This is a genomic window from Bacteroides sp. 1001302B_160321_D4, from assembly GCF_015667765.1.
Lineage (GTDB): Bacteria > Bacteroidota > Bacteroidia > Bacteroidales > Bacteroidaceae > Bacteroides > Bacteroides xylanisolvens.
Map to the genome: position 1 here is coordinate 115,344 of NZ_JADPLO010000002.1, position 57,671 is coordinate 173,014.

Genomic DNA, 57,671 nt, shown 5'->3' on the forward strand with positions numbered 1-57,671 from the left:
GCGGATGATACTTCGGGATCGTCGATGAAGTCTATCCATCCGAAACGAACGTTTTTACATTCCCACTTCTCGTTCGCCTGATTGTTGATGATTGCAGCTACACGTCCTACTATTTTATCGTCCCGGTATGCGAGGAAATAATCTGCTTCACAGAATTCGAATGCTGCGTTTTTCTTCTTGTTGAAGGTGTTGAGCATGTCGTCATAGAGGTCAGGCACAGAGTAAGGGTTACCCTTGTACATTCTGTAATTGAAACGGATAAATTTCTTAAGTTCTCTCTTTGTGGAGACTTTCTTGATTGTAATAGCCATATCTCGTATTTATGATTTGAGCAGGCAAAGATACGTGATAATCTTTAAATTACAACGCGACGGAAAGAGAAAATATAGTCTCTGGACGATTAGGGAGTGGACTGTAAATATGAAAAATACCGGAAATGATGATCATACATTCATTGCCGGTATTCTTTTTCTGTTTTTGTAGGCCGTTTATTGGCTGATGTGTCCTTCGAAAGGCGAGGCAGGTAAACCGGCTGCGTTGTATAAGTTAGCATCATCGGGATTATCTCCCCAAGCATATCGTACAGAGACCGGTTGCTGTATTTCCTTATTCCATACTATTACTTTATTGTTTTCGATTTTAGCCTGTGCCCATTGGTATTTTCCATCTGCGCCGGCAATGGCGAATCCTGATAAATAGCCATATTTATTACGAGCTACTAGTTGCTCGTCACAAGCGTTAAAGGTGACCTCCAGTGCATCTCCGATTCTTTTTACCGACTGGAATATCGGGCCGGTGCAAACAATAGAGTTATATCCGTAATCATTGTGGAGAGCATGCAAAGCAAGTCGTTTACCTACATCTTGTTTGTTGCGGGGATGTATGTCATTTTCTTCACCGATGTCTATAATGACGGCCTGTCCTGTATGTGGTAAGGCCAGTGTCTTCGACTGTGTATCCCGCAGGTTTGCCCAATGACTTTCAGAGGGCTGCTTGGCCGGAGACATGAAGTTTGCTAATTGAACCCAATAAAATGGAAATTCGTTATTCCATCTACTTCTCCAGTCTGTAATTAAAGCCGGAAATAAATCAATGTATTCGTTGGCGCGGGCGGCATTGTTTTCTCCCTGATACCAGATTACCCCTTTCATCCCCAAACCTACCAGTGGATGAATCATTGCGTTGAACAGCAAAGAAGGAAAAGCGTTAGGACCATATTCTACATAATCATATTGTGCACTCGATACTGCAACTTTATACTTCCAATTATCACACAAAGGGAAAATTCGGTTGTTGACTTTCAGGTATACTTCATCTTTAGGACCATATAGACCGCCTCCTCCACGATAGTCGGATATTTTAATAGTGATGGTATTCTGTTCCTTTAATACTTCTGCCGGGATCTTGTATAAACGTTTCAGGTCATATCCTACCGTTCGTCCTACTTCATGTCCGTTAACCCAGGTAATGTCATCGTCATCGATAGTACCGAGACTCAATTCTGCATCCTGTCCTAAACAGTTGGCCGGTATGGAAAACTGATAAGTAAACCATACAACTCCATCTATACCGGATAACTCTTCATTTGACCATAATGACGGAACAATATGTTCCTTCCAGTTTTCTGTAGGGGTGTTTTCTAAATACCATTTCTCTTTTTCTCCCGGTTCGTTTATGATGGCTTGTTCGAATTCTTTTTTGACTTTGTCACTGTGCTTGATGTATTCTTCGAATTCAGAAGAGCGCATACGGGCTAATGATTTTTCATATTTCGGGAAATGCTCTATCACTTCCATGCTCATCCAGGTTTCGATGTCCGTACCACCCCATGAGGAGTTGATGAATCCGATAGGAATATTGAGTTTTTGGTATAATTCACGCGCAAAGAAATAGCCGACAGCTGAAAAATCAGAAGCGGAGGCGGGTGAACATACTTCCCATTTACCTTTTAAGTCGGTTTTAGGAGTGTGCCCCATTTCTTGAATTACGTTGAATGAACGGATTTGAGGGTAATTGGCAGCTGCGACTTCTTCGGTAGCATGATTAGCGCTACGCAGACGAAACTCCATATTTGACTGTCCGCTACAAATCCATACTTCACCGATTAAAATATCTGTAAATGATAAAGTCTGCTTGAGGCTTTTTACATTTAGAGTATACGGTCCACCGGCTTGCATAGGAGGTAGGCTGACTGACCATTTCCCATTTTTATCGGTTCGGGTACTCTTTTGAGCATTTCCTAATGTTACGCTAATTCGCTCACCGGCACTGGCAGTTCCCCATATATTGATTGGCTTCTCACGTTGCAGCACCATGTGGTCTGAAAAGAAAGAAGGTACGGAAAGCTGTGCCATTATTTGTGATAGGACAAATAACAAGCAAACTGTTAATGATAGAAGTTTTTTCATCCGATGAGTATTTGGTGATTATTCATTAATATATTCTTTGGGAAGCAATATCTTACGAAGCGTATCGGCAAAGATTGCAGCCATGCGCTGTTGAATAAATGAATGTTCTCCATGTGGCGGATGCCATCCAAATATTTCTCCATGAGTCTCTTGTGAATCCCCAGTGTAAATTAGGCTATATTGTTTTCCTGTAACCGGATGTTTCTGGTTTTTGGAGAATCCGATGTATCTGTCGAATTCTACTACCGGGAATCCCCATTTTTCTGCCAGTTTTCGGACCGAAGTGTTGAATATCGGACGACTGTCATGCCAATGAGTACATAAGACAATAGAAGCAGGTTTCCCATAAGGAGTGTTGTAATATCTGGATTTTGGATTGAATTTCTGGTTATAACAGTCTGATATGTAGCGCTTGATGACATAATCATAGCAAACGGCATAGTCGGAAGCATCAAAAGGAGTTTTATAATCCTTGTAGTTCTCTTTTAAGTTTGCTTCGTTATATACGTCTTTTTCATGTACTTGCATCAAGACAAATACATCAATGTTATCGAACTCTTCCGGGGTATAGAGAGTACCGTCCAGCATTTTATTTGCAGTGTGAGCAATAGATTCTGCACTTACAGCCCGATTGATGGGGATGGCGTGAAGGGCACGACATCCCATTTCAAACCACTTATTGTTAGGTTCGGCAAAAGATGCTCCGGATAATAAAATGGTATAAGTGTCTTTATTTTGGGCTATTCCTGCTAAAGCGAGCAGGCAAATGAATGTGAATAAGGTGATTCTTTTGTACATAGTTATCGTTGATTGATTAATTGGTGAATAAAATCAAGTTCAAGTGAATGTTTTCCGGCTTGTAAAGTTATAGATTTTTGGGGTTCTGGCATTGTAAAAGGAACAAATGTTGCAGAAGTGCCTGCCGGAATATCGATTGTATAACGGATGCAGTCATTAGTTTGACGAACCCAGTTGATATTTAACCAGCCATAGGGAGTATTATAGCGTATGGTAAGTTCATTCATGTCTGCCGGAAAGAAAGGTTTTAGCAAAATATGCTTGAATCCGGGATGTTTTTCATCCATCTGAATTCCTCCCAGTCCTTTGTATAGCCATGCTCCTATTTCTCCGAACATAATATGGTTATATGAGTTGTCGATAACGACATCTGTCCGCCAATTTTCATGTAGAGTTGTAGCACCTTGTTTGATCCAGTACCCCCAGGAAGGATAGGTGTCTTGTGATGCGACTTTGTAAGCTGTTTCCGCATATCCGTTATCTGACAGGGCGGAAAGTAGGGCCTTGCTTCCTAATAAACCGACGTCCAGATGATAATCGTCTTTTTCTACCAATTCATGTAGTCTGGCAGCAACTTTCTTTTTATCTTCTTCCGGAACGATTCCCCAGTATAATGGCATGGCAAGTTCTGTCTGTGTTCCCTCTGCATATATTCCTGTTTCCTTATTGAGAAAACTGGTGTTGATAGCCTCTTTTATTTTTTGTGCCAGCGTGTTATAATAGGAGGCATCTTCGGCATATCCGAAAAGTCTGGCTGCTTTGGCTAGAATACAGACGTCCGTATAATAATAGATAGAGGAAGTCAAGGTTATATTGCTTTTTGAGCGTACAGGTACCCAGTCGCCCAGTCCCCAGTCTGTAAGATGATTGGTTGATATGGATTCTATATAGGAGACATATTTTTTGATTGGTCCGTACATGCGGCGGAGTAATGTGGTATCTCCGTAAAATCGATAAATTTCCCAGGGGATAATGGCGACAGCACTCGTCCAGTCGACCCCGTTGGCCCAATCATAGCCCCATACAGAAGTTGGGATGATACATGGGAGGACTCCGTTGTCTTTTTGTTCATCACAAAAGTCGTTCATCCATTTCTCATATATAGAGATACCATCGAAATTGTATAATCCTGTTTCTATGGCAATATGTGCATCTCCTGTCCAGCCATTCTTTTCCCGTTGAGGGCAGTCAGTCGGGTAACCGAACAAGTTGGCTAAATAGGAACTGTTAGTGGCTTTCCATATTTTGTTTAGCAGATCGGATGACGAAGACCAGTAGCCGATGATCGGAACATCACTGTGCATTTCTACTGCAATAAGATTTTCGTCGGATAATTGAATGGGGGCAGATGATGAGACTTCTACAAACTGAAAACCTTTGTAGTTGAATTTGGGCATGAATCTATCTTGCTTTCCGCTAAGTATGACGATGTCTGTTTGAAAAGGATCGCTGTCGTCTGTCGGCCGGTAGTGATAATCTATATTTGCCATGTTTACCATACCGTTTTTGTCTAAAAGTTCCCCATGTTTCAGGCGCAGTTTTGTTCCTTTTTTTCCTTTCACTTTTAGCTCGGTGACACCTGCAATGTTTTGGGGGAAATGATAGACGTAGCAGCTGTCATTTATTTTTTTACATTGAGTTGCTGTATAGCGGGCCGTTTCACGAATCGGATGCATAACTTGTGATTTGATCGTTTCCGTAGGCGATTCGGTTTCTTGTGCATGATACCATCCGGTAGCGTTGAATCCGGGGGAGTCCCAGCCTGCTAATTCTTTCTGTGCATCATAATGCTCGGCTGTATAGATGCTGTTGAAAATAACCGGGCTGTCAGTTGTTTGCCAGGTTGAGTCAGTACCCAGATATTCTGTTGTTCCATCTGTGTAACGCAGATGGAGTTGTGCTGTGAATTTAGGGCGGTTTCTCCATGAAGCCTTGTCGAAAAACCATACTGCTGTGGATTGATGATTATACCAGCCGTTCCCCAGTTGTACTCCTATTACATTTTCACCCAGAGATAGTAATGACGTAACATCATGAGTGACTGATAGTATACGTTTGTCGAAATGTGTATACATAGGGTCCAGGAAATGATTTCCTGCCCGTTGCCCGTTGACTGAGAGCTCATGCAGGCCTGCCGATGCAATAGTGAGTAAGGCTTGCTCGATTGTTTTGTCTAATTGGAAGCTCTTTCTATAATAGGGTGCCGGACGGTATGTGATGTCATGTTTGTCAGTAATCCATTTCCCTTTCCAGTTGTCGGGTGATAAACATCCTGTCGTGAAGGAGGATATTGGAGAAAATGTAGTTTTCTGTTTGGAAGAGGTTTGATAGCCTATTTTCCAATAATACGTTGTATATGAATCTAATGGTTGTCCATCATAGGAGACTCTTATGGGAGCTCCTATGATGGATTTGTTCCAATAACCGGACTGTCTGTCTGATAATTGAGTACTGTCTGTTGATAGCCATATCTCAACTCTGTTGATACTATCTTCCTCTAGTAGCGGAAGTTTCCAGGAGAGTCTGGGAGTTTGAGTATCTACTCCTACAGGAACGGGTATATTCTCACATTTTAATTCAAATGGCGTTTTTAGCTCTTGAGGTGCACATGAGAATAGGGTTGTACCCAATAGTAAATATAAATAGGACCGAATTGGAATATGAGCCATATTGGTTAGTTGGTTAGTGATGAATTTACTTTTTTCTTCTCTCTTCGAGTTCTGTTGATATTTCATATAATCTTTTTTCATTTAACGGATAACGTGAAATGAAGAATGCTGATAGCATGGTGGCAATTGCCGGGAAGATACTCATCATCATACAAATGCCGGTTTGAGCAAAGTCGGATTGGATTACATTTGCTTTGAAACCGAAATAGGCCAGTAGCCATCCGGTCAAAGCACCTCCGATTGTCCAACCGAACTTTTGAGACATGGACGAAGAAGAGAATATCAGGCCGGTTGCCCGTCTTCCGGTTTTCCATTCGGAATAGTCTGATATATCTGCATACATAGACCATAATAAAGGAGAAATAATACCCGCACAGATACTTATTAAGACCTGTAAACAAAGAATTCCCCAGATAAAATCTTTAGGAAGGAAGTAGAATAAAACACTTAGAATGGTAGCGCCAACCATTGCTACAAAATAAGTTTTCTTTTTACCGATTCTTTTGGTGAGTGATGGCACAAACATGATTCCGAGGATATTGGCGGCTTGTCCTAATACCAAGTAGATCGTGATTAGAGTAATGGCACTATTCATGAATGAGAAAGAGAATGTATCGGAGCTGTCTACATAATATTTGAAATAGAATACAGCAGAACCGTCACGAAGAGAATTGAACACTAATGCCATGATTCCTGCGCATAAAAGAATCCACCAGGGTTTGTTTCTGCCCAGATCTTTCAGATCTTCTTTCAGTGATCCTTTTTCTTCCTTTATGGGCTGCACTCTTTCTTTTGTCCATAGAAAAGTTAATAAGAACATTCCACTAGCCATAATCGCAAATACGACTGCAGCCATCTGCCAGCCGAAAGCGATGTCAGGTATATTTTCCGTTATCTTCATTTTACTGAATATATCAACCAGTGGCTCAATGAGGAATAGTACCAGAATACTTCCTCCAAAAGCAAATGTCATGCGGTAGGAGGAGAACTCTGTGCGTACTTGTGGATTGGCAGACATTACTCCTAATAGAGATGCGTACGGAACATTGATTAATGAATATACCATCATCATAAGGGTATATGTGGCATAGGCAAATATTATTTTGGTAGTCATGTTATCTCCAAAAGATGAGAAGGTCAGTATACCACAGATGCCGAATGGTATGGCTATCCATAGTAGGTAGGGGCGGAATTTACCCCAGCGTGAGTTTGTCCGGTCGCCTAATATTCCGACAAACGGATCGAGGAAAGTGTCCCAAATGCGTGTGATAAGGAACATTGTTCCTACCACTGCCGAAGAGATACCTACCACGTCTGTGTAGAAGAATAGCAGATACATTGTGAATAACTTCCAAAACATGGAAGAAGCAGCATCTCCTAATCCATACCCGATTTTTTCTCTTAGTTTTATGTTTTCCATGGTGATGTATTTATTGTTTCAGGTATTGTTTATTGTGGTTTACCATAGTAATGATCCGCTTCACAGATTCTATAGAACGGAAACCGTCGGTTGGTGTGTGCAGACAATAATCTACAAGCTGGCTTACTGTTGATTCGGCTACATGAAGACGGGTGTCCGAAGACGCATAATAGATATAAATTTTTCCGTTATCATCTTCAATCCATCCGTTTGAGAATAATACATTCGATACATCACCGATTCTTTCTTCTCCTATAGGGGCCATGAAATAACCTGCAGGTTCAGCTATAATTTCTGTCGGATCTTCTAAAGAAGTCATGTATAAGTATAATACATAGCGTAATCCGGCTGCGCATCCTCTTACACCATGTGCTAAATGTAACCATCCTTGTGGAGTTTTAATGGGGTGTGGCCCTTCTCCATTTTTTACCTCCTTGATCGTATGATAAAACCGTTTATTGATGATTTTTTCCTCTTTTATTTCGGCATGACAGATGTCATCTATGAGTGCCCATCCGATACCTCCTCCATTGCCGGCGTCAATAAAACCATCTTGAGGGCGGGTATACAGGGCATACTTCCCATTCACAAATTCCGGATGAAGCACTACGTTACGTTGCTGGCTCGGAGATTTCAGATCCGGCAAGCGTTGCCATGTTTTTAGGTCTTTTGTTCGTGCAATACCTGCAACGGCTACTGCGGAAGATAAATCACCGGCTGGAGCGTTTGTATCTTTGCGTTCCGCACAAAAAATGCCATAAATCCATCCATCTTCATGTGCGGTCAGGCGCATATCGTACATATTGGTATCAGGAATGTCTGTCTCCGGCATTTCTATCGGATAATCCCAAAAACGAAATCCGTCTACGGGACTATTACTTTCTGCTACTGCAAAGAATGATTTTCGGTCTGCTCCTTCCACACGCGCCACAAGATAGTATTTATGATTGATCTTGATGGCTCCCGTATTCATTACAGCGTTGATACCAATTCTTTCTTCCATGAATGGGTTTTGTTTTTCATCAAAATCATACTTCCAGATGAGTGGTGCATGTTCTGCTGTTAATACAGGGTGGTAGTAACGTTTATATATACCGTTGCTATTGTTACATATCTCATTTTTTCGGTTGATAAGAGCTTCATAATTTTGTGTTAGCTCTTCTAATCTATTACTTTTCATATTCTATAGTTATTTTTCTCGGTTAATTATTCTATAATTAAAACCCAGTCATTTCCTTTTCCCTTTGTGGGAGAGGATACGGGAATGGTATCTGCTGTTGTATTTTGATGGAATGTGATTCTTCCATTGCGAGGATTCATCCACTTTAAAGACCGTTTGGATGCCTTCATTGAAGGCAAATAAATCGTTCTCTCTCCACCTTGTGGAAAATATACTAATAAGTAGTCTTTGTTGCCGAATGCTACGGGATAGTTTTTATTTTCTAAAGGTATATTGCCAAAGATGGTTTGTTGGTTTTTTCCTTGAGTAAAGTCAAATTTTTCCCATAATCTGCGAAAGTGAATTAAGTCCCATGCTCCTTGTTTATCCATTGATTGGTACCATGGAGTGTCGGCGTCACATTTAGGCTCACGTCCGGTATCAAACATCTGCCATATATCATTACAGCCGTATGTATATCCACAAGCTCCGCTGAACATACTTTGGTAAAGTGTATGGCGGATATCATCATCTCCAAATCTTCCATTTTCTTTTTTGAAATTGATCGGAATATTTTCATATCGGGGTTCTCCGTCCATGCATGGCTTGTGTGGTTCCTTTTTTAAATCGGGCAAAAGCAGACGTTGATAGATTGCGAAATCTTGTTGTGCGTGTCCGGATTGACACATATTAAAATCCAGCCACGAAGCATTGTGAAACCAGAACGAGGATGAGTGCTCTCCATGAGGATGATAGGTCATCAAATGGTTTTTGTCTACACTTTTAATACCGGTTGCTAATGCATTCCAAATGGCAAAGTTTTTTCCGTCTCCACTTCGATCACCTCCTATTATCCATATCAGATTGGGTGCGTTCATATAACGTTCTCCTAACCATTTGCCGTATCTATATGCATTTTCCGGTGTAAAAATCTCCGGTCCTTTTCCCCATTGTTTGTCTACCTTATCTCCCCAGGTTGGTAATAGAGCTATGTATAAACCTTTGGCTGCTGCCAGAGAAATAACTTTGTCTACATGAGTGAAATAGCCGGGAGCGGGCTTGTCAATATTGCCGTCAATTAACTTAGGTTCTCCGTTAGATGAAACATCCATATCATCTAATTCATCCAGGATTACCGTTTGTATGACGGTAAATCCTTTTTCTCTGCGATTCTCCAAATATAGTTCAGTCTCTTTGTCATTTAAGCGGCTGATGAGTTCCCATGCTGTATCTCCCATGTAGAGAAAAGGAGTTCCGTCACTGTATTCTAGGTAACGTCCTGAAGAATTTACTCTTAAGTTTCCTTTGGATAGATTCGTGGCGTTTCCTGTCCACCGGTCTTCTTGGGCGGAAGTTCCAGTTATACAAAACATGAATAAAATATAGCAGATGGAGAATCGTTTGAACATAATTCTATTTTTTTAAGGTACTTGTATATTTCTCAATGATAGGCATTTGCGGTCTGTCTTTTCCGTCTTTGGGGGTGATTGCCATGAAATAGGTATCCCACCACGGACCCGCAGCCCAATATGTACCATTGATTCCATTTTCTTGTAAATATCCCAAGAATAAGTCGAGGGTTTCATTCCAACGGGGATCATTGTCGGGGATTCCATATTCTCCGATAAAACCATGGAATTTATTCTGTTTAATCCATTCTACAAATGGTTTTACCCGGTCGATTCCTTTCTCCGGATAACATTCTTCCTCTTCGTATGAATATTTGTACGTACCGGATGCATCCTTGTCAAAATATACATGAGCTTCAAAAGCAAGGTTATTAGCCGGGTCTTTTAAGAATTTGAGTGTATCACTCTGCTCGATCCAACGCTCTGCTGATGACCAGTCGTTGCCGCCTACCATAATAAGCGTATTTGTGTCGACTTCTCGTATGGCATTGATGGACGCTTGTGCCATGTCGAACCACTTGGTTTCCGGGGCCAGATCATGTGGTTCGTTCATTAGCCCGTAACCATATATGTTTTTAAAAGTGGAGAATTCTTTAGCGATAGCTTGCCAGAAAGAAGCCAGGTCTTCGATTGTTAATCCGTTGTTTCCAATGAGGGTATGTTCGTTGTTCATGAAGCGGCGACAGTAATTATGTAAGTCAAGAATAACCACCATATCGCGTTTCTCTGCTGCTCTGACCAATTCTTTCATTTTATTGAGGTCATGCTGGTTTAGCGGTCCTTTTAAGTCAAGTTGTAGCCGTTCCCATTTGAATGGTAACCGGATAAGTTTCAGCCCTTTCTTTTGCCAATATTCGAGGTCTTGATCTGTCGGGTAGGTATAGTCTTTATTATACTCACCGGGGAAAGATGAACCGAAGTCCGCGCATGCCAAGTTTACTCCGTAAGGTTCACCTGTCTCTTTTACCGGAGGTTGATTACTTTTACATCCATTTAGAGTAAGAAGGCTAAGTAGTAGAAAAGCCGAAATAAAAACTTTTTTCATAATGTTCTGTTTAATAGGGTGATTGAAGATTCCAGCCTTTTACAATAACTGGAGATTCCAAATTTATTTTTAATATTTTTGATTCCTGTGGGTTAAGCCATATATAGTTCTCCGAAACGATAAGTTGGTCCATTTTTTCTGGTACTTCTACGTGTACTCCGATAGCAGGGTGCTTTCCTGTATTTGTTAAAGTCACCATATTACCTGTGCGTTCCATTTTAATTTCTGTTTGGGGCATTGATACGATGGAGCCCGGACGTACTTCGTAATTGGTAAAGTAATAATTCCGATATATGTTTTTGTTATCTTTGATTATGTCCAGAACAAAGAATAGCATGGTCGATTTGGTTTGTTCTCTATTCAGATTTATTTCTCCTAGTTTTTTGACGACATTATCATCGCCGATACCGTTGAAAGTATGGGTGGCAACAGTATCTAGTAATGCATTGTATATAGACACTTTGACTTGATAAGGTTCTTTCTCTAATGTTTGGCAGTCATCAAGTAGATAGACAGGAAGACTGACTTCTTGACTGGCAAGGTTGCTGCGGTCAAATAGCATGACTGCTGCTAACGGGGCAAAAGACTTTTGCACAAAATAGTGAACGGGTTTTATGATACCATAATAGTCTACACATGACCATGATACACCAGGATAGTTATCGTTCATCTTATAATAAAGTGCTCCGGTAGTATGAGGCCATAATGTGCGTGCCCGTTCTAATGTATGGCGTACTCCTACTACTTGTGCTAACTGTGACCCGAGTATGAAAGAAGCCAGCGAGTCCTTCGGCATAAAATAACCGGAATATTGAGTAAGTTTCTCTATTTCTCTCATCGTTCCGAAGATAGGAGTGTGGTGCGTGAAATTACCGCTCCTTTGGGGAGGCCACACTTCTTTTTCCTCGTCCAAATATCTACGCACTGTCTCGATGTGAGGCAATGATGCTATCCCAAATTCTCCCCAAAAAGGAGCGGTCATATTCAAATTGTGATTAAGATGAGCATCGTCCCACCAGCAGTTGTAATTGTGCAGGCTGCCTCCCCAGGCTTCCCCACGATGGAAGGGACGTGTTCCGTCAAGTTCTATACTAAGTCGTCCCATCATGTCAATTGCAGGTCCGAATGGTTTATCTGATTCATTCCCTGCTCCCCACATAATAAGAGAAGGGTGATTTCTTAATCGTTTGGTATTTCTTTCCACTGTTTCTTGCAGGATAGTGTACGGTTGCGTGTTATGGCTATTCCAGGCCGTTGGCCATTCTTGCATGACTAAAATACCATATTTATCGCATAATTCGTAAAAATCATCGGTTTCGGGCATTCCTCCTCCCCAGGCTCTTAACATTTGTATGTGCTGGCTTTGGGCTATCTGGAGCAAATGCTCGTATTTATTTCTTGAGAAGTCCATTAATGCATCCATAGTGCACCAGCCTGTTCCTTTTATGAACATCGGCTTGCCATTGATGACGAATGTCCAGTTATAATAATCTTCTTTAGCACCATCAATTAATGGTCTCATCTCAATAGTCCGTATACCGAACGACGTTTTTATATGGGCTGCCTTCCCTTTTTGTGGAACGAAGAATAGGTTGAGGTCGTATAGTGATTGTTCTCCTCTGTCATTGGGCCACCAAAGATGCGGATCTTTGATTTGAAAGTCTAAAGATAAAGTTTCCTGTTTTTTCTGACTATTTATGTCGAAACGATAATATTGTGTTATTCCTTTGAAGTTCTTGGGAGATACTTCTGCATATAATACTCCTTTTAATGGAGATGATTTTTTATGCAGATCAAGAGTTAAGCGCATTTGACCATCGAGCGAACGAGTAGCGATGAAGGGTGATTCTATTTCTACTGCGGCTTGTTCTTTTAATTGAACACTACGCCAGATTCCTAATGATGGGATTTGTGCATAATGCCATCCATAAACGCAATTGAATACAACTGTATATTTCCAACTTTCATTTGCGTTGGGAGGCCAGTTGCCCAGAAACATTTGAGGGATGGCTTCTAGTTTTACTATGAGAGTGTTTTTATTCTTTAAATAGTTACCTATTGAAAAATCGGGCCCTCCGAACATACCTTCGTGTGTTCCTAAAAGTTTTCCATTGAGCCATATTGTACATTTGTTAGCAATTCCGCCAAAAGATAATATACAGTGAGATGAGGGGGAGTCTAGTTCGAACTCCCGCTTCATCCACCATGTCTTGTAAGATTGTTTTTCTGCAATAGAGTCATTCTGTCCGATGTATGGATCGGGTATGATTCCATTTTCTACTAATGCGGTGTGAATACTACCAGGCACATGGGCAGGTATTTGATCTGTCCAGATAGTGTGTAAACGTTCTTTTTCAGTTCCTCCTTCTGCCAGTTGCCAGGTTCCGTCCAAAAAGATGTTTGCAGGAGTATCTCTGACAAGAGGAATATTTCCTGTTTCAGTCATCTGTATACCTTTTACTTCCATTGGAGATAGCTTTGCTGCAAAGCTTTCTCTGTCTATCTCATCCATTGATTTTTGTGCAATAACCATTGGAGTGGATAGCAGTAAAGTGATAATAGTGATGATTCGAGTTCTCATGGACAGTATTTATTCTGATTATTGTTGTGTACTTTTATATTTCAGGAGCGTGCTTAATTGCGGACGATCCTGTGTGTAATTATTGGTCGGTTGGACAGATAAGGGATAATCACCCCATCGTGGACCGGCAGACCAGTAAGTTCCGTTTATTCCATTTTCTTGTAGATATTTAAGTGCTGCATCAAGAATATCCATCCAACGGCCGTCAGTATCAGGTATACCATATTCACCAACGAATCCACGTTTATTATTTTCTTTCAGCCAGTCAACAAAAGGTTTCAAACGAGCCACCCCTGTTTGAACGGTTGCACCATCTTCGTCATATCCTTTATTATAGTTTCCGGAAGAATCCGAATCGAAATATATATGTGCCTGGAATATCAGGTTATTACTTGGATCTGTAAGAGTTTTCAGATTGTCACTGCATTCTTTCCATCGTCTGGCAGAGCTGAATTCGTCTCCGCTAACTATGATGGTCGTTTTAGTATCTATAGTGCGGATGGCATTAATGCAGGCTTGGGCTATGTTAACCCATGGTGTCGATGCCAGCATTTCGTAGGGCTCATTCATGATGTCGTAACCCCAGATATTTTTATAGTCTTTAAACTCTTTTGCCAGTTTCTTCCATACGTCACAGAAATTGTCAACAGTGCATCGTGCATTACCAATGATTGCATATTGATTATTTTGTGAACTTTGACCGTCGCAATATACACAATATCTTCCAAAGTTATGCATATCCAGAAGTATCTGTATGTTTCTATCTTCAGCGGCTTTGACGAATTTCTTCATTTTTGCCAGCTCTGTTGCATTTAATTCCCCATTCATTGTGGGTTGTATACGTTCCCAACGAAAAGGAAAACGTACCAGATAAAGGCCTTTGGCTTTAAAGTAATCCAAATCTTTTTCTGTGGGATAACCATAGTGGGTACCATCCACCCCCGGATACACATTCCCAAATTCAGCTCCTGACAGGTTAACTCCAAAATAAGCTGTTTGTTTGGTTGGTTGAGGCTCATCACTATTTTCTTCTTCGTCTGATTTGGAACAAGATGAAAATAGAAGTGCTACAATCGTTACTAATGAAAATAAGTCTTTTAGCATAAATCGAATCTTTTTGATTATGAGGGAACGCCCATATTAAAGCGTTCCCTTTTTTATTTTTACTTATGAACAAATCTGAAATTACACATACTTAAATCAAAATCCTGTGCAGATTCAGGAGAGAATATGATTTTGAAAGCTGTGTTGGTACTGGGATCGATGGAACTGGGCAACAATGATTCTGTGTCAGCACTGATCCGTACTGTTTGCCATCCGCCATAAGTATTGACCGGAATTCCTCCTTTGGAAGGATACCATCCATAATCTCCTAAGATGATACGCGCTTGGGCTGATATCGGGAATTTAGCTCCAGTACAGATTTCAAATCTTAAATCGTATGATGAAAGATCTGCGGCTACTTCTGCTGGTACAGTAATATATCCGGCCCACATAACCATCCATCCCCAAGCTTTCACGGAATTATTGAATCGAATATATTTTCCTCCTTCTACTAATGGTTCCGGTTGTCCTTCTAATGTGCCGTCACATAAGAAATTTTTCGGGGCATCAGGGAATTGGCTGGAATGTGTAAAAGCACCGCTTCCCGGCCAATTATTGAAATCAAAAAGTTGAGATACTCCCGGATCCATGTATGTGAGCTTGTATGCTTCATCCATATTGGCTCCTTTTATAGTAAGGGTAGATTTCGGAGTGGCATTTGCCGGGATTTCTATTGTTAGTTCTGTACGAGTGGCATCGATTACATTTACCGGTAAATTACCTAGATTAACAATTGCTTCTTCGATTGTAATACCGTAAAGGTCAAAGTTGTCACCTGTAATAACTGTCGTATCTCCTGGTTGGGTAAATTCATTCTTGAGTCCATTGATTGTTAAATCAGGGATGGAAACAACAAAAGGAATACTTAGTTCTCCGTGTTTGGTTGTAATATAAATCGTGTTGGTCACTTCTTTAGGAAGTGCACGGGGAATAGGTGCGAGAAGCATATCGTAGGTCGAATATACCTCCTTGCTGTCCACTTCGATATCATTGAATTTTAGAGAGGTGATGTCTCCGAGATTTGTTCCCTCAATTCGTACTACTTGTTCGAAATTCGCTCCCTCAATGGGAAATTCAGCATCTGTTGCCAAAACAACTTTGTCTACAGTCGGAGCACCTGTTGACGGTTTGTTTTCTTTGGCTTTCAGATCGTCGACTTCAACAATATCCGTACAGGATGTTAAAGCAAATATGGATGCTGCGATTATTGCAAGATATTTTATTTTCTTCATAATCTGTTTTATTACATGGTTATAAGTGATTAATCCCAGCCAGGATTATTCTCATTAATTCCTTGGTTCGTCAGGATTTCAAGAGTCGGAATCGGGAATAGCAGATGTTTACTGGAACGTTGTTTTACGTTATTGGCTTCATCCATTCCGCCTAGAGCATTCATTGCCTGCAAATAAATTCCCCAACGTATTAAATCCCAACGACGATCGCCTTCCAAGGCTAATTCCATTGCACGTTCTTCAAGGATTGCAGAACGCAGGCTGGTTTTATCTGTAAAGTTTGCCAGTTCTTTACCTGTTGCGTTACTACGGGTGCGGACATCATTTAAAGCGTCTACCGATTCTTTTGTCGGACCATTTAATTCATTAGCTGCTTCTGCAAAAATTAGAACAACATCAGCATAACGTAAAAATGGGTAATTGGCATCTGTACGAGGTTGAGTCTGATCGGCTATTTGTTGTGAATATTTAGTGGTGAAAGCAAAGAACTGTTCTGAACCTGCTTCATCACATCTCCATCCGGAGGTTACTTTAGGATTATCGAACGGAGGCTCTTTGGCTTCAACCATACGTTGCCATTTCCCGAAGTTCGGATAGTATGAACCACCACCCCAACTTGTATCGGAGTTCTGACGTATCCAACAATGCAACACTCCTTTGTCCACGCGGTAGTCTTTTTCTTCAAACAATAGATACCAGTGTTTTCTACATCCTACCGTTAAACTATTGTCTATGTTTCCTGCTGCATTGAGTCTGCCACAGTAGTGCGAGCTGAATAGTGTACCGTATAATTCATCACCGGATTTAGTTTGTAAACCGAATAAGTGTTCACTACAAGTTTTGCCGGAAGGAGACCAAATCAAATCATAGTCCTCAAGTTTGTGTGTCCCATATTCTCCTCCGATTACATCTCCCGCAACTTCGTAGGCCAGTCTGTAATATTCTTGAGAAGAAAAGCTTTCGTAACCGGCAACTTGATCCTTGGAGAATGTTGTCGGAACAGGTTCTGTATACACTTTGGTCATAGTACCATTTACATTCTGCATAACAAACGGTGCACCGGTTTTTACTGTTATTTGTTCTCCGGTAGACATGGAAGCAGAACCGATAGTTGCATATACTTTGGCTAACAAACCTGCTGCAGTTGCAGCACAGACTCTTCCGGGTTTAAAGCCATTATCTGTGTTTTTATAAATCATATCTTTAGCATCCTTAAGCAAAGGTATGATTGTTTCCGTGTAGACTTGTGCAATCGGAATACGCGGATTGTTAGTATATTGTCCGGATTCGTTTACACTGACCGAATAAATAGGGATAGCTCCATAAGCACGTACCAAGTAGAAATATGCCCATGCTTTAAGAAAATAACATTCTCCTAATGCATTCTTTTTAAATTCTTCCGATACATTCTGCATCTTATTGATTTCAGAGACCGCTATATTTGCCCGGTTAATCAACGAGTACATTCCGGTCCAAAGTACATCGGCCTGTCCGTCACCTCCCTGGAAGTTACCACTTCCAAACTGGCTGAACTGCCATACTGCACCGGAAATATAGTCACAGTCATAGTCCAGCGGTCGTGGGAAACTACCGTATCTGAACATGGCTTCGTGTATTGTATTATATACTCCTGTTACCCACATGTCGGCACCATTATCAGAATCCTCAACATCTTCAGGGACAATGAAGTCGAAAGGCTTTTCTTCGATCATACTTTCGCATGATGTCATTACTGCTCCGGATAATAGGAGACTGGATGCCATCAAATATATGAATATATTTTTCTTTTTCATCATTTCTTGAGATTATAAAGTTAATTTAAAACCTATTGAATATGTTCTGCTGCTCGGGTATGAGAAAATATCAACTCCTCTTCTAGAAGCGTCAGAACCAAAGGCGTTTACATCCGGATCAAACCAACTATAACCTGTAATCGTGAATACGTTTGTTACTGTACCGAAAACAGACAAATTGCTAATACCTTTTATGACTGAACCGAAATTGTAGTTTAAGTTGATTGTTTTTAGTCTGAAGTAAGAACCATCTTCTACATAACGATCGGAGAGTTTCATGTCACGAGTCATTGCAGTAGTGACGCGAGGCCATCTGGCGTTAGCTGCATTCTCTGGTGTCCAGCGTGAATCATAAGCATCTTGAGTGATGTTTGCAATACTGCTCATTCCGATATTAGTCAAGTTTCCGTTAAAAATATCATTTCCATGAGTTCCTTGGAAGAACAATCCCAAAGTCAGATTTTTCCATCGCAAATTGGCGTTCAAACCATAAATAAAATCAGGATTGGTATCACCGATGATGGCGCGGTCTTCTGACGTTATTTTTCCGTCATTGTTTTTGTCCAGATATTTGATTTCACCGATCATTCTGCGAGCCTCATCATCAGATGCTTTAGCATATATTGGATCTGCACGGACTTCTGCTATATTATCATAGAAGCCGTCTTCTATATAGCCGAAGATTGTTCCGATAGGTAGTCCGTTTCTTTGCAGAAATACTTCTTTGGCACTATACCATAATTGGTTAGCATATTGGTCAGCTGTTAAACCTCCGATTTCATTTTTATTAAAAGAGATGTTGCCGTCGAAGTCTAGGCTCCAGTCTTTTTTATCTAATGCAATGATTTTACCAGTTAGTTCAAGTCCTTTGTTTTTTACATGGCCGAAATTCGTCCACATTGTAGTATAACCAGTACTGTTTGGTATAGATACATTTTGTAGCAGGTCATTGGTTTTCTTGTAATAATAGTTAGCGGATAAACTAATTCTGTTATTCCAGAATCCCATGTCGAGTCCGACATTATATTGATCGGTTGTTTCCCATTTGAGTTTATCATTCAAAGGACCTTTGTAAGTTTGTCCTGCAAATCCGCTGCTTAATGTTCCGTCCAGAGGGTAATTGGATGGTGCAAGTGAAGCGATAGTCTGATAACTGCTGATAGCTTGATTACCGGTTTGACCGTAGCTGAGTCGCAACTTTAAGTTACTGAATATATTCAGTTTTTTGATGAATTCTTCTTCCGATATGGTCCATGCTACTGCTCCTGAAGCGAAGTTCGCGAATTTATTTCCCGGAGCGAAACGACTTGAACCGTCACGACGGAATGATGCTGTGAAAATATAACGATCCTTGAATGTGTAGTTGGCACGTCCTAATAAAGAGACTAGAACTGCTTGTCCTCGATAGCTGGCCGGTGTTTCAATATTTAATGCCTGACTCATATCGAAGTCTTGTGTGATGTCAGTCGGGAAGTTGGATGCATTCATTGTTTTTCCACCCCAGTCCGATTTTTCGTAAGTGAAACCGGCTACTACATTGAGATGATGTAACTTATTAAGTGTCTTATCGAAAGTAATCAATGATTCTGCTGTTAAGTTTTGCCAGAAATTATCACTTTTACCAGCACGTCCGTTGGATGCTTTACCTTCTCCTGTTTCACGATTGTAGTAACTTGCGCGATCGTTTACTGAATAACTGATACCTAGATTCTGACGGAATTTCAAACAGTCGAGGATTTTAATCTCGGCAAACGCAGAAGTAAATACATTGATTGACTTCAGCTCATCTTTAGCTGTATTAACGTATGTACGTGGATTGGCTGACAACCATGCATAAGAATCATCTTCTGTCTTGTCTCCTACATATAATGTCGGTAAATAAAGCATGGCAGAACGGATGATACTATAATCATAAGAATTTGACTTGGCAAACTTAGTTAACGAACGGGTGAAGTTGATATTTAGTCCCGTATTTAACCAAGGTTTCACATGGCTTCCGATGTTGGCACGAACAGCAAAACGTTCATAACCAGAATTCTTGATAATACCTGTCTGGTCTGTATAGTTGCCTGAAAATGCATAGTTGCTCTTTTCATTTCCTCCTGATACACTAAGATTGTATTCCTGTGTTAATGCATCTTGTAAGATCTCGTCCATCCAGTTGGTGCCTTCTACCCATTCTTTATTGCCGTATTCGTCTTCGCGATAACCCGGATTGAGATAATCTTCCGGTGAAGCATAGTATTTACCGGAATTGGGAACGATTTTATCGTTCTCGTCGCGACGGTAGTTCCATTTACCACGATAAGGAAGGTATGAATAAGGAAGATTGTCATAAGCAGCTCCATTGATTACACCCTCATTTACATAATTAGCATAGGTGTAAGCATCCAGCATTTTAACCATTTTGGCTATTTTGGAAAGTCCGAAATTGGCCGAGAACTCAACTTTAGCGTCTCCGGCACGACCTCTTTTAGTGGTAATCAATACGACACCATTCGCTCCGCGAGAACCGTAAATGGCTGTTGCAGAAGCATCCTTTAAAATGTCGATTGATTCGATGTCATTAGGGTTGATCAATGACAGAGGATTAGTGGTGGAGTTGTTGCCCTCGTTGGCTTTACTGCTTGGAGTATCTCCTACCTCAAACGGAATACCGTCGACAATGTAAAGTGGTTGTGAATTTGTAGAGAATGAGTTAGCACCACGTATGGTGATACTTACACCTGAACCGGGAGCACCATCACTCTGGTTTACTTGTACACCAGCTAATTTACCTTGTAGGGCTTGGGAAATGCTGGTCGGGTTACCAAGCATCAAGTCATCACTTTTAATAGAAGCAACGGCTCCGGATAAATCTTTTTTCCTCATTGTACCATAGCCGATAACTACTACTTCATCCAAAGATTGAGTATCATCTTTGAGTGAAACATTGATTGTTTTACGGTTTCCTACAGTGACTTCTGTTGTTTTATAACCGATAAAAGTATACTGAAGAACAGATTTTTGGCTTTCTACTGTTATAGTATATTTACCATTTAAATCACTGATGGTACCATTGTTTTTTTTAACTCCTAACTCAACAATATTAACTCCGGGAAGAGGTTCACCTTTACTGTCTGTTACAGTACCTTTAATTTCAATACCTGCTGCTGATGCAGCTGTATTTATCATCCAGAACATAATCAAAAAGAGCCAGACTCCTTTTGATCCTTTTAGCATCCGCACTTTTGAGCGGGGAAAAGAAAAGAGATTCTTTTTCATTTTTATCAAATTTAAAATTAACTTTAGTATAAAATCTCGTACATTTATTATTGATGCAAAGCTAGTAAATAAGGAATGTAAATTATTGACGTTATTTGCCTAAAACTGATATTATTTTATCATTCTTTATTTTTATAAATATGTGAGTTGTATTGTCGGATAAACTTACGGCTTTGACGTCCTGCAGGTTTTATTAAAGACTCGTCCCATCCTCCGTTTTTGTTTGCTCGCGGAAGAATCATGGAGCAAGTTTCGTTCTTGTCTGAAATGGACCAGTTAACCCAGCTGATCTTTTTGCTTTCCAGCCATTCTACCCAACGAGTCCATTCTGGTATATCTAATGGGCCATCGCCAGTACATTCCATGCCTGCACATTCAGACACAAAAATGGGAATTCCTTTTTCCCATGCTGCTTCAGCTCTATCTCGTAACTCTTGTTTATGAGTGGCGGCATAGAAATGGAGGGTATACATTATATTATTGAATCCTTCTAAAGGACTTTCTGCTACCAGGTGTAAGTCTTGGTCCCAGTGTGGGCTGCCTACAAGAATGATATTATCAGGATCATATTTACGTATTTCAGAGATAATATCAGTTGCATATTCTTTCACACTTTCCCAACTGTCTTCCATAGGTTCGTTGTATATTTCATAAATAATATGAGGATATTTTCCGTATTTCTGTGCCATCATTGAGAAAAATGCTTTTGCTTCTTTTTTTTGTGGATAATAAGTATGCCAGTCGATTATTATATAGAGGTCGTTTTTAATTGCCGCTTTAATCACTTTATTCATGCATTTTAATGCAAATTCCGGATTTTCAATGTAGTTGTCTTCAATAACTGTTCCCATGGCGGCGCGTAAAACGGTACATTTCCAATCTTTTTTCAACCATTTCACAGATTGCTTATTGTAAAATCTGGGCCATAGGTTGTGCCAGCCATAACTAACCCCTCTTAATACAATAGAGTCTCCGGTTTGGCTGCATAATTGATTACCTTTTACTTGTAGTTGTCCCCATTGTTTTACAGGATCTTTACTGTAACTGAATAATGATATCATGGAGAATAAGGTGATAAACAAAATGACTTTCTTCATTTTCATAATAAATTAGGTATAACATATAAGATGGACGTTGCAAAGTAAGCACAAAAAAAATATGTAAAAAAGTGCTTTGTTATCATATACTGATACTTTTCTTACTATTTATTTAAGGCAAGAGTATATTACCTTATTATATATATACAAAAAAGATTAAGCCGGAAAATAAATATGATAACAGATGGCTTGAAGGTTAAAATAGTATATTGATTTGATAATAAAGTGGTTGTATGCTTATATAAGTTGCCGTACTTTTATGAATTAAATTTTATAGATAGATTCATGTTTTATTTTATATTTATCACCTTATGAAAAGAAGTATTTTTTTAGTTTGTTTTGTTGTTTTCGGGGTTGTGTCATTGTCGGCAATTGGCTCGATAGTCTCTGTAGCACAGTCGGGTTGGCAGACTGATAGTATATCTTATGGTATATCTCGAATGGTTGATATTGCATCTTTGCCCCTGTTAGATCGTGGAATCTCTGTCCATTATGAAGGTAGTATTGATAAAAGAGGAAAGAATGCCGACTGGGACTGGAGTCTTTACCAGGATCAACGTGGAGAATGGGTAATATTTGATGTTGATGGTCCGGGATGTATTTATAATCTTGTACAACATCGCTATATGAGTTCAAGTGATCCGCTCTTCCGTTTTTATTTTGATGGAGAAGAAACGCCTCGTTTTAGTTTACATTTATCTGAATTCGGAGAGAAAGAGCCTTTTATAAAACCTTTGGCTGAAAGTTATATTGGTCCGTTTGATAACGGAAGAGGGCCCATACGTGTTGCACGGAGTTTTGTTCCAATGCCGTTTAACAAGGGCTGCCGTGTAACCACCGATGTGAAACTGGAAGGTTATGAAAGAACCAAAGGTGAAGGAGGTTGGGGACATGTTGTATACCACACTTATGCGGACAATGGTATCAAGACCTTTACCGGGAAGGAGAATTATGATACTTTGATACAATTATGGAAGAAACAAGGAAGTAATCTTTTGTGCAAAGATCAATTGGCATATCATCGTAAGTCGGAACAAAAGATTAATGCTGGCGAATCCATTACTTTATTGGATGAAAAAGGAGAGGGAGCTATTGGTTCTTTAAAATTTTATTTTCCGGAGATTAATGAGCAGCACTTGCAGGATGTATGGATTCATATGTTTTGGGATGCTCATCAGCAACCCGATATTTCATGTCCTTTAGCGTGTTTGGGAGGCAACTCTTTGGGCTTTCACGATACCAACTATTTGCTGTCAGGATATAACACAGACGGTTGGTTTTATAATTATTTTCCAATGCCATATTGGAAGCATGCGAAGATAATAATTGAAAATCGTAGTGGCGTTCCTGTTTCTTTGGGATTCTCAGAAATAGCTGTTTCCAGGTCGGTTTATCCCACATCTAATACCGGATACTTTCGTAATACACCATATTATACCCGAAAACATGTGGCAGGAATAGATAGTCCGATAGCTGCTATTCAAGGAAGAGGAAAGATGGTTGCTGCTCATGTTACATGTCATGCCGAACGTTCACATATCATTTCTTGCGAGGGGGATGTTCGTGTATATATTGACGGCAAACGAACACCACAAGTTGAGAGTGACGGTTCTGAAAGTTATGTTTGTTATGGTTGGGGATTCCCGACCCCGCCTGAAGTGCATCCAATGGGAGGGTATGACGGTCTTTCGGATAACCCATGGTCTATGACTCGTTTTTGTATAGGCGATAGTTATCCTTTCTATTCAGAACTGAAGTTTGGAATAGAGTCGGGCGAATATAACAATCAGTATTTGGAACACTCGGGTACTATATTCTATTATGGTCAAGATAAAAATGTACTGGTGAAAACTGATAGTTTGGATTTAAACTCTTCTCGTTCTATTAAACGGCACTCTTATAAAGCTATGGGTAATGTACGCAGAACAAAATTGGAAAGTTTCTTTGAGGGAAATGAGGATCGTATTTTATATGTAGGAGAAACCGTCCGGTTTGAAAGTTTTAGTAGTTTTAGAGTGAATATATCTTCTCAAAATGAAGGAGTGCGTTTGCGTAGGTTGAGCGACCAAAACGATGTTCGACAAGCAGCCCGTGTTTTTGTTGATGGTGAAGAGGTTACAGAACGTTTATGGTATGTAGCTGATAGTAACCCTTATAAACGCTGGCTGGAAGATGACTTTGAAATTCCAGCCAAGTATACTAAGGGAAAGAAATCATTAAATATTCGTATCGTACCAGTTTCTATGTCTAAAGAGGGAAAAAATACTTGGAATGAAGCTGAATATCAGGTATTTTGTTATAATAATTAAGTGTTATAAATCAGTACCACCGTGTACGCCACATAACAAAGTATCATAATCCCTCCTTCGATTCTCGTGATAGTCCTTTTGGCAAAGAACAGCCCGAATAACCAGAGCAGGATACCGGAACCTACTAGCGTAAACAGGTCGAAGTTGGTAATTCCGCTAAGATGGAGAGGGGTGATGCTGGCGCTACATCCCAGTACAAAGAATATATTGAAGAGGTTACTACCGATTACATTCCCAATGGCAATTTCCGGATTCTTCTTTAATGCGGCAACGATAGACGTAGCCAGTTCAGGAAGGGAAGTACCTCCTGCAACCAGTGTCAGTCCGATAATCGATTCGCTGACACCCAGGTTGCGGGCGATGCCCGTAGCGCCGTCAACAAACAACTGACCTCCAAAAATAAGGGCAGCCAAGCCTCCGATGATATAAAGAATGGATTTCCACCAGGGGAGTGATTTGATTTCTGTCTCCTCTTCTATGGTCGGAGGTGCTATCTGTCCCGCCTGTTCCGTTGTGCCCGGCTTGGAGGCGATGGCAAAGGTGTAACCCATGAAGATGACAAAGAAACAAAGTAATAATAAGCCGTCTACTCTGTTCAGGATATTCTCCGGAGCTTTATCTAGAAATACATCATTGGCACAAATCAGCAAGACAATAGAAGAAAGTATGCAGAGCGGTATCTCTTTTCTAAGTGTGTTGCGGGTGATGACAATCGGGGCGAATAAGGCCGTGCAGCCCACAATCATCAACGTATTGAAAATGTTACTTCCCACCACGTTGCCTATGGCAATATCCGCGCTGCCTTTGATGGCAGAAGATACACTGACCGTCAGTTCCGGGGCAGAAGTGCCGAATGCAACGATGGTAAGTCCGATCACGATGGGAGGGATATGAAAACGCTTGGCTACCGAGGCGGCACCGTCTGTTAATCCGTTGGCTCCTAGAAGAATGAGGATTAATCCCCCGATAAGTAATAATATATTCATGCTTTTTTCTCTTTTAGTGGCAAAGATAATCAATTTGGAAATGGTAATGTCAAAAACAATCCGTATGTTTGCTCTGTTTTTAATGAAATGTTAGATTAACCTTAATTATAATCAAGGAATATAAGGTATGGAAATAAATAAAATAAAACGGTCGTTACTGGTGTTGTTCTTTTCTTTCCTGGCAATCGGGGCGCAAGCACAGTTGGAACAGGCGGTTAAGAAGATATTTGCCGGAGATACAATAACGGGCGGACATGTTCCTTTGAAACGGGATTCGGACTCTATCCATCTGGTAAATATGCAGAAATCATTGGAAGAAGCCCGGCTCAATGAGGCGAATATGAGGATGGAAATGGAGCAGATGAAACTCCAGATGGCTACCGCCGACTCCGTAAAATATGCACAGCAACGACAGCGTATCGACTCCCTGCGGCAGTTCACAAAAGGAATACCGGTAGTGGCGGACGGTGATACCTTATTTTACCTTTTCACCAAACGGGGTGGATATACTCCCCAGCAACGTGCCCAAATGACCGGTGCGGCAATTGAAGAAATAGGAAGACGCTTCAATCTACAACCCGATTCTGTGGCTATCGACCATTCGGACATAGTTTCCGATTTGATGTACGGCAGCAAAGTATTGCTTTCTCTTACCGATCAGGATGCCTTATGGGAAGGAGTTTCCCGTGATTCGCTAGCTAAGGAAAGACAGCAGAGTGTCATTACCAAACTGCATGAGATGAAAGCCGAGCACGGACTTTGGCGAATGGCAAAGCGTGTGCTCTATTTTGTGTTGGTAATTACAGGACAGTATTTCCTGTTCCGCTTGACCAACTGGTTGTTCCGTAAACTGAAAGCGCGTATCCTGCGCCTGAAAGACACGAAGATAAAACCGGTAGCCATCCAGGGATATGAATTGCTGGATGCGCAGAAACAGGCGAATCTGTTAGTATTCCTGTCCAGTATCGGGCGGTATATACTGATGGGATTGCAGCTACTGTTTACCGTACCGTTGATTTTTATCATCTTCCCGCAGACAGAAGGACTGGCATATCAACTGTTGGGCTATATATGGAATCCGATTCGCGGTATCTTTGTGGGTATTATCGATTATGTGCCCAAACTGTTTACCATCATCGTCATCTGGTATGCCGTGAAGTATTTGGTACGTCTCGTCTTGTATCTGGCACGTGAAGTGGAAGCAGGACGACTCAAAATCAACGGCTTCTATCCGGACTGGGCGATGCCGACTTTCCATATCGCCCGTTTCCTGCTCTATGCATTTATGATTGCGATGATTTATCCTTATCTTCCGGGCTCCGATTCCGGTGTGTTCCAAGGGATTTCGGTATTTGTCGGATTGATCGTTTCGCTCGGATCAAGTACGGTTATCGGTAATATTATTGCCGGACTGGTGATTACTTATATGCGTCCGTTCAAGATGGGCGACCGGATCAAATTGAATGATACCACCGGAGATATCATCGAAAAAACTCCTCTTGTCACCCGCATCCGGACTCCTAAAAATGAGGTTGTGACTGTTCCCAATTCATTTATCATGTCGTCTCATACGGTAAACTATAGTACTTCGGCACGCGAATATGGACTGATTATTCACTCGGAAGTATCTATCGGTTATGATATTCCCTGGCGGCGGGTTAATCAGATACTGATTGACGCTGCGTTGAACACTCCCGGAGTGGTGGATGATCCGCGTCCGTTTGTGTTGGAAACTTCGTTGAGCGACTGGTATCCGGTCTATCAAATTAATGCTTATATCAAACAGGCAGATAAGATGGCACAGATTTATTCGGATTTGCATCAGAACATTCAGGATAAATTTAATGAGGCCGGCATTGAAATTATGTCACCGCACTATATGGCAGTTCGGGATGGGAATGAATCGACAATTCAGAAAGGCGCTGTGAAAAACAGCGGTCCTGCGAAGACAGCGGAGCAGGGTGATGTATCGGAAAAGGCATAGAGTTACGTCCCGATGATGATTGCGCATCCGGAGAACACTAATAAGATGAAGTAAGTAGCTGACTATTGGTTGGCTGCAAACGTATATTATCCCACAAAATAGGTTCAAGGGTAATTATATAAAGAAGCGTCCCTTTCATCGCGAAAGGAACGCCTCGGGTTGTGTGTTTTTTCACTGAGAGTAGAATTTATATCATCAAGAGAATTTATTTCTTTCGGGTCACCGTATAAAGTATATTCCCTTTTTTATCTATCATACGAAGGTTGAGCTCTTTTTTGTCGATAGAGCAGACAGAGAAACCCGGTTCGGGGCTGCAGAACTTTGTACCTTCGATAGGTTCCACTTTGCGTGCCAGTGAGCCGGAGGAGTTAACGACATAATCGATGTCACTTCCCGGAACCCGGATATGCTGGAAGTTATGGATGTGTCCGCAGATGTACATATCTACCTTGTGCTTGCGTAAGATGGTGTCAACCCGTTTCTGCATGTCCAGTCGTTCGCTTTCCTCTTTGGGAGTATAAGCGTAGATGGGATGGTGTCCGGCTACGATAACCCAGTCTTCTTTTGCATTGGCAAGCACAGATTCCAGCCAGGATAGTTGCTTGTTGACATCCTGTTTGCAGGCATCGGGATATTTATCACTTTCCTGGCGGTATTTCTCAATCAGAGGAGTCGTGTCAATCCAGACGATGCGGATGGTGGCACCTTTCTCTTCGAATGTTTGGGTGTAATAACGGGCGGGCATTGTCCAGCGGCGGCTGATATGGGTGTAATCCAATACGGCTTGCGTGTTTCCGCGATATTCATGGTTTCCCAGGATAGGGAACCAGTCGATCATTAGTTCCGGATGGGAGTAGATTAATTCGTAGTTGGTCATCCACAAAGGGTCGTTCACGCTGCGAACTCCTTCGAAGTGATGGACATCTCCGGTGGCCAGAACAAATTCAGGACCGATCTCTTCGCCCATCGTACCCATTAATTCGGCTATTGGCTTTTGGTCGTAATATCCGTTGCGGCCTAAATCATTCGCTACGTAGAAGTTAAACTTCTTGTCAAATATAGAGTAGTCCGTCAACTGTGCCTGAACGAATGTACAGACGGAGACTAATGCGAGAATCAATAAACTCTTAATTTTCATATTCATATTCTGTTGTATATTAGTTGTTTATATATAGATAGTTATTCTGAATCTTTTGGCTTGTTGGTTTAAAAGGAAGAGAACGTTTCTTTTAAACCAATGCTCTGTTCCTTTTAAACCAACGGGGGCTTCCTTTTAAAGGAATGAATATCGTTGTTTGGCTCGCATCAGAAGTTCACTTTTACGCCGGCGTTTATCTTTACACCGTAGTGTTCAGACTGCATGGTACGGTCTTTAGTGCCCTGATAATAACGCAATGGTTGGTTCAATAAGTTGGTAGCATCTGCGTAGAATGTTGTTTTGAACTTCTTGCCGAATGTATAGCTTGCGTTCAGGTCCATATAGTTCACGGCATCATAGTAACGGTCTAGTGCGGCAACTTCTCCCATTTCGTCGATAAAGCTGGATGCAAAGTTGTAGGAGAGACGTACGTTAAAACCTTTCTTTTCGAAGTAGAGTGAGGCGTTTGCCGTATGTTCGGGAGAACCGGGTAAGGAGAGGTCTTTCTCATTTTCGCGCCCTTCGAAATTGAAGTTGTTCACTTTGGTGTGAGTGTAGGTGTATGTACCGTAAAATCCGATGCATTTCAATGCCGGAGCGATGAAGCTGAAATCACGTTGATAAGCCAGTTCCACACCAAGCAAGTCGGCATCACCTGCGTTTTTGGGTTGGGTGAACTTCTTGTATTCATTGTTTTGGTAGGTATAGTCACCAATCACCTGATCGACAATGAAATCGTTGATTTTCTTATAGAAGATACCTGCACTGACCAGACCGACGCTCTTGAAATAGTAATCGGCACTTAAATCGAAGTTGTATGAGAGGGTGGGAGTCAGGTCAGAATTACCCATCACGAGTTCATTGTCGCTGCGGTTGATATTGACACATGGAATTAATGCGGAATATTTGGGGCGGCTCAATGTTTCTGTGAAAGAGGCGCGAACTTTGAAATCATCGGTCACATCGTATTTCAATAATACGCTGGGGAGCCAGTTGACATAGTTGTTTTTATGATCTCCGGTCGGTTCAAGCGTTTCGTTTTCCTCTTCATCCACCATCCAGTTCCAGCCGTCGTATTTGATATGAGTGGCTTCCATGCGGAGACCCAGCATCATTTTTAGTTTCTTTCCCAGGTTTTGGTCGAAGCGGAAAAAAGCGGAAGTCACATTCTCTTTAGCATGATAGTTGCCGGAAGATTCTTCGAGCACCTGTTCACCCTCCATGTTTTTCAGGTCGAGCGAACCCAGATATTCTTTGGATACGAAATCGGTGGCTTTATACTGATTGCCGGGCATGAAGCCGTCGCGAATCTCACTCGTGAGGTTGTCCATATACGCTGTTTTGTATGCATCCTTGTAGGCGTCTGCGTAGTCGTAGACGGTTACATCGCGATTTTTAGTCTTGGATGCATATTTGGCTCCGAATTTCAGGCTGTTTCCATAGATTCCGTTGGCCAGCGGCAGTTCGAAATCTACTTTGAACTTCAGGTCTTTTTCGTAGATTTCCTGGTTGCTTTCGGTTAGTTCTTTCACTTTCCATTTTCCTCTTTCACCGTCCACTTCTCCGTTGTGCAGGTTTACATCGGTTGTCACATACGGAAAACGGCCGCCTGCATCCACGATGTCAAATCCGAGAAAGTCTTGTTTCAGATTGAAGTATCTTTCGTTCGGACGGTCTTCGCTGGCACCTGCGTAAGAAGCTCCCCAGTTCATTGACAGTTTGCCGAACTGATGTTCTCCGCCCAGGCTGAAATCCATTGTCTGTTGCAGTTCCAAGCGGGCGTTTTTGTTGTTGGGAGTACCTCCCTTAGTCTCTATTTGGGCAGATTGCTGCATTTCGCCTTCATCGTCCGGTCCTGTTTTGTCGAGGTCTTTGTAGGTGACGCGATAGCGGTTTTCCCAGTCGTGACGGCGGTTGTAGATGCCTTGCAGTGTCAGTCGGTGATTCGGGTTTATTTCGTAATCGAAAGCCAGTGAGTAGCTTTGGCGTTCACGTGTCACGTAGTACTGGCGTTTTTGTGCTTCTACCATTACTACTTCTCCTTTCTTATTCACATCGTATTCAAATTCTACATCATCCGAACCTACCGGAGCATTTTGATAAGAAACGGCTGCCATCATTCCCAATTTGTCGTTGAAGAAGCGGTCGCCATAAGTGAAACCCAGGTTCAGTTGGGCTTTCTGGCTAATCCAGTTGTATCCGGTTCCTGCTGTGGCACTGATGGTTCGTTTATAAGGAGTACTTTTAGTAATCAGATTGATAGAACCGCCAATGGCATCTCCATCCATATCCGAGGTGACTACCTTGCTTACTTCGATGGTTTGTATCATATCGGCAGGAATAAGGTCGAGCTGCACATTACGTGTGTCGCCTTCGGCAGAAGGGAGACGGTTGCCGTTGATTGTTACAGAACTAAGATCGGCCGAAGTTCCGCGTACTTGTCCGAAGCGGGCTTCTCCCTGATCGTATTGTACGTTAATACCATTGATACGCTTCAGTGCGTCTCCGATATTGGAGTCAGGGAATTTACCCACCTGATCGGCTGAAACGACATTGGTGATCCCTAGTGTGTTCTTCTGCGAGTTGATGGCGCGGCGTTGCCCCTGAAAAGCTCCGCCTACTACTACCTCTTGCAGTTCGACTCCTTCATTCAGGATTACGTCTTTTTCGAGTGTCTTTCCGGCCGGAATGGTGATTTTCATTTCAACGGGTGAGTAGCCTACGTAGCTTACTTTTACGGTGTATGTGCCCGGAGTAAGATTGGCGAAAGTATAATAACCGTTGACATCACTGGTCACCCCGGTATGTAGCTTTTCGATATAGATGGATGCTCCCGGAAGGGTCTGTTTGGAAGTATCTACGATGCGTCCGCGGATAGTGCCTTGTTTGACTACGTTCACTTTTTCTTCTGCGAAAGTGTTACCGCTTGTGCTCATGACCAAAAGAACAAATGAGACAAATTTCAAAAATCGTTTCATAAATGTTAGCGTGCGTTAATTATTTGCTGCAAAAGTAGAGGGTTGACGTTTCTTACTTTTTACAGTTGGTTGAAGAACGCGTAACAAATATGCTACGTTTGTATTACAGCTTCCGGAACCGGTGATTGACGGGTTTTCTATCCTGGGAAACTATGGATTTTGCGGAAATGTATAGGCTGTATCAGATTATATCAGGATTGGGCTCCGGTATTACTGTTGTGTTCCGTATAATGAATATCAAAACGTCCGTTAGTCAGCCGTTTGCCGTTACCGAATGTGACACTGATAATTTTCATTTCTGTGTCGAAACGGCTTATGAAAGCTGTTCCGTCTTCCAGCTCTTCTCTTCCGAACTCTATATCGGTAATCGTTGATTCTTTGCCTTCTTGGGGCGATAAAATAGTGAAAGATAGATTGATACCGGGCTTTACGGAAACACTAACAGAGAGTTTGTCTTCTTCTGTGTAATAGTGGAATGAATCATACGTCCATACATACGAGTGTCCCCAATTCAGGTATCGCCCTCCCACATAAATCCAGCCGTCCATCAGGCAACCGAATGTGTTGGCTCCTGTAGTGGTGGCAGAAGGCAAAACGGTGATGTCGATCGATTCATCTTCCGTTTCTTTACAGCTCCAGAGGCTGATGATGGAAAAGAGAATGAGTATATATTTCTTCATAGTGCTTTTTTTAGTGGATGTTAGAAATAATAGGATAATCCCGTAGTGATGTTTAGTCGCGTGAGGTTGACATCATCATTTGAATTGAGTTTTACAGTAACCTTTTCTTCGTGATAGTAAGTCCTTATTCTAAGTAGCTCACTATACATATATTGTACTCCTAAACTGACTCCCAGGTTGGAATTCAGCTTATAGGTAAGATTGGCATTAGTGAGGAGACCGATAGTGAAGGCTCTCACTTTTCGTGTGTTGCCGAATACCTCGCTGTTGTTCCGTAGAATGACTCCGCCGGGGCCGGTCGTCACCCGGATTTGCCAATGTTTGGTATTGGCATTACACATTCCGATTTGCGTACCGATGAAATGAATCCATAAATGGTCTTTTCCTTCAAGATGGCTTCCTTTGGAAGAAAATCCGGTGTAGATTCCTCCGAAGACAAAGCGTTTGAGAGGACGGAAGTGGTATTGTCCATCCCAGCTTACGCCTTGTGCAAGTGTACGTTGGTAGCTGTGAGTACTTAGCGTTAGTGTGGGAGGATTATGAAACATCACACCGTAGCCGGCATGAAACGAGAACTCATGTCGCTCAAAATCTCTCTGTGAGAAAAGCCGAGTATGACAGGACAGCGTGAATACGATTAATAATAGAATCGCTTTTACGGGTGTTTGATTCATCGGGATTAGTTTAGATTGTGTTTCTTTTTGCAAAAATAGCAAATAGTTCAGACTTTCTCGCAGCGGATGATGACTTTTTGCCCATTATTTAATGTGCTGGCAAATAAGTAAGTATCTCCTCCTTCTGTCAGATGGAGCCGTTTGCGAAGTTCGGCCACTGTGGCGGGAAAGTTGCGGACAGTCACATTTGCTTTTTTCAGATCTGCCAGATTCTCCTTTACTTCTTTTTTATTGAAACTGCACTGGTTGACAATGCGGAAGATTCTTCCGGGGAAGTTTTCAATGAAAGAATCGGAGATATAAAGATGACTGTTGGGGTGCAGTTTCCGGACGGGGTAGGCTGCGGCAATGCTGCGGAAGGCACCGGCTTTCAGAAGAGATGCATTCGGCTCGTAAAGGTAATTTCCTAAAGAATCGGTATAAGTACATTGGCTACGCTGCTCCTGTTCGCGGGTGAATACGAGGTGTTGTTCTTCTTGAGTCCCTTTCGTGAGGAGGTTTACACAATGAATGGCGATTTCCGCCGGTGATGTTTGTCTGAGTAGAATGAGTAGTTCCTTACATTCGTTATTGACGGATAGGATATGAATTTCCTGCGTATGCTTCAGCTCTTTTAGTGCCAATGAAAGATCGAGCATGGGAGAGAGTTTTATCATTACCCGGTTGGCTTTGCTAAGCAGAAGAGCTTCGAGTTCGGCTACGTTCGGTTCGCAGTCGGAGATGGCGACCGTTTTTCTGCCGTGTTCATTGCGGCGGGCAGGGTCGAGGAAGATACAATCTACGGGGGACATTGTTTGCAGATAGGCTACTCCATCCTCATTTCTTACGTTTATATGGTTTAGATTCAGGATGGGAAAGTTGTGTGCCGCTATTTCACAAAGCTCTTCCTGGCGTTCTACATAAGTGGCGGACTTGAATCCGGTGGCAAGAAAAGAACAGTCTATGCCGAAGCCTCCGGTGAGGTCGGTCAGCGAATCTCCCTGAAAAAGACGGGCTTTGTAGCGGGCAGTGATTTCAGAAGAGCATTGCTCTAGCGACAGATGTTTCGGATACCATATCTCTTCTATTTCTCGCCATGAAGGAATCTTTTCGGCGGCAACCTGTCTTCCTGCAATTTGGGTGATGGCAGTCGGCATATTTATATCCGGATACTTTTTAGCTTGTAAAGCTAGTGTACGTACATCGTCCGATGAATGTTCGCGGATAAAAAGTTGAGTTTCGGGGGAGATTTGTATCATGGCGTTATTGTGTTATAGGATATTACAATGAATCGTTGAGCACCGGTTATGATCTTGCTGAGCGCCGATTTATGGTATTAACTTATATTTCTGTCTGGCTACATCCCGGCTGCAAAAATTGAAATGCCACCACTCGCTGGGTAATGCACGAAACCCGGCTTCTTTCATTACTTTTCGCAGCAGTATCCGGTTCTGACGTTCTGTTTCACTCATTTTTCCGTTATGTACCAGTTCGTTTTCGTTTGTGATGTGTGCTTCCACACCTAAATGGTCTACTTGGGTTCCCATAGGTAAAGGCTGCCCTAAAGAGTCTTGAATACTGATGTCTACTGCCAGTCCGTAGTTGTGTAGTCCGCCTCCACGGTTTGGGTTAGAGACATATTTGTATTTGGATGTTCCTTTCACTACGTTCCACATCTTCTTTTGTACCGACATGGGGCGGGCTGCATCGTAAATGATAAGACTATAAGACGGGTGAAGCTCTTTCAAGGCTTTTTGTGCTTCTATAAGAGCGTATGCCGCATCCGGATGCAAATAGGCTTCCGTTAAGTTGTCGTAAAGCACTTCGCCAGTGAAATTATCAGCTTGCGTATACATTAACTTAACAACGAGGCTGCTATCCAGATCGGTTACGTTGACGAGTCCCAGTGAATCCATGTAGAGAGCCATTGCGCTTCGCTTTGGCGGTGGCGGTAAGACGGTGGCACTTTCTTCGCCGGATTGCATATCGTCCGTCGTATATTCATATTCCGTCAGGGCGGGGTTCTCCTTTTCCTTTTGGCTGGAAAAGAAGGAGCATCCTGTCAGCAGCAAACAGAAGATAGCTAAACTATATTTTAGAATAATCATTCAACCTTTTGTATTTAGTGTGCCAAAGATACTTCTTTTTGGCTTTTGCTCCAATAAGCTACCTTTAAATCCTGATTGTTTAAGTGGTCAGGTCGTGCCACTATATTGGCACAGTTATGCCTCTACGTTGGCACAACTTTGCCACTTCGATGGCACAGCCGTGCCAATACGGTGGCACAAAGTAAGAGATTAAGTAGTTGCAACAATCTTCTTAATGTTGGATATTAGCCACTGCTTTCTTCAGATTAGCGACCCCTTTCCAAACATCCAACAGGTGCAAAACCTGTTCGTCTTTGGCTTTGCTGTGGTTGATTGATAACAGTTCCGCATAGATCTCCAACAACTTCTTTAAATCTTTGATCGGCTTCTCCGGAAGTCCGGCCAGCATTGCTACGATTAGATTCTCCAATTCCCGGTTGTGCAGGGGACTGACATTCATCATTTGTTGCTGTATCAAGCCGGTGAGTCTTTTCAGCGGTCCCCAGCCGGTATGTTGATGTGAACCTAAGATTTTACCTATGCGCTTACTGTCTATGCATCCTTTGCTGACACGGTCTATCCAGATTTCGGCGGCATAAGAACGGGAAGTCTTATCTGCTACCAACATACAACTGGCTTCCAGTATGTAAGACGCCTCATGCCAGGTGTGTCTTAACTGATGAAGTGCTTCGATGGTGGCTTTGGTGATGCCTATTTCCCTAACCTCATTTAACATCGGATCGTAAATGGCACTGCGGATACACCATACTAATAATGGTTCCGGCATATTGGGAGTTAACCATGCTAAACGTGGCAAGTCATTTTGTATATCGTCGAAGCGCTCTATCAGCGGATACATTTCGACCACTAACGGATGCGAATCGTATGAATGGTAACTGATTCTCTCATTATATTCATCTTTATTGACGACATGAGAGTTTTTGCTTTCCGGAATATCGAAAGTAAGAGTTGCGGAGGTCCATTCTACTACTTTCTTGTTGTAATCGGTATATGAGTGAGTACGCAGATAAGTTCTCCACGTAAAGTTTCCAGTCAGGAACTCGCGTGGACCTTTATTGTATGAGAAATCTTTGAATTCGGAGTAGATTGTTTCCGGCGACTTGATTAGTCCTGCTGTCATCCACCAGGAAGGATGGGTGAAGGGTGCTTGGGGGAGTACATCTTCTGCTCCCAACAAGAAAGAAAGTAAGCGCTGGTATTCTTCCTTTAAGTCTTGGAGGATAATAGGAAGTTCTTGTGATGAATTATCCAATGCCACTCGTGAGAGTGCTATTTGCATATCCATATCGTCTGGCTCAGTGTTTGCTTGCTGATATTGTTTTAACCTTTCTACCAGGGTTGCCGGAGCGATAAACATAGGAGTATGGGTGGGAGTGGACAATAGGGGTAAAGGTTTCTCTTTACTCTCCAAAAGATCTAGTGTCCGGCATAATAGCTGCTTGTGAACAGGGAACTTCTCTTTTTGGTTCGTTTTCTGACGGATGGTGAGTTTCTGCAGATTACGATAGTTCCATTTACCTTTCTGCAGTTCGTCTTTCTGTACCATTTTCTGATGCAAGTCACTTAGCTCTTTTGCTTCTTTAGGGAAGCGTTTAACCAGTAGTTTTGCATAATCAAGGAGGAAAGTTGCCATCAGTTGGTCTAATAGGCCGTTTCGTGAACTTCCTCCGCTCATCAGTAGTTTGTAAGCGCGTTGAAGGATGGGTGCCCATTGTGAGATTTGTTTTGTGTCCTGTTGGCGGTCCCATTGCACTAAGGCACCGAGTAACAGGTCGAAGTGATAGATCTCGTTCCCATCCAGCACTTGGCTGGCAAGAAATAGCAGGTCTTCGGGGGAAGCAATTTCCTGTATCCGGTTGTCCTCACGGATAATGGGGAGTATCGGTTCATACACGAAAGAGGCGGAATCGTTGTCGGGCTGCTCGGAGTGGGCGGGAGCTGCTTCATTATGGGCAGAAGTATGGCCAGACTCATTATTCTCCAGATAAGCCTTCAGCTCTTTTTTAGTGTTTGCCAACATCGTTTCCGTATATACGGCGAGTGCTTCTCTTAATGTGGCAGATTCCGTCTCTCCATACGTCAGGATCAGTTTGGCTATCTTGCTTTGAGTGGATTCTTCCCGGCTCATTAATCCTTGTGCGGCAACACAACAGATGGCGTCACGAAATTCTTTTCTTTCTTTTGCCAGCTTATTAAGTACGGCCAATGTGTTTTGATGGACTGCCTTCACATCTGAAGCGAAAAGAACGGAAGTCTGATTCAGAAACTCTTCGATCCGGAATTGCGGATGATTGCATAAGCCCTTCAGCAGTCCGAGCATGATATTGACAGGGCGGCTGTGAGGGGCGGACAGGACGGCTAATATTTCCGGTTGTAACGCGAGTTGTTCTTCTATGCTGGGAGTAAGTGCGGTAAACATGCCTGCAAACCAGCCGCATAAATTCTTGTTCATATTTCGGTTGACAGCGAGCAGAGATTCCTTTAGCACACGCATACGGTCTAGTTGTCCGTGTTCTACGAAGTATCTGAAAGAAAAATAAGGTTGTCCGCCATTCCGGTTATCCATCCAATTTTGTCCGCAGTCGTATTCAAAGAGATACCAAATATGTTCTTTAAGTGTGATTTCGCGTTTTTGCAGGAAATCAGTATTATTCATATAATTCACTAGATAACCCGCAATGGTTTGTGGAGAAGGTGTCACAGTAAGTATTCCCTGCTCTATCCAATCCATCAGGACTTCGTAATCCATTCCGTAGAAACCGCCGAATTCTTTGCCTTCACCTTCTTTGAAGAAGCTGTCGAGCCAGGAGGGAACGTACCACGGGGTTAATTCATTCAGTTGCTCGGTGTTGATTCCCCATTGGTGTTTACGGAATTCTTTCAGCGAATAGATAACGAGAGCGGTAAGATTGATGATACGATGCTGTGCGGAAGTCCCCCGTGTACCGTATGTGTTCTTGTTAAGTTGCATGAATTTACTGTAGTATTCTTCCAGTTTGTTCAGGCGGGGTACCAGGCTCTTTCGTTCTTCCTGTGTGAGTCCTTGCAGAAAGGGGATGATGGCATCCCCCTGTTGCTTTTCTACTATTTCGTTGAGGCGTTCTTCTAGGGTCATAATCATGAATTAATTATAGTTTGTTGAGTGAAGTGGTCACTTTCTTCAAATTGCTGTTCGTTGCCCATTCTTGCAGGCGTTGCAAGAGTTGTTCGTTTGTAACTTTGCTGCGGTTGATGGTTAATAGTTCCAGATAGAGTTCGAGCAGTTGTTTGAGTCCGGTGACGGGTTTGTCGGGCAATCCGCTGATAAATACAGTGAGCAATTCTTCCAGTTGGCGGTTGTGGAAAGCGCTTCGTTTGTACATGCTTTCGTACACTTGTGTGGTGAAGCGTTTTAACGGAGCAAGTTCCATGTTGATAAGCCGGGCCAGGATTTCTCCTACCCGGTGGTTGTTTATTCTTCCTGTGGAGAGTCCTTCTACCCATAACTCCGCTGCATAGGAACGGACTGTTTTGTCTACAAAAAGCAGCGAGCCGCTTAATAGGAGTAGACTCATTTCTTTGAGCGGGCAATGGAAAGACAACAACATGCGCAAGGCACAGGCAAGGGTACGTTTGCTGTCTTCCTGTGGACTGCCGAAAGCCATGTAATTGGAGATAATCTGGGCTATCAACGGTTCCGGCCGGTTAGGGTAGCAACACAATAGAGGTTCCATGTAGCGGGAGTCATCCATGTTGTATTTGCTGTTAATAATCAGATGTTCCTGCCATAGCTGATGGCTGTTGCGTTCGATATATTTGTGCCATTTGTGAAAATCAAGTTGGAGCAGGCGTCTGTCCGTTTCGTATGAGTTTTCTTTAGGTTTCACTTCTTTCCACTCGTAGTCTCCTGTCAGATGATTGTGTGGCAATGTGTTACAGGAGAAAGACTTGAATGCTTCAAATTCCGTCTCCGGTGCTTTTACCAGTCCGGCGGCTATCCAGGCGGTTGGATGGTTGTAGGGCGGTTCGGGTTGCGTGTTTTCGTCCAATAAGAACAGGCAGAGATGCAGGTACTCATCTTGCAACAGTTGCCGGGCGGTGACGATGGCTTCTTCCTTGTCTTCCAGAGCACAACGGGCAATAGCCAGTTGGAAATCCCACGAACAGGGTTTCTTTCCTGCTTCCTGATATGCAGCAAGCCGGCGTATCAGTTTGGTGGCTTGTAGGTATGCCGGGGTGTGGGTGGGAGTAGAAAGCAATGGCAATGAATTTCCTCCTTTTATTTGGCGGATCACATTCAGCCATAACTGTTGGATAGGTGTGAAACAGGTTGCGTTGCTGTAACCGGGTTTCCAGTTGGCAAGTCGTTTGAAGGAACGTTCGTCGTAAGCTCCTCTGTTTTTATCTATTCCTTTCAGTTTCTCTTCCAGCCGGGTGAACATGTTTCTCAAAACTCCTGTGTTGGAGTTGTCTGTCTGTGCCCATAAGCGTTGGTATTCCAACAGGAAAGTGGCAAGGAGATCTTCGTATGGTTCCCAACTATTGGCAACAATATTGGCTGCCCGTTGGAAAATAGGTTCCATCCGGTTGAGGTCTTCTTTATCCAGTTGGGGATGGAAAGCAATGATAGCGGCAATCGTTGTTTCTATCTCCCAGTTCTCCTCCATGTCGAACAAACGGCTAAGCTGAAACAGGAAATCTTCTTTGTCGGCAGGGAATGGAATACGGTTGTCTTCCCGGCAAATGCGGATGGCTTCCAGAGATAGCTCTTCGGAGAGGAGGGAGTTATCTGTACTATTTTCATCTGTACTATTTCTTTCTGTATTCTCTCCTTCTGTATGAAGAATGTCTTCTGTCACACTTGTATCTGTTGCATTTGCTTCTTCTGCAAGGTGTGGCTCTGTAGACTGTGGCTCTATAGACTGTGGCTTGAAAGATGTGAGTATTGCTTGCACACTTTGAAACATCTCCGGTTGATAAGACTGTAGTGTTTCTTGGAGATTGGACGAAGAGGCGTCCCCATATTTTGAAATAAAGTTGGCAGCTTTCTTTTGCAGGCTTTCGTCCTTCTTCAAGAATAGTTGGCAGAGAGTGATACAACAAGGCTCTTTCATCTCGGAATGTTGCGCAACGGTCTTTTCAAAGATGGAGTAAATGGTTAATAGCGAGTTTTTGGGACTGGAGAAGAAAAGGATGGTTGCCCGTTCGATGAATTCCTGATAACGGAATCCTTCTTCGTCTGCAATGCTCTTCAACTGTTGCAACATTATATTTACCGGCTTGGTGTAGGAAGAAGTGAATGTTTGCATGATCTCTTCCTGTAAGGATAACAATTCTCCGGCGGTCGGTTGCAGCGTTTCAAAGAATCTGGCAAACCATCCTGCCATGTCTTTTTTGAAGCTCCGGTGAAAAGTGGCGAGGGTGGCTCTTAGTAGCTGTTCTCTATCCAGATGTCCGTCCAATGAAAAGCGGTAGAGGGCCGCGCTGATACTTTCATCCCGTGTTGTGATTCCTTTTTTATAAGCATTTTTGGCACAATCATCCTGATAACCGATGATTGATTCGTGTTCGAAAAGCGTCCAGATGTGTTCTTTCAGTGTAATATCCCGTTTGAGTAGTAGTTCACTGTTGAAAGTATCGTCTCCTTTGGGATTCTTATTTCTGATGCGGGTAATCCAGGGGAGTACATGTGCAATGCGGCTTGGAGCGATTTCTTTGAGGTAACCCATATCCATGAGCTGCATCAGTTCTTCGTAATTGAGATCGAAATTGAACCATGTTTTGTCATCGTTGATAAAATCTGTCATCCAGGTAGGGTTGTAAAGCGGGAGTAGTTTGCAAAGCATATCAAACTTCACATGATATGCCATATCCATCTCCCGTCTGTTGGCACATACAAACTGTACTGCCGATAGAAAATGTGCCCGTGCCGCACTACAGGTTGTCTCACTGCTGAAACCAGCGAACCTGCCTTTTATCCATTGCAATTCCCGGATAAGCGGCAGCAACTTCCGCCTGTCCTTCATTGGCAACTCCAATAATCTCTTGATAAAAGGGATTAATATTTTCTCTTCATTCTCCGGAGTATCCACATAGGCTTTGGATAACTTCTCCAGTTCTTTTTTTAGTTCTTCCATTGCGCTAGTTTCTTTACTGCCAAAATATGTTTGCAAGCTCCCCGTTCTCCCTGATTACTGCTGAACCAAGTGCAAGTGCAACGTTCTTTTTCGTTCTCCCTGTCCAGAATGACGGTATGCCTCACTCCTCCGCTTCCTGCAACACGGGCTTCCGTCCGGTTGCCATCATTCGCAATGATTTCTACTTTGTCTTCTTCCAGCAACTTTTCTGCAGCTATCATTCGCGGGTTGAGGCTCAAAATACGTTCGGTTTTGAAAGGCAGGCGGCGGTAGAAGAAACTGTTTTCATCCAAATCGAATCCCAGCAAACCCATTGCTGCCAATCGTGCCGAGAGAGAATCTACCTTATCCAGGTCAATATGCTCTTCTATGGCAAAAAGCGTAGGGTTGAACTGTTGGTTGGCGTAACTGTATTTATCCATCGCCTCTATCCATCTTTCAGGTACATCTTCGAGCAGAGATTCCAGTGCGGCACCTTCTCCGGAGAATCCTCTCCAACATTCGCGGGAAAGAGAAAGGCTGAAGCGGACCGGACCGAAATAGAGTTGCCAGATAGTAGATTGCATAGTAGGATGTGCAAATACTTTCAGTTCATCAGCAAACGGAAGCAAGGGTTCGAGTAAGCGCAAACGGTGGAGTCCTCCGATGCAGATGGCATTCATACTTTTCACCGGTGAAAAGGCCGGTTTTTGACCACGCATCACTAAATAATAGTCACATTTCACACTACTTTTCGGTAGTGTCTGGAAGAGTTGTAAGGTTTGTATGCGATTGAAGGAATAGACCTTTTCGGCAACGGATTGATAAATCTGTACCGTAGTCAGTCCCTTTATCCATTTTACGGGAAGAGGTACTTTTCGCTCTATCACCTTCTCACCTTTATTATAGAGTCCCACTTCTTTGGGGCCGACCGACATTACTACATTTTCTTGTCTGCCTATTCCTCCTAAAGCGGAAATCATTCCGGGATTAAAATCTACATTCGTTGTCCCGTTTTCCAAGAATTCTCCGTCGTGTCCATCAGGAAGTACATCGACCCTGGCGTATACACCTGCACAATTAGAAAATCCTTCAAAGCGCAGACGGTTATTTCCAGCTGTTACAATCGGATCTTTCAGCATTGTAAGTTGTGCCGGTGTCAGGTTGAAACTGGACTGCACAACATTGGATAACGCAATGAGGCAGCGTGCCGTCATATAAGGTTGCGTCAGCTTTCCCCAAAAGAAACAGGGGGCTTCTCTCTTTTCTATTTCGCTATATTTGGCAAGAAACAGTTCGTCCTGATCGGCCGACCGTTGCAATGTGGAAGGAGCTGCATATTGATAAGAAATAGTATCAGTCATAGATAATAAATTGGTATTTGGTTGTACATTGCCCAAATATAGAAATTAATTCTTACGTGAAAAAAGAAGTTGGAGAATTTACATCACTTTGGAATGTGTGATATTATAGAATATCACCGAAAGACTAATTTATGCCTCTTTTGTACTAAGTTATGAAATACAATTCTTTATAGTTGGGCACAATTTTTTATACATAAAACAATTATTCTTTATAACTATTCTTAAATCATGCGTTCCTTTTTACCAGAAAGTAATATTTTTGTTCCCATAAAAAGAATGTTTAAGCGACATATTCTAAATTAAGTCTTATGAATTTTTTAATATAAAAAGACAGCTGTTTGTGAAAATCGCTAATATTGTTTGTTTTGTTTGTGTTATCCCATTTTGAGTCAGGTGTGACTTCAAAATGGGATTTTTGCTATACCGGCCATTAAAACCACCTGAATACTATCAAAAATGACCTAAATTCTATCAACCGATAGATTTTCCCCTAAACAATGTCTGTTCTTCACCTGCCACATTTGTTGAAAACCCGTAAACTTGCAACATCAAAATTATAACAACGAATACTCACAATTTAAAAATAGCGTATATGAAAAGTTTAAGCTTCAGGAAAGATCTGATAGGAGTACAGGATGAATTACTCCGCTTCGCATACAAACTGACAACCGATCGTGAAGAAGCAAACGATTTGTTACAGGAAACCTCATTAAAAGCATTGGATAACGAAGACAAATATACCCCCGACACAAATTTTAAAGGATGGATGTATACTATAATGCGGAACATCTTTATTAATAATTACCGCAAAGTAGTGCGCGATCAGACATTTGTCGATCAGACTGAAAACCTCTATCATCTGAATCTGCCACAAGAGTCAGGTTTTGAAAGTACAGAAAGAGCTTACGATTTAAAGGAAATGCACCGCGTAGTCAATGCTCTGCCTAAAGAATACAGAGTTCCGTTTGCTATGCACGTTTCAGGATTCAAGTACCGTGAGATTGCAGAGAAGTTGAATCTTCCGTTAGGTACTGTAAAAAGCCGCATATTCTTTACCCGTCAGAAATTACAGGAAGAGTTGAAGGACTTCCGCTAAACGTTAACTATCATTTTTCAGTAGGTATCAATAGGTATAGGGCAAAAGGATCTTGTTTCCTTTTGCCTTTTTTGTTTTATGTATTGGAGGTATACCTGCTATGGGGATTTTTTCAGTAACTTTGTCGCTGGGTAATAGACTGTAAATAAAAAATGTAGGTGTTATGATAAAAGCAATCATGCTCGATGTAGATGGAACATTGGTGAGTTTTGAAACTCATAAAATATTGCAATCTTCTGTTGAAGCTCTTAAGGAGATTCATGACCGTGGGATTCGAATAGTCATTGCTACCGGTAGAGCGGCAGGCGACCTTCATGAAATAGCTGCTGTTCCGTATGATGGAATTATTGCATTGAATGGAGCTGACTGTGTCTTACTGGATGGCACTGTGATAAGGAGACACCTTATTCCAAAGGATGATTTTAAGAAAGCCATGGAAATAGCAAAAGCTTTTGATTTCGCAGTTGCTATTGAACTGGATGAAGGCGTGTTTGTCAATCGGCTGACTCCGACTGTCGAACGGATTGCCAAAACCGTGGAACATCCCATCCCCGCCGTTGTAGACATTGAAGAACTATTTGACAGAAAAGAGTGTTGCCAGCTTTGTTTTTATATCGATGATGAAATGGAACAGCAAGTAATGCCGCTTCTGCCTAACCTTTCCTTATCACGCTGGCATCCCTTATTTGCTGATGTGAACCTTGCAGGAATCAGTAAGGCAACCGGACTTTCAGCTTTTGCCGATTATTATGGGATTGAGATGGCGGAAATAATGGCTTGCGGTGATGGCGGTAATGATATTCCTATGCTGAAAGCTGCCGGAATCGGAGTAGCTATGGGAAATGCATCGGAGACTGTCAAGACGTCAGCCGATTTTGTTACTGATACCGTTGAGAATGACGGTTTGTGTAAGGCTTTGAAGCACTTTGGAATCATTTAGTATTGATATTCTTATTTCAATATGGAGCACTGTTCCTAATTTTGTAAATCTCATTATTCTGACCGTATAAAAGAAAAACTCCTGTAAGTGAAATACTTACAGGAGTTTTTCGTGGGCCATCTTGGGCTTGAACCAAGGACCTCCAGATTATGAGGCTCTAATTTTTATTCTATTAAATAACAGTATGTCAACCTATTAATAATCTCATTGTAGGTTATCAGTCAACAATTAGTCAACATTGAACTTACCCTGCAAAGTTAATAATAATTCCTCATATCAAGAATTAAATCACTGTTTCTTATTATACCCAAATGCAGAATTTTATTTATATGTGTACCTGCCCTGCAATCTTTAAAACTTCGCTCCATGTATTATGTTCTTCCTCTGCTTCTTAGTACCTTTACTGTCAGATGATTCAATTACCAACCTATTTATTGCTACACAAATATGCAAGTAACACCAAAGAGGAATAACACAATTCACTATTTACCACAAGAGATTAGAGAGACTAGATTAACAGAAGTAACATACTTACCTATTACAAGGGAAATGTTAGAACAACTATTCTCAAATTCAACTAAGAAGGATAAGCATAAATTAGTTAAGAAGAGAAGGAGGTAATTAATAAGGCAGCAAGTGAATGTTACTTCAAATGCTGCCTTTATTTAATTATTACTTCTTCTTGAAAGTGGTTTCAATAATACCTTCCTTATTATCATTATAGGCAGCAATCATTGTATTGCCATTAATGTTGATAGTATATTTGTCAGTATCATCATCGTCATAGTTTATTATTAATGTACTGGATTTACTATCATAAGTGTAAGTAAACTGATACGTGTATGATTCGCTATCATCGTCATAAAATAAATGCTCTTCTCCGCTTCCGTCATTTCGGAAGGTCCACCTTAAATGTTCACCTTCATCATCGTTCTGCCATACTCCAACCAATGGATTAGACGGGTCGTCATCGTCATCATCACCACAAGCGGTAAAGTTCAAACACAATACAACCATTAACAAGGTCGTTCCAATTAATCTCAAAGTTTTCATAATTGATATAAATTTAATTCTGCCAACCTGTTCCCCTACGGTAGGCATTATTAAATAAAGAAGGTGCAGGGAACTATTAACTTCATCCTATTGACTGGCTTCTCGCATTGCCTGTAGTATGGATAAAGCAACAGCAACCCCACACCTATTTAAAACTATGAAGTCCCATAGAGGGAAACATAATCAAACAGATATGGGTGCTATTGCTATCATCTTCATACTACTTTCAAATTTTGCGAGAATTTGTCAATAGAAGATAATATCAATAACACCTTTCGTAATAAATACAAGTCAACCTTAACGCTAAAGGCTGAAACTGCCACAAAGTTACGAAAGATGTTTATATTTGCAAGAACTATTGTTTATTAAAAGTTGAGAGCTGTCTCTACTCAATAATTCAAGGTTGGTATGAAACTTGCCAAATCCCCATATAAGTAGAAATTCTGAACTTTCATACCAACCCAATTATCAGAAGCTAAGACAATCATAAGTATTTAATAATTCCTCTTGCCTTAATCCCAAGTATCTCTTAGTAATTGATACACTGGAATGATTGAATAGCTCCATGAGCTTAACAAGTGCAAGCTCCGAATTATCACTGTTCATATTATAAACCTGTCTGCCAAAGGTCTTTCTAAGAGAATGGCAACTGAAATTGCCTATATGCAACTTGTACTTCTTCTTAATCTCTTTCAGCATGACATTGATTCTCTGAACTGTGTACACTGTCCCCTTCTGACTTATCAATACAGGAGCATTTATGCCAACTGGATTTATATGCTCATAACAATCTCTGATATGTTGCTGTAGCTGCATATTAATCCTAATAGTCCTTTGCTTCCCTGTTTTAATCTCTATAATGGTAAATTCTTCTGCATCTAGTATCTGATTCCACCTCAAAGCAAGAATATCAGAAATTCTTAGACCTGTGAAGCAACCCAAAGCAATAAGAAGTGACATCTTATAATTACTATCCCTTGCCAACTTTCTTATTAAGTTCATCGCTTCGCTCCATTGCAGATAATCTGCTATTGTACTTGAATATTTAAGTGACATAACGTTCTGTTTTATAGTGAAACTAATATAAGTGAATATTAATTTTGAGTTGGAATATCTAACCTACTGATTACTGGCTAAACATTCACTAATAGTAGAAGTGAATATTATAAAGCAAGGACACTAAGTAAATAATGCCCTTACTTCATTCAACCTATATAAAAGGTAGTTGGGCTTCATCCAACACGCCACTGTCAACTATCCGTTTACAAAGTTCGTGTGATGCCTGATTCCTAAGGTCTGTACCATAGTTCCTACTACCAACCATGCGAATAATCTCTACTATGGTTTTCATTAATTCCTGCTGTAGTGTACGGTGGTAACACTTTGTACTTTCAGCAAACCTTTTAGGATTCCAACTATAATCGTTCAAGGCTCTTTCAAGTTCTTGCGCTGCCTTGTATTCGCGACTGCCTTCTATTACCATATTCTATAATATTTAAGAGGTTTATAAATAGAAAGAGTACCTATATATAGTATATAGATACCCTTATTAGTTCTTCATGTACTACTTCATTGTAATAATCTTGTATATAGTCCAAATAATCATCAAGAAGAATACAACAGGTGAAATTGCACACGCAATAAAGAAAACTATAATCCAGAATGTAACGATTAATAATGCTTGTAACATAATCTTTGATTAAATTGATAACATAAAAGAATGTGTCCAAACCACCTTTGCAGATTAATTTGAACACATTCCCAATTTGAACACAAACAAGTTAAAGCGTACCTTCATCGCTAAAGCTATAATAGCTTTCACTTGTCATAATGATATGGTCTAGTACATTAATTCTCATTAGTTTGGCAGCTTCCTTAATACATCTCGTTAACTCAATATCCAGTGTGCTTGGCTTTAAATTCCCGCTTGGGTGATTGTGTGCCAAGATTAAAGATACAGAATTAGTTAGTAGGGCAGCCTGCAATATCATTCTGACATCTACGCTTGTCTCTGTTATCCCACCTTCGGATATTTGTGTATATCCCAAGACCTGGTTGGCTTGATTCAAGAATAATACTTTAAAGTACTCCTTGTAATCTATAGTCCCTTCTTTGAAGGTAGGCAGCAGAATCTGGAAAGCGTCAGCAGCACTGTAAACCTTGCTTCTGTTTCTGGTAGTTGGCTTATATGTAAGCTCTACTTCTCCAACTTTATAATCTAAATTCATAACGTCAATTATTAATGTGATTGTCTTGTTAATAACTGCTATCCTTTGAACAAGGCATATATTAGCAATAAGATATAGCCCGCTATTAATAAAGGAAAGGATAACATTGCCACAATCATTGTAGCAATGACAACTAACAGATAGAATAAACTTCTCATAAAATCCTGTTAATTTGAAATTCCCCTATCTGAAAGCTAAGCAAGCCACAATCAATATTAATAATCCAATAAAGAATTGCGGCATTAGAATTAACGGCACAATTAGTATTGTACCAATCGTACATAACATCTTTAAATCTTCCATACATATTGTTTTAGATTAGTAATCAGTGAATAAAGCAGTAAATAGACGGCTTGGTATGAAGAACCTCCCTTATCACCTGTCTTTGTGTCTGTCAATACAGAATCATATATTAATAATAGATGAGGCTGATATTCCAGAGATTCAGAAAGCTTGTGAGTTGGAAAGCGATTCACGCAAAACTATTTACTTCTCCAATAATGGGTGAGGGGGTGTAGAGTAGTTACACCGCTATAGAGTGCATAATATATACCTTATGCTCACTGCCTGACTAATAATTTTACTTTATCAAAGCATAAAGTTTAAATAGAAACACGACCTAAATCTAAAGGGGCGGGGGTATGATTTTAGATACTACCAAATTTGAGTTGGGGTATATAATATAAATAAATCTCATTAAAAGGTAGTACACTTATATATCTATATATTGTCAGATTCAAATAGATTGCCTACATTTGCATAAACTCATAATTATATGAATTATGGAATATATTAATGAATTTCACAAGCAATGGATAGAGCGTACCCGCCAATCAATAATCTCTTGGAGCAAGCAACCTGTATCACCAGAAGAAGTAAGGAAGCAACAGGAGAAATTGAACCAACAGAGGGCTATAAGGGAAGGCAAATTAAAGAACTGATAGTATTTGCCAACGCCAACAATTTATGGATTGACTTGTCACACCTCAATATTACCTACATGGATAAGGGCGGTGAGAATGAAGTGTTCCATGACGGTAAATCGTCTGTTATCAAGCTGAACAACTTTGAGTATGCAGGGGATGATTTGGAGAACTTCTTCATTCGCATTAACGCACACAATAAGTTCTTTAGTAATGTACCCTATCAGATGATTGGCTTCTCTTATAACAGCCGTCAAGAGTTCAGTGCAGTTCTCACACAACCTTACATATTGGCGGAACGGGAAGCAACAGAAGATGAAATTGCTGAATACATGGAAGCGCTTGGTTTTGAAATGGATTACATAGACGAGTTCCATAACGACCAATATGAAGTGTTTGATGCCGTTCCCAACAATGTGCTGTACGGTATTGACAAGGACTTGTATTTTATTGACACTCAAATCAGACTAAAGATGTAATTTGGATATATGTGTAGAGAGCCCCAACCTTATAATATGAATCTCATTAAAAGGTAGTGGTAGTATTCTTATCAAATGCTATCCCTGTCATTATTAATTCGACTTCATAAGCATATAAAGACTATATATTACAGTCAGAGGTCAAATTATACCCTCTCTTAATATAATTAATAACAGGTATAAAATGACCTCTTTACTTACTTATTAAAGCTAAGAGTTATATTAGGTAATAAATCTCCTGTAATGGGATGCCATTCTTTCTTTTGTTTGGCTTCATCATTGCTTATTAGTAATTCATTAGGAGTAAGTTCCAACCTGTCGGGAAACAGTTTTAACAATCCTGCTTGGAATAATTCAATATTATATTTGGAGACTGTATTCTTACTTATTCCCAACTTATTAGCTATTCCTATGTTAGTAAGAAGAATAGTATTATTCTCTGCAATTAATAATAGCTTGATATAGTACCCTTTCACTTTCACACTTAGCTTAACTTGGGTAAACTTATGGGATAATGTGATAAAGCCTTTGTAATCCATGGCAGGTATCTTATACAGACTTCTCATTGTAAATTCATATACAGGGTGGTTGATTGGGCTGGGGTATTTCTTTCTTGTCAATACCGTGTCCATGCTCTTATTGAAATTCTTTAATGTGCTTTCCTTCTCACCTGTAATCTTGGCTATATCTTCAATCCGTAGTCTTACATTATAATAGCTGTTTCTATATAGAGACAGACAAAAGAATCTATACAGGTCAGGTTCATTTAAAGCATTTAACATTGACTTATTAATGGTAGCATTATGAGTTCTTATGCTTGTCCTGTTTATTAGATGTTGTTTGGCAATATTCATTAGTAGCTGATTGAACATTATCGGTAAATAACAAATCTCTCTTCTCCCGTTCCAACTTGTAATAGTAGGCTGTGCCAAAGTAAATCTTGGCTTCCTTCCTGTTGGCAAACTGCTTCCCTGTAGGTAAATGGATTATCATAATAATTAATCGGCTAGTCTCTGTAATGGGATATATACAGTATAATATCTTCCGTTCCTGTGTACCCTGCGTTTCATGTAGCCATTAAATTGCGCCCACATTCCGATTTGAAGTTTATTGTCCCGTACATTATTCTTCAGGGCTTTAATTCTGATTTCATGATAGGTAAGTTCCTTCATAGTAATTAATAAGATTAGAATAGGTTTGTAGTGGTGAATCTGGGTAGGTAACAGACAATCTGAATGTTATGTCATTTGAGGTATTGCAAAGGTAATAAATGTCAGTGGCATTGCCTAACCATTATACCACAATCGGGAATGACAGACTACAGGATAAAATAAATCCCGATAATCCAAGTTGGTGATAACCGGACTATCGGGACTATGGCATATTCAACATTTTTAGAACACCCCCATATAAATAGAGTTCTTTCTAAAATGGTAGTATATCTCTTATACTCTTTCTCTAATGATTAGTCTGGCTTTGTCTTTGCCAATCCATGCATTCTCCGTATGAAAGAACTCTTCTATAGTTTTACTTGTTATGGCTTTATGAGGTGGTACTTCCATTAATTCATATATACGTTTAATTTCCTTCTTTATGTAATCCAATTTGTACTTCCGTCCGATTCTAAAAGAGTTCTTGATTAATGCGACAGTTTCCCCGCCTTTGCTTCTGGTCTGGTATTGTTTGAGTATCATGGCTTCCTGTATTTTGGACTGGGAGTAATTCAATCTTTCTATTTCTCCTTTACCTAAACAATCATAGGCTTTCACTATAAATTCATCACTTTCGATTAAGTCTCTTTTAAATTGCATATCCAGTTCCGTGTTATCCAATAGTTCAAGTTGGGAAACTATGACTTTGCGTTTCTCCTTAAGAGATATGCATCTGTTCTCTCGTTTCAAACGTTCTGTGTCTCCTAGTGGGTATGAGAAGCCGGTTGATTCAACATTGAAAGCTCCTGTATTCTTATAGGCGTTAACTAGTGATTCTCTATCATGATAATAGCCTTTTAGAATTTCCTCATTAATGTAATTATCAATAGCAAACCAATTCTTGTTCTGCCTCTTATCCAAGTATTTATTATATGGTACACTATCACGTGCCGAACGGTATGCATCCCTTGCCTCTTTGGTGGTAGCCGTATTGTAATAGCTGGTAAGAATCTTATAAACTTCCTCACTGCTATGAATATAAAGTTTTATTTCTTCCATGCTGCGTTGAGGTAAATCTTTATTGGTATTACTGATATGTACAATATTAGATACTCCGTTTCTGAATCTACCTACTATCTGTATGACATCACAGTAAGGGTCTACCATTGTCTGTTCCGCAAAGTAGACATCGGATATAATAATAATGTTGGGCTGTTCATCCAATTCTATATCCAATGCATTGTAGAATCTGGAAGTAAAGAAATTATACATCTTTATCTTATTCCTATCCCATTTGGAACAGGCGTTCTTAAACTTCAACCTTTTCAACTTGTCTACACTTTGGTCTGCACAGAATACTACAGAATCATCCTGTATATCCATTTGTTTGATGAGTGAATATATAATGTCGGTTGAGTTTATAAAGAAGCAATTGTACTGGTTGTTGCTCCCGTTGGTAGACTTAATCAATGAAAGAATATTCTTGGTGGTTTCTAAAATATTATTTGTGTGACTTACTTGGATATTCCTGGTATATTCAAATGTCGGTTGGATTTCTAATATTTGAAAGCCCTGTTGTTCAAAGCGTGGGTCTGTTACTTCTATTGGTGTGGCTGAAACGAGCGCCTTCTCTTCAAAATCGAAGAAGTCGTCCAGTGGCAGGGTTATATCATTTCTGTAATCAACATCTTTCGTGACTTTGTGGCATTCGTCGAACAATAGGAAGCAAGTAAAGCGTATATCCATATCCATTGCTTCAAAGGCATCTTTTACCTTCTTGAAACTTTCTGGCGTGGTAAGTATCTTATAGAACCTGCCTTTATTCTTATTCAAATATTCAATAATGTCTTCCGTGTTTACACCCTTATATACTCCGAACAGAGCATCAGCTTTATGTTTGGAATCCTCACATTTACCAATTATTACAGGAACATTCGGTTCGATAATGATAGAATGCCTGTCTGCTTTCAGTTCTCCATAAGTAGCTCCAAGTCCTGTCAGTTTCTTATATAGTATTGTATTGGCAGGAATCTTCGGTAATACTTCCTTTAAATATTGAATCTTGTTATTCGCGTCTTTATTAATCTTTATGTACCTTGTTTCCATTGTCACTTTGTAATTAAAAGGAGGGAGAAGGCATTTATCCCTCTCCCGTTGCAAAGTTAGCTATTCTTATATTAAATAATCTTGCTCTCTTAGGTAATCTACCAACTCTTCTGTACGCTTGATTCTAAATAGTACCTTTCCATGTGCAAAGGAGGCTGTTGCATTGATATATCCACTTGTCTCTCTGAATAATGGAGTAATTTGTACCTTTCTCTTTTGATTTATGAAGATTTTAAGTACCTCGGTCTGAATATCGAAGTTCTCATCCTCTTCGGGAGTTACTTCTGTTGGTTTTATATTGCAGTCCTCATATTCTCCAGATTGCAGATATGTCGCCAACCATGCAATTGAACTTCCTGTTAATAGATATTTGAAACCTTTTAATTTATCGGATTCTACCCATGCGTAGTTGTACCCACCTTTGTCCTTACTGAATTTGACTGTTAAATATTCCCCCTTCTGCATCATGAATTTTACAGTGTTGTGTGCACCCATGTTGTCATAAGAGTTTGCAGGAATAATATAACCTCCGAAATTTAAATTTGTAATTTTCATAATCTTTAAATTTTAATTTGTTATTAATTAATTTTATTCTGCAACCTCCGGTTAAGTGTGCACCCTTAACGTTTGATTGCGGTGCAAAACTACTGCTATCCTAACTGCTGTGTTATAAAGAATAAGTTCTGATTTCAGCTCTATTCTTTAGGAACTTGTCTTGTCAGTTATTCAATGCTCTCGTTTTACATTGCAAAGGTGGGGAATAGTCAGAAGGTGTGTTATAAAGAATAGAAGGCGATTTGAAGTGTATTCTTTAGATATAAGAATATCAATGGATTAGCTGATTTAAGGACATAAAAATAACTACCACGTGATTACATGGTAGTCTGTGAGGATTGGTAGATTATTAATTACCAGAGATGTTCTGTAGATTGATTATTGGGTGAGAAATTGTAGTCTTCTGTCTGCTTGGGCTTCCATTGTGGTTTATAGCCTTGCTTTACCAAATAGGCTATTGCTGCATTGGTGTAGTTCTCATCATTATTGAAACTGTCCGCTTCAAATAATAATTCCATGTAGCCTAAAGTCATGCGTATCTGTTCACTCTTGGTCTTTAATGAGGAATATCTTTGTAACAGGTGGAATGTACCATACATGATTAGATTATGGGCTGCATTATTGGCTTTCCTGCCCTTCTTCTGTGAATATACTTCCTTCAATTCCTGTTGGGCTTCTTCCAAACTGTTTACTCCTAAATAGATGTGAAGATAGTTATCCAATAAATCTGTCAGCCAATAGCAAGAGTTATCAAGAGTAATCTTCTTAACTCCGTTATCAATGGTTATAGGACTGAATACCCTTAGCTCCTTCTTCTTGGAAGGTGAGTATCTCTTGGTATTCAGCAACTCATATAGCTTTAACATCTCTGGACGGACTTGTTCCAGATAAGGCAGTGTGTTCTCTGATATGGTAACTTCTGTGTAAAGTTCACCATTCTTATACTTCTCATATATGGTAGCTACAACAAGCAAACTTATTCCAATTACTCCGTCATTGTCAGTTTCACCATACTTCTGTAATAAATCAATCAGCCTTTCCAACATATTATTACTTGGCAGAGTGACAAGTATATTGTGTTCTGAATCCATAATGAAGCTACTTGGATTAAATGCCTTATTGGTAGAAATGGATTTGGAAGCATACCGTTTATAATCAAATACTCCGTTATCTACTGCAATAGTATTTAGAAATGAATGGTCTGTCATGTAGTTCTTACAAATATCTTCACTGATTCCGCTGGGATATTCATGGTAGTAAGTTGCTAACAGCTCATTCTCAAACATGGCACGCTTATAGCCAAAGTATTCCGTGAGTATGGGTTCTATCCTTTTTAATTCTGGAATTGGTAGTATGTAATCTCTCATATCGCTTCTTATATTAGTGCTGTAAAGATAAATAATGCTGTCCCATTATGCAATAGAACAGCATTACAAACTGCTACAGAATGTAATTACATTCTTCCAAATACGTACTTCACGACCTTCGCATTAGCCCTGTTCTCGTTGACGAAATCCCGCTCAATATAGATGTCCGTTACCCTCATTGTTTCATCAACGTGGTTTAACGCTGCATGGACTGTATATTTGTCAATTCCTACTTTATTGAGTGCTATGGTAGCCCATGAGTGGCGCGCTGCATAATATTCCAAGTCATCAATCTCCAATAATCTTCCAATCTCCTTTAAACCATAGTTTATGGCTTTATTAAAACCTTTCTCGTCAACGTAATATTGATAGAAATTGAAGAGGCGTTTACCTGTTTTATCCTTATACTTCTCAATGAGCGGTTGGGCTAATTTAGGTATATCAACCTTCATTTGAGCTTTATCCAGTCTGCGGTCTTTAGTCTTTGTACGATTATATGTAATTGTATTGCCTTTCATTTCAGTGGCATTGTATAAATCTGCTGAGTTCATACCCATAAGGCAGAATGAGAGAATGAAGCAATCCTTAGCCAAATTATAACGGCACGTAGCTTTGTAACCCTTCTTCATGTCCTTATATGGTAACTTCCATACCTTCTTTATAATATCTGCGGATATAGCTCTTTTACGGGTAGCTTCTTGTTTGGGTATTTCAAGTTCTATGAAGGGTGAGTTGGGAATTAAGATTAAATTCTTATCCTTCTTATTATACCTCCTCTTGGCTTCATTGAACAACTTCTTGATACTTATCAAATAAAGGGAGAGTGAACGATTAGAAGGTACACGTTTGCCTTGCTGCATTAATCTTTTAGTCCGTATCTCACGTTCTTTATTCAAGAATGATTTGAAGTCTTCTAAGAAGTCAAGAGTAATTAGATTAATATCCAACTCCTCCTTACCTATGAAACGCACTAAAGCATTAATGGCAGTTGTATAATTGGGTGCACCTTTGATTGTAGTTGAGGCTATCCATTCACGACTGAACTTTATAAAATTAATGGTCTGTTGTTTCTCCTGTTCTCCGTTCAGAAATTCAACTATCTCATCCAAAGAATAATGATTTTGGTCTAGTTGCAGTTTTAGACACTGTTCCCTGTAATAGAGAACAAGCCTATCTACCTCTCTCTTAATGGAAGTATCCTCTTTAAATTTGAGGGATTTAGTTAGGTCTTGTTGAGTTACAAACAGGTTGGTGGATAAACGTTTTACCTTGCGGTCTAATGTGAATCTAATCTTGACGTTATATGTTCCGTCAACTTTTAGTTCACTCCTTTTAATTTCAGCTTTAATAGTCAGCATATTAGCTCTATTTTAATTAGTCAACAATTAGTCAACATCTGCTTAAAATAGGAATAAATAATCAAGAGCAACAGACTTATATCTGGAGGGTTTACAAACTAAAAGAGGCTCTATTCCCTTAGGAATGAGCCTCTTAGTTTGTGGGCCATCTTGGGCTTGAACCAAGGACCTCCAGATTATGAGTCTGTTGCTCTAACCAACTGAGCTAAAAGCCCGATGTATCCATTAACTGGATGCGGTGACAAAAGTAGTATTTTCCGTCGAATTATGCAAATTCTTTCGAGAAAAAACTGTAATCCTTTGCTTCTAGAACTTATATTTGCGCTTCGGATTCTTGGGGAACCATCCTTTTTGTACCCGTTCTTCCTGTTCGAAAACCTCTTTGATCGTCCAGAAGGAAGAAAACGCAAACACGCCTAATAAAGAAGATAAGATCACATTATCGATACTTAAGGAGGCAATCACACCGGCAATGCCGAGTATCAGGAATATCCACCAGCATTTTGTGCCCCAGTAATATTCGGCCTTTACCACGACGGGGTGAAAAAGGCCGATAATCAAAAAGGTACAGATTCCGATGAATAACCCTGCAAGGTGATATTCATTTAGAAACTCCATCACAATTATTTTTCAACGCGGATGGGAATCTCTTTCTTGATACTCTGTTCCAGAGAAATCAGAGTCTCGGTAGCTACTACACCTGGTATTTCTTGCATTTTGTTATTCAGCAAATCCATCAGATGTTCGTTGTCGCATGCATAAAGTTTTGTCAGCATTGTGTACGGGCCTGTAGTGAAATGACATTCCACTATTTCGGGAATCTTTTGTAATTCTGCTACGACAGATTTGTACATGGAGCCTTTTTCCAGCTTGATACCCACGTATGTACAAGTTCTGTAGCCCAATGATTTCGGGTTCACATGGTAACCAGAGCCTACAATGACACCTAGGTCAATCAGTCTTTGCACACGCTGATGGATAGCTGCGCGTGATACTCCACATTCGGCTGCTACGTCTTTAAAAGGGATGCGGGCATTCTGGGAGATAATCTCTAGGATCTGCCTGTCGAGGTTGTCTATTCTTTCCATAATAATAAATTGTAATTTCCTGTTGTTATCAAATAGTAAGCAAATATAGAGATTTATTTTAATTATTCTTCTTTTCGGAGAAAAAAAATAGGAAAAAGCAAAAAAAAGAGGCACAAACGTTTTGCGCCTCTTTCCTTTTTCTATTTAGAAAAGAACTTTCTTATTTCTTATCTTTTTCGATGCTCAACAGTTCAACTTCGAAAATCAAAGTAGAGAACGGTTTGATTTGGTTGCCAGATTCTCTTGCACCGTAAGCAAGTTCTTGTGGGATATAAAGTTCCCATTTAGAACCTACAGGCATCATAGTCAATGCTTCTGTCCAACCTTTGATTACTTGGTTAGCACGGAAAGTAGACGGTTCGTTACGTTTGTAAGAGCTGTCGAATTCTGTTCCGTCGATCAAAGTACCTTTGTAGTTCACTTTCACTTTGCAAGTGTCAGCAGGAATTTCACCTTTACCTTCAGTGATTACTTTGTATTGCAGACCGCTTGCAGTAGTTTTTACGCCGTCTTTAGTCTTGTTTTCAGCAAGGAATTTTTCGTTTTCAGCTTTATAGTCAGCATATTTTTCTTCCAAAGCTTTTGCTTTGATAGTCTCCATAGCTGTACGAGTATATTCTTGAGCTGCTTCCATAGTCATTACGCCGCCTTTTTCCAAAGTACCTGCGATGAAACCTGCCATGAAGTTTTCTTTGCTGATAGTTTTAGTAGAGTCTGTACCAAACAATTCTTGGTTGATACCTTTCATCATCTGGTTGCTGATTTGCTGACCGATTTGCAGACCTGCCATGTAAGCGATGTCTTTTTTGCTAGTCTTGTTTGCGCCTTCGTTCAAACCTTTGATGAATTCTGCCATGTAAGTAGTATCAACATCCAGACGACCTGTCAGATAGCCTTTCAGACCTTGAGTCTGAGCCATACCGATAGAATACGACAGTGAGTCGATGTCTGTTTTCAGATTTGCTTTAGGAGCTTGAGCTGTACAAGAAGCAAGGCTTGCTGCAGCGGCGATTGCCATAAAAATACTAACTTTTTTCATTTTGCTTTGAATTT

At 40.7% G+C, this 57,671-nt stretch carries 42 protein-coding genes and 1 tRNA gene (1 of these 43 only partly in view); 5 read left to right on the forward strand and 38 right to left on the reverse strand.

All coding sequences use genetic code 11. From position 1 onward, the window contains the following. The 14 genes from KFO40_RS01310 to KFO40_RS01375 all read right to left on the reverse strand — a co-directional run. Positions 1–311, reverse strand: partial view of a GNAT family N-acetyltransferase gene (locus tag KFO40_RS01310; RefSeq protein WP_087317403.1) — the start only. Its footprint begins 829 nt before the window's first position; the window shows 311 of its 1,140 coding nt (coding positions 1–311); its start codon is at positions 309–311; its stop codon lies beyond the left edge, outside the window. A gap of 177 nt (positions 312–488) precedes the next feature. Next, complete coding sequence (locus tag KFO40_RS01315) at positions 489–2,408, reverse strand: sialate O-acetylesterase (protein WP_211145990.1); 1,920 nt, start codon at positions 2,406–2,408, stop codon at positions 489–491. A gap of 18 nt (positions 2,409–2,426) precedes the next feature. After that, positions 2,427–3,206 carry a DUF5040 domain-containing protein gene (locus KFO40_RS01320; protein WP_004298414.1) on the reverse strand — a complete coding sequence of 260 codons (780 nt, stop codon included), beginning with the start codon at positions 3,204–3,206 and terminating at the stop codon, positions 2,427–2,429. Positions 3,207–3,208: 2 nt separating this feature from the next. Next, positions 3,209–5,941: an alpha-L-rhamnosidase gene (locus KFO40_RS01325; protein ID WP_211145991.1), complete on the reverse strand. Its 2,733-nt coding sequence runs from the start codon at positions 5,939–5,941 to the stop codon at positions 3,209–3,211. Next, positions 5,901–7,295: an MFS transporter gene (locus KFO40_RS01330; RefSeq protein WP_004298410.1), complete on the reverse strand. Its 1,395-nt coding sequence runs from the start codon at positions 7,293–7,295 to the stop codon at positions 5,901–5,903. Before KFO40_RS01330 ends, KFO40_RS01325 begins: the two co-directional genes overlap by 41 nt. A gap of 10 nt (positions 7,296–7,305) precedes the next feature. Further along, a complete protein-coding gene (locus tag KFO40_RS01335; protein ID WP_004298408.1) occupies positions 7,306–8,475 on the reverse strand; it encodes a glycosidase in 1,170 nt (389 codons plus the stop codon). Between the two features lie 26 nt (positions 8,476–8,501). Further along, a complete protein-coding gene (locus tag KFO40_RS01340; RefSeq protein ID WP_004317077.1) occupies positions 8,502–9,863 on the reverse strand; it encodes a DUF4038 domain-containing protein in 1,362 nt (453 codons plus the stop codon). Between the two features lie 4 nt (positions 9,864–9,867). Further along, a complete protein-coding gene (locus KFO40_RS01345; RefSeq protein ID WP_004322990.1) occupies positions 9,868–10,908 on the reverse strand; it encodes a glycoside hydrolase family 5 protein in 1,041 nt (346 codons plus the stop codon). A 10-nt stretch (positions 10,909–10,918) separates the two neighbouring features. Then, positions 10,919–13,489 carry a glycoside hydrolase family 2 protein gene (locus KFO40_RS01350; protein ID WP_211145992.1) on the reverse strand — a complete coding sequence of 857 codons (2,571 nt, stop codon included), beginning with the start codon at positions 13,487–13,489 and terminating at the stop codon, positions 10,919–10,921. Positions 13,490–13,507: 18 nt separating this feature from the next. Then, on the reverse strand, positions 13,508–14,593 hold the full coding sequence (locus tag KFO40_RS01355; RefSeq protein ID WP_004298400.1) for a glycoside hydrolase family 5 protein: 1,086 nt from the start codon (positions 14,591–14,593) through the stop codon (positions 13,508–13,510). A 59-nt stretch (positions 14,594–14,652) separates the two neighbouring features. After that, a complete protein-coding gene (locus tag KFO40_RS01360; RefSeq protein WP_055234446.1) occupies positions 14,653–15,825 on the reverse strand; it encodes a glycan-binding surface protein in 1,173 nt (390 codons plus the stop codon). 29 nt (positions 15,826–15,854) lie between these two features. After that, entirely contained in the window at positions 15,855–17,618 is a 1,764-nt protein-coding gene (locus KFO40_RS01365; RefSeq protein ID WP_008642316.1) for a RagB/SusD family nutrient uptake outer membrane protein, read from the reverse strand. A 12-nt stretch (positions 17,619–17,630) separates the two neighbouring features. After that, positions 17,631–20,882: a SusC/RagA family TonB-linked outer membrane protein gene (locus KFO40_RS01370; RefSeq protein ID WP_211145993.1), complete on the reverse strand. Its 3,252-nt coding sequence runs from the start codon at positions 20,880–20,882 to the stop codon at positions 17,631–17,633. Positions 20,883–21,001: 119 nt separating this feature from the next. Next, a complete protein-coding gene (locus tag KFO40_RS01375) occupies positions 21,002–21,979 on the reverse strand; it encodes a glycoside hydrolase family 5 protein (RefSeq protein ID WP_008642318.1) in 978 nt (325 codons plus the stop codon). A gap of 311 nt (positions 21,980–22,290) precedes the next feature. Between KFO40_RS01375 and KFO40_RS01380 the strand changes: the two genes are divergently transcribed. Further along, entirely contained in the window at positions 22,291–24,288 is a 1,998-nt protein-coding gene (locus tag KFO40_RS01380; RefSeq protein WP_004298387.1) for a DUF2961 domain-containing protein, read from the forward strand. Here KFO40_RS01380 and KFO40_RS01385 read toward each other — a convergent pair. Then, complete coding sequence (locus KFO40_RS01385) at positions 24,285–25,274, reverse strand: calcium/sodium antiporter (RefSeq protein ID WP_087317387.1); 990 nt, start codon at positions 25,272–25,274, stop codon at positions 24,285–24,287. The two genes, KFO40_RS01380 and KFO40_RS01385, sit on opposite strands and share 4 nt — an antisense overlap. A gap of 127 nt (positions 25,275–25,401) precedes the next feature. Here KFO40_RS01385 and KFO40_RS01390 point away from each other — a divergent pair, with 127 nt between their 5' ends. Next, positions 25,402–27,258, forward strand: coding sequence for a mechanosensitive ion channel family protein (locus KFO40_RS01390; RefSeq protein WP_008023353.1), 1,857 nt, complete (start codon positions 25,402–25,404; stop codon positions 27,256–27,258). A gap of 205 nt (positions 27,259–27,463) precedes the next feature. Here KFO40_RS01390 and KFO40_RS01395 read toward each other — a convergent pair whose 3' ends face one another. The 9 genes from KFO40_RS01395 to KFO40_RS01435 form a co-directional block, all read right to left on the reverse strand. Further along, positions 27,464–28,396, reverse strand: coding sequence for a metallophosphoesterase (locus tag KFO40_RS01395; RefSeq protein ID WP_004317085.1), 933 nt, complete (start codon positions 28,394–28,396; stop codon positions 27,464–27,466). A 167-nt stretch (positions 28,397–28,563) separates the two neighbouring features. Next, the gene (locus KFO40_RS01400) at positions 28,564–31,374 is read right to left on the reverse strand and encodes a TonB-dependent receptor (protein ID WP_211145994.1); all 2,811 of its coding nucleotides are present in this window, start codon (positions 31,372–31,374) and stop codon (positions 28,564–28,566) included. A gap of 191 nt (positions 31,375–31,565) precedes the next feature. Further along, positions 31,566–32,054, reverse strand: coding sequence for a hypothetical protein (locus KFO40_RS01405; protein ID WP_004317088.1), 489 nt, complete (start codon positions 32,052–32,054; stop codon positions 31,566–31,568). A 20-nt stretch (positions 32,055–32,074) separates the two neighbouring features. After that, positions 32,075–32,728 (reverse strand): hypothetical protein, encoded by a 654-nt coding sequence (locus tag KFO40_RS01410; protein ID WP_211145995.1) that lies wholly within the window; start codon positions 32,726–32,728, stop codon positions 32,075–32,077. Between the two features lie 47 nt (positions 32,729–32,775). After that, the gene (locus KFO40_RS01415; protein ID WP_211145996.1) at positions 32,776–33,966 is read right to left on the reverse strand and encodes a class I SAM-dependent methyltransferase; all 1,191 of its coding nucleotides are present in this window, start codon (positions 33,964–33,966) and stop codon (positions 32,776–32,778) included. Positions 33,967–34,035: 69 nt separating this feature from the next. Next, positions 34,036–34,815, reverse strand: a complete 780-nt coding sequence (locus KFO40_RS01420; protein WP_009038870.1) for a M15 family metallopeptidase — start codon at positions 34,813–34,815, stop codon at positions 34,036–34,038. Between the two features lie 211 nt (positions 34,816–35,026). Beyond that, a complete protein-coding gene (locus tag KFO40_RS01425) occupies positions 35,027–37,930 on the reverse strand; it encodes a DUF6493 family protein (protein WP_211146014.1) in 2,904 nt (967 codons plus the stop codon). A 13-nt stretch (positions 37,931–37,943) separates the two neighbouring features. After that, a complete protein-coding gene (locus KFO40_RS01430; protein ID WP_151922849.1) occupies positions 37,944–40,931 on the reverse strand; it encodes a DUF6493 family protein in 2,988 nt (995 codons plus the stop codon). Continuing rightward, entirely contained in the window at positions 40,919–42,274 is a 1,356-nt protein-coding gene (locus KFO40_RS01435) for an SWIM zinc finger family protein (protein WP_004296609.1), read from the reverse strand. The genes KFO40_RS01430 and KFO40_RS01435 overlap by 13 nt, the downstream gene beginning before the upstream one ends. Before the next feature lie 592 nt (positions 42,275–42,866). On the opposite strand from KFO40_RS01435, the gene KFO40_RS01440 reads away from it, so the two are divergent. Both KFO40_RS01440 and KFO40_RS01445 read left to right on the forward strand, forming a co-directional pair. Beyond that, positions 42,867–43,370 carry an RNA polymerase sigma factor gene (locus KFO40_RS01440; RefSeq protein WP_004296608.1) on the forward strand — a complete coding sequence of 168 codons (504 nt, stop codon included), beginning with the start codon at positions 42,867–42,869 and terminating at the stop codon, positions 43,368–43,370. Between the two features lie 163 nt (positions 43,371–43,533). Then, on the forward strand, positions 43,534–44,310 hold the full coding sequence (locus KFO40_RS01445; RefSeq protein WP_211145997.1) for a Cof-type HAD-IIB family hydrolase: 777 nt from the start codon (positions 43,534–43,536) through the stop codon (positions 44,308–44,310). Between the two features lie 672 nt (positions 44,311–44,982). Here KFO40_RS01445 and KFO40_RS01450 read toward each other — a convergent pair. The 4 genes from KFO40_RS01450 to KFO40_RS01465 form a co-directional block, all read right to left on the reverse strand. Beyond that, positions 44,983–45,363 (reverse strand): DUF5640 domain-containing protein, encoded by a 381-nt coding sequence (locus KFO40_RS01450; RefSeq protein ID WP_128859536.1) that lies wholly within the window; start codon positions 45,361–45,363, stop codon positions 44,983–44,985. Between the two features lie 468 nt (positions 45,364–45,831). Then, positions 45,832–46,419, reverse strand: coding sequence for a tyrosine-type recombinase/integrase (locus KFO40_RS01455; RefSeq protein WP_211145998.1), 588 nt, complete (start codon positions 46,417–46,419; stop codon positions 45,832–45,834). A gap of 154 nt (positions 46,420–46,573) precedes the next feature. After that, complete coding sequence (locus tag KFO40_RS01460; RefSeq protein ID WP_211145999.1) at positions 46,574–46,846, reverse strand: hypothetical protein; 273 nt, start codon at positions 46,844–46,846, stop codon at positions 46,574–46,576. Between the two features lie 298 nt (positions 46,847–47,144). Further along, the gene (locus KFO40_RS01465; RefSeq protein ID WP_008649616.1) at positions 47,145–47,591 is read right to left on the reverse strand and encodes a JAB domain-containing protein; all 447 of its coding nucleotides are present in this window, start codon (positions 47,589–47,591) and stop codon (positions 47,145–47,147) included. 811 nt (positions 47,592–48,402) lie between these two features. Here KFO40_RS01465 and KFO40_RS01470 point away from each other — a divergent pair. Continuing rightward, positions 48,403–48,993 carry a hypothetical protein gene (locus KFO40_RS01470; protein ID WP_211146000.1) on the forward strand — a complete coding sequence of 197 codons (591 nt, stop codon included), beginning with the start codon at positions 48,403–48,405 and terminating at the stop codon, positions 48,991–48,993. Between the two features lie 197 nt (positions 48,994–49,190). Here the strand turns inward: KFO40_RS01470 and KFO40_RS01475 are convergent, their stop codons facing one another. The 10 genes from KFO40_RS01475 to KFO40_RS01520 all read right to left on the reverse strand — a co-directional run bounded on the left by KFO40_RS01475 (position 49,191) and on the right by KFO40_RS01520 (position 57,657). After that, entirely contained in the window at positions 49,191–49,847 is a 657-nt protein-coding gene (locus tag KFO40_RS01475; RefSeq protein WP_211146001.1) for a hypothetical protein, read from the reverse strand. Next, a complete protein-coding gene (locus KFO40_RS01480) occupies positions 49,795–49,986 on the reverse strand; it encodes a hypothetical protein (protein WP_008649611.1) in 192 nt (63 codons plus the stop codon). The genes KFO40_RS01475 and KFO40_RS01480 overlap by 53 nt, the downstream gene beginning before the upstream one ends. Positions 49,987–50,438: 452 nt before the next feature. After that, entirely contained in the window at positions 50,439–52,250 is a 1,812-nt protein-coding gene (locus tag KFO40_RS01485) for a DEAD/DEAH box helicase family protein (protein ID WP_211146002.1), read from the reverse strand. A 66-nt stretch (positions 52,251–52,316) separates the two neighbouring features. After that, complete coding sequence (locus KFO40_RS01490; RefSeq protein ID WP_128859604.1) at positions 52,317–52,805, reverse strand: hypothetical protein; 489 nt, start codon at positions 52,803–52,805, stop codon at positions 52,317–52,319. 353 nt (positions 52,806–53,158) lie between these two features. Then, the gene (locus tag KFO40_RS01495) at positions 53,159–54,172 is read right to left on the reverse strand and encodes a hypothetical protein (RefSeq protein WP_195655796.1); all 1,014 of its coding nucleotides are present in this window, start codon (positions 54,170–54,172) and stop codon (positions 53,159–53,161) included. A gap of 86 nt (positions 54,173–54,258) precedes the next feature. After that, positions 54,259–55,530, reverse strand: a complete 1,272-nt coding sequence (locus KFO40_RS01500; RefSeq protein ID WP_211146003.1) for a site-specific integrase — start codon at positions 55,528–55,530, stop codon at positions 54,259–54,261. 141 nt (positions 55,531–55,671) lie between these two features. Next, positions 55,672–55,745 (reverse strand) — tRNA-Ile (locus KFO40_RS01505). Between the two features lie 91 nt (positions 55,746–55,836). Continuing rightward, the gene (locus KFO40_RS01510; protein ID WP_049701378.1) at positions 55,837–56,148 is read right to left on the reverse strand and encodes a DUF4491 family protein; all 312 of its coding nucleotides are present in this window, start codon (positions 56,146–56,148) and stop codon (positions 55,837–55,839) included. A gap of 5 nt (positions 56,149–56,153) precedes the next feature. After that, positions 56,154–56,618, reverse strand: coding sequence for an Lrp/AsnC family transcriptional regulator (locus KFO40_RS01515; RefSeq protein WP_004302580.1), 465 nt, complete (start codon positions 56,616–56,618; stop codon positions 56,154–56,156). A gap of 160 nt (positions 56,619–56,778) precedes the next feature. Beyond that, a complete protein-coding gene (locus KFO40_RS01520; RefSeq protein ID WP_004296603.1) occupies positions 56,779–57,657 on the reverse strand; it encodes an FKBP-type peptidyl-prolyl cis-trans isomerase in 879 nt (292 codons plus the stop codon). Positions 57,658–57,671: the final 14 nt, after the last annotated feature.

What these genes read in the sequence shown, in the direction of transcription:
- KFO40_RS01315 (WP_211145990.1), bottom strand. Translation starts at nt 2,408, where the DNA reads ATGAAAAAACTTCTATCATTAACAGTTTGCTTGTTATTTGTCCTATCA.
- KFO40_RS01320 (WP_004298414.1), bottom strand. Translation starts at nt 3,206, where the DNA reads ATGTACAAAAGAATCACCTTATTCACATTCATTTGCCTGCTCGCTTTA.
- KFO40_RS01325 (WP_211145991.1), bottom strand. Translation starts at nt 5,941, where the DNA reads ATGAAATATCAACAGAACTCGAAGAGAGAAGAAAAAAGTAAATTCATC.
- KFO40_RS01330 (WP_004298410.1), bottom strand. Translation starts at nt 7,295, where the DNA reads ATGGAAAACATAAAACTAAGAGAAAAAATCGGGTATGGATTAGGAGAT.
- KFO40_RS01335 (WP_004298408.1), bottom strand. Translation starts at nt 8,475, where the DNA reads ATGAAAAGTAATAGATTAGAAGAGCTAACACAAAATTATGAAGCTCTT.
- KFO40_RS01340 (WP_004317077.1), bottom strand. Translation starts at nt 9,863, where the DNA reads ATGTTCAAACGATTCTCCATCTGCTATATTTTATTCATGTTTTGTATA.
- KFO40_RS01345 (WP_004322990.1), bottom strand. Translation starts at nt 10,908, where the DNA reads ATGAAAAAAGTTTTTATTTCGGCTTTTCTACTACTTAGCCTTCTTACT.
- KFO40_RS01350 (WP_211145992.1), bottom strand. Translation starts at nt 13,489, where the DNA reads ATGAGAACTCGAATCATCACTATTATCACTTTACTGCTATCCACTCCA.
- KFO40_RS01355 (WP_004298400.1), bottom strand. Translation starts at nt 14,593, where the DNA reads ATGCTAAAAGACTTATTTTCATTAGTAACGATTGTAGCACTTCTATTT.
- KFO40_RS01360 (WP_055234446.1), bottom strand. Translation starts at nt 15,825, where the DNA reads ATGAAGAAAATAAAATATCTTGCAATAATCGCAGCATCCATATTTGCT.
- KFO40_RS01365 (WP_008642316.1), bottom strand. Translation starts at nt 17,618, where the DNA reads ATGAAAAAGAAAAATATATTCATATATTTGATGGCATCCAGTCTCCTA.
- KFO40_RS01370 (WP_211145993.1), bottom strand. Translation starts at nt 20,882, where the DNA reads ATGAAAAAGAATCTCTTTTCTTTTCCCCGCTCAAAAGTGCGGATGCTA.
- KFO40_RS01375 (WP_008642318.1), bottom strand. Translation starts at nt 21,979, where the DNA reads ATGAAGAAAGTCATTTTGTTTATCACCTTATTCTCCATGATATCATTA.
- KFO40_RS01380 (WP_004298387.1), top strand. Translation starts at nt 22,291, where the DNA reads ATGAAAAGAAGTATTTTTTTAGTTTGTTTTGTTGTTTTCGGGGTTGTG.
- KFO40_RS01385 (WP_087317387.1), bottom strand. Translation starts at nt 25,274, where the DNA reads ATGAATATATTATTACTTATCGGGGGATTAATCCTCATTCTTCTAGGA.
- KFO40_RS01390 (WP_008023353.1), top strand. Translation starts at nt 25,402, where the DNA reads ATGGAAATAAATAAAATAAAACGGTCGTTACTGGTGTTGTTCTTTTCT.
- KFO40_RS01395 (WP_004317085.1), bottom strand. Translation starts at nt 28,396, where the DNA reads ATGAAAATTAAGAGTTTATTGATTCTCGCATTAGTCTCCGTCTGTACA.
- KFO40_RS01400 (WP_211145994.1), bottom strand. Translation starts at nt 31,374, where the DNA reads ATGAAACGATTTTTGAAATTTGTCTCATTTGTTCTTTTGGTCATGAGC.
- KFO40_RS01405 (WP_004317088.1), bottom strand. Translation starts at nt 32,054, where the DNA reads ATGAAGAAATATATACTCATTCTCTTTTCCATCATCAGCCTCTGGAGC.
- KFO40_RS01410 (WP_211145995.1), bottom strand. Translation starts at nt 32,728, where the DNA reads ATGAATCAAACACCCGTAAAAGCGATTCTATTATTAATCGTATTCACG.
- KFO40_RS01415 (WP_211145996.1), bottom strand. Translation starts at nt 33,966, where the DNA reads ATGATACAAATCTCCCCCGAAACTCAACTTTTTATCCGCGAACATTCA.
- KFO40_RS01420 (WP_009038870.1), bottom strand. Translation starts at nt 34,815, where the DNA reads ATGATTATTCTAAAATATAGTTTAGCTATCTTCTGTTTGCTGCTGACA.
- KFO40_RS01425 (WP_211146014.1), bottom strand. Translation starts at nt 37,930, where the DNA reads ATGACCCTAGAAGAACGCCTCAACGAAATAGTAGAAAAGCAACAGGGG.
- KFO40_RS01430 (WP_151922849.1), bottom strand. Translation starts at nt 40,931, where the DNA reads ATGGAAGAACTAAAAAAAGAACTGGAGAAGTTATCCAAAGCCTATGTG.
- KFO40_RS01435 (WP_004296609.1), bottom strand. Translation starts at nt 42,274, where the DNA reads ATGACTGATACTATTTCTTATCAATATGCAGCTCCTTCCACATTGCAA.
- KFO40_RS01440 (WP_004296608.1), top strand. Translation starts at nt 42,867, where the DNA reads ATGAAAAGTTTAAGCTTCAGGAAAGATCTGATAGGAGTACAGGATGAA.
- KFO40_RS01445 (WP_211145997.1), top strand. Translation starts at nt 43,534, where the DNA reads ATGATAAAAGCAATCATGCTCGATGTAGATGGAACATTGGTGAGTTTT.
- KFO40_RS01450 (WP_128859536.1), bottom strand. Translation starts at nt 45,363, where the DNA reads ATGAAAACTTTGAGATTAATTGGAACGACCTTGTTAATGGTTGTATTG.
- KFO40_RS01455 (WP_211145998.1), bottom strand. Translation starts at nt 46,419, where the DNA reads ATGTCACTTAAATATTCAAGTACAATAGCAGATTATCTGCAATGGAGC.
- KFO40_RS01460 (WP_211145999.1), bottom strand. Translation starts at nt 46,846, where the DNA reads ATGGTAATAGAAGGCAGTCGCGAATACAAGGCAGCGCAAGAACTTGAA.
- KFO40_RS01465 (WP_008649616.1), bottom strand. Translation starts at nt 47,591, where the DNA reads ATGAATTTAGATTATAAAGTTGGAGAAGTAGAGCTTACATATAAGCCA.
- KFO40_RS01470 (WP_211146000.1), top strand. Translation starts at nt 48,403, where the DNA reads ATGGATAGAGCGTACCCGCCAATCAATAATCTCTTGGAGCAAGCAACC.
- KFO40_RS01475 (WP_211146001.1), bottom strand. Translation starts at nt 49,847, where the DNA reads ATGAATATTGCCAAACAACATCTAATAAACAGGACAAGCATAAGAACT.
- KFO40_RS01480 (WP_008649611.1), bottom strand. Translation starts at nt 49,986, where the DNA reads ATGATAATCCATTTACCTACAGGGAAGCAGTTTGCCAACAGGAAGGAA.
- KFO40_RS01485 (WP_211146002.1), bottom strand. Translation starts at nt 52,250, where the DNA reads ATGGAAACAAGGTACATAAAGATTAATAAAGACGCGAATAACAAGATT.
- KFO40_RS01490 (WP_128859604.1), bottom strand. Translation starts at nt 52,805, where the DNA reads ATGAAAATTACAAATTTAAATTTCGGAGGTTATATTATTCCTGCAAAC.
- KFO40_RS01495 (WP_195655796.1), bottom strand. Translation starts at nt 54,172, where the DNA reads ATGAGAGATTACATACTACCAATTCCAGAATTAAAAAGGATAGAACCC.
- KFO40_RS01500 (WP_211146003.1), bottom strand. Translation starts at nt 55,530, where the DNA reads ATGCTGACTATTAAAGCTGAAATTAAAAGGAGTGAACTAAAAGTTGAC.
- KFO40_RS01510 (WP_049701378.1), bottom strand. Translation starts at nt 56,148, where the DNA reads ATGGAGTTTCTAAATGAATATCACCTTGCAGGGTTATTCATCGGAATC.
- KFO40_RS01515 (WP_004302580.1), bottom strand. Translation starts at nt 56,618, where the DNA reads ATGGAAAGAATAGACAACCTCGACAGGCAGATCCTAGAGATTATCTCC.
- KFO40_RS01520 (WP_004296603.1), bottom strand. Translation starts at nt 57,657, where the DNA reads ATGAAAAAAGTTAGTATTTTTATGGCAATCGCCGCTGCAGCAAGCCTT.